Source organism: Kitasatospora sp. NPDC057904 (genome assembly GCF_042887925.1).
In the GTDB taxonomy this organism is placed as follows: Bacteria; Actinomycetota; Actinomycetes; order Streptomycetales; family Streptomycetaceae; genus Kitasatospora.
Window position 1 is genome coordinate 1042395 of record NZ_JBHVOL010000001.1, and the last position, 56203, is coordinate 1098597.

Below are 56203 nucleotides of genomic sequence, written 5' to 3' on the forward strand. Positions count from 1 at the left end.
GGCCAGCAAACGGAGTCGGAGGGTTCCTCCGGCCCGCTCGGCGGCGTCCGCCCGCTCCTCGACGGCCGCCAGCCGTTCGGCGTCCACCGCGTCGGGGGCGGGGACGGCCGACGGTTCGTCGAGGAGCCGGCGCACCGTCTCGTCGGAGAGGTAGAGGCCGCGGAACGGGTCGTCCGGTTCGGGGTCGGTGGCGCGGCGGGCGGTGACGGCCCGGCGCACCCGCTCCTCGACCAGGGCGAGCCGCTCCAGCAGGTGGGCGAGGCCGGGGTCGGTCATCGCACCCTCCGTCGGCGCGGCGCGGCGTGCACGGTGGCCGATTCCCCGGCGGGGGGCGCGAGTTCGCCGCTGCGCAGCACCAGGCCCTCCTGGACGGGCGGTCCGGCCCGGTAGACCGGGGCCACGGCGAAGGGCGCGCTCACCACGACGTCGAGCGAGGGTTTGAGCTCCCCGCCGAGCGCCGTCCAGACGTCCGCGAAGGCCCGGTCCTCGGGTGGCGGCAGCGCGATGCCGACGGGGACGGGCAGCCCGGTGGCGGCGAGCGCGGGGCCGAGGGCGTCGGCCGGCAGGGCGGTGTGCCGCAGGAAGCAGGCGAGCAGCGCGGACAGCAACCGGTGTTCGTCCTCCGGCCGTTGGGTCCAGGCGCTGATCAGGTACGAGAGCTTGAAGTAGCGGGGCGGCAGGGTCCGCGCGACGACCGTGCCCTGCTCGTCGTAGACGTTCTGCCGCCCGCGGGAGCCGCGCCGCAGGTCCTCCCTGATGTCGTACAGGTAGAGGTTGACGGTGGGGGTGTTGCGCCGGGCCGCCCAGTCGCGGGTGGGCGCGTCGAAGACCAGCTCGACGTCCGTGCCGTCCAGGGCCTCGGTCCGGACGAGGGTGCGCAGCGATTCGTCGACCTCGTGGATCACCGTGTCACCGCCGCTCCTGGTACTGCTGGGGCTGGAGGACGCCGGGCACGACCACGAACCCGGTGCGCACCTCGCCGAGGGCGGGCAGGTCGGGCAGCGTGGCGATCAGCTCGCGCGGGCCGAGGGTGTCCTGGGCGAGTGCGAGGACGGGCGCGGTGAAGGTGCCGTCCGGGGCCGCGGTCACCGGGGCGGCGGCCGCGGTCACGCCCGCGCTCCAGCGCAGGCGGACGGCGGCGCCGGGCGGGAAGCCGGTGCCGTGGGCGAGGGTGACGAGCCCGGGCGGGCCGACCTTCGGGTCGAGCGTGACGGCGGGGTCGACGACGGTCAGGGTGGCCGTGGCGCCGGCGCTCCGGCCCTGGGCGGTCGCGGTGCCGGTCACCGTGGCGCTCCCGGCGGCGGTGCCGGTGACCACGACGGCCACGCTCGCCTCGCCCCCGGGCGCCAGCGTGCCGAGCGCGCAGCCGGCGGGCGGACAGCCCTGCTCGACGTGCAGCCCGGGCGGCACGGCGGGTGTCAGTACGACGCCGCCCGCCGGGACCGCACCGCCGTTGCGGACGGTCAGGGTGACGGTGGCCCGCTGCCCGACGCGGATCAGCGCGGGGTCGGCGGCGGCGGTGACGACGAGCTCGGGCGAGCGCGTGTCGGGCGGTGTGGCGCTCGGCGTGCCGGTCGGCGGCGGAGGAGTGATCGTGGCCGTGACCGTGGGCGTCGCCGTCCCGGGATCGGTGATCACGACGCCCGCCCCCGCCGTCACCGGCTCCCCGTTCGAGCTGGTCACCGTCCCCGTGACCTGCCCGCCGAACGCCGCGTCACCCGTCACCACGACCTCCACCACCGTCTGCGCGCCCGGCCCGAGATCGCCGAGGACGCAGCCGGTGGACGGGCACGCGGGCGTCGCGGACACGACGCGCAGCCCGGCCGGCACCACGGGCGTCAGCGTCACGCCGGAGGCCGTCCCGTCGCCCTGGTTGCGCACGGTGAAGGCGACCGTCACCGGTTCGCCGGGCCGGACGGACCCGGGCGTCGCCGTGGCCGTGACGGCGAGACCGGGGGCGAGGACGGTGACCACGGTCTCCGCCTGGTCGTTCTCGGTCCTCGGGTCGAGCACGTCGCCGCCCGCCTGGGCGGTGGCCCGCTGGGCGCCGGTCGCCACGCCCTTGACGGTGAGCCGGACGGTGGCGCTCGCCCCCTTCGCCAGGCCGCCGAGCGCGCAGTGGTACGGCGTCGAGGCCGGGCAGGTGCCCTGCGAGGAGACGGGGACGCCGACCGCCTGGAGCCCGGCGGGCAGGGCGGGTCCGGCGGTGACGCCCTTGGCCGGGGCGGGGCCGAGGTTGGTGACGGTGAGGGTCAGTTCGGTCGTGCCGCCCAGGGAGACCTGCGGCTGCGCGGCCGTCAGGGCGACGGCGAGGTCGGCGGTGGGCTGCCAGGACGGGCGCCGGTGATCGGCGAGGTAGCGCGCGGGAAGGACCTGCCCGGTCCCGGTCGCCGCGTCGGCCACCGCGATCCGCCCGGACAGCGTTTCGCCGTTGCGGATCCCGGTGTCGAAGGCGAGCTGCCTGCCGTCGGGCGACCAGGCGGGGTCGGCGGGCTGGTAGAAGGCCACCGGCTGCGGCGGCGAGCCGTTGACCGGGCCGAGGGTGCGGCAGGTCGGGGCGGGCGGGATGACGCCGTGGCAGCTCGCGCCGTCGGGGCCGAGCTCCAGCAGGACGCGCAGCGGGCTGGTCGCGCGCGGCGGGCCGTTCGGCGGCGGGCAGAAGCCGGACGTGCACGAGGGCGGCGGGGAGTTCGGGTCGGGCGTGGCGGCCAGCAGCTTCCGGGCGAAGGCGAGCCCGCCGCCGTCGGGCGCGTACGCGGGGCGCTCGTCGAGGACGGGGCAGTCGGGGTCGCCGCACTGGGCGGCCGTGAGGTCCCGCTGGTCTCCCCCGGCGCCGGCCTCGACCGACCAGAGGTGCCGCACGCCGCTGACGGCGGCGAGCGCCGGGGCCTCGCGCAGGTCCGCCAGGTGGATGATCGGCGTGCACGTGCCGGCCCGCGAGAACGCGAGCCGGCTGCCGTCCGGCGACCACGCGGGGTCGGAGTCGGTGGAGGTGCAGTTGTAGCCGCTCCGGGTGCGCGCGGGGACGGTGAGGAGCACCTTCGCCTTGTCGACGCCGCCGGAGACGTCGGCCACGAGGATCCGGTCGGCCGTGCCCTGGACGCAGTCGGTGCAGCTCCGGGTGGTCTGGACGAAGGCGAGCCGCTTGCCGTCGGGCGACCAGGCCGGCTCGATCTGGTCCATGGCCGGGTCGATCCCCTGTCCGGCGAGCGCGGTGGCGCGGGAGGGGTCCGTCGCGTCGCCGACCATGACCCGGGTCGGCGGCCGGCCCGCGGTGGGCGCCGGGCTGCCCTGGGCGTACTCCGTCCGGGTGAAGGCGAGCCGTCGGCCGTCCGGCGACCAGGCGGGGTCGGCGGTGCTCTCCGTGCCGTCCACCGCCTGGGGCCTGAGGTCCAGCCGGTCCAGCGGCGGCGCCGGGTGGACGCCCTCGATCCGCGGCACGTACTCGGTGAGCCGCGTGACGAGGACCGTCGGCGTCCCGCCCGCCGGGGTGTACCACCCGGCCGACTCCACGGTGTTGTTGACGCCGTCCAGCACGGCCGTGCCGGGGCAGGCCGGGCAGGTGCCCGCCGGGTCGACGCGGAAGACGCCGTCGGAGAGGAAGGCCAGCGCGCCGCCGTCCGGCGACCACGCGACGTCGCTGTTCACCCACTGGCTCCGGGACCCCCGGGCGACCGGCCGCACGGCCCCGCCCCGCGCCGGGACCAGCGCCAGCTCCTGGTAGCCGCCCTGGACGGTGACGAAGGCGATCCGGTCGTGCCCGGCCCCGGCCGACGGCTCCCAGGCGGGCCGGTGCGCCGGGTCCGGGCCGGTGTCGACGGGCACCGCCGTACCGCCGGGCGCGACCGGGACCCGGAAGAGCTTCCCGCCGCGCTCGAACGCGAGCGCGCCGCCGTCCGGCGACCAGCTCGCCCAGCCGCCGCCGACCACCACGCGGCGCAGCTCGCCGCCGTCGGTCCTGGCCACCCAGATCGAGGCCGTGCGGTCGGCGCCGTCGGCCCCCGGAGTGTCCGGATCGGCGAGGGAGGTCTGCCGGCACCAGTCGCGGCTCGGGTCCGACGCGCCCGGCTGCCAGGAGGTGAAGGCCACCCAGGCGCCGTCCGGGGAGAGCACCGGGTGCTTGAGCCGCCAACCCGGCCGCTCCAGCAGCACCTTGACCGGCCCGGCGCCCTGGCGCCACAGCAGGCTCTCACCGGTGCCGCTGCGGTCGCTCACCCACACCACCGTGTCGCCGCGGGCGGACGGCTGGCAGTCGTCGCCCGCCTGGGCGGCGCCGAGCAGCGCGGTCAGCCGGCCGCCGTCGGCCAGGGCCAGGGCGCGGTGCTCCTGGTCCTCGGAGGTGTAGGCGATCCGCCCGGGCGCCGGTTCGGCCGCGGCGGGCGCCATCGGCTCCGGGCGCCCCGGGCGGACCGCCGCCGAGACGGCCACCAGCAGGGCCGCCACCAGCGCCGTCGAGAGCAGCGCCAGGAACGACCGCCGCAGCGGGCCCTGGGTCGTAACGCGTCGTCGCACCGTGTCCCCCCGGACGGTTCCCCCGCGCACGCCGGGGGCGGGCCGACGGCATCCGGATGCTCCTCCTCACCGCAACCCTGGCCGCCGCCACCCCGACCGGCAGCAGCGGCCGGGGCAGCGGTCCGGGTAGCGGTGCCTGCCCGATCGGGCCACGGGCGCCGTCGGATCAGCCCTCGCGCAGCGCGCACGCGACGCGGTCCGGCCCTCGGGCACGCGGCTCGGATCAGCCCTCGCGCAGCGCGCACGCGACACGGTCCGGCCCTCGGGCACGCGGCTCGGATCAGCCCTCGCGCAGCGCGCACGCGACGCTGTCCGGCCCTCGCGCACGCGGCTCAGATCAGCCCCTCGCGCAGCGCGTACGCCACGGCGTGCGAGCGGTTGCGCAGCTGGAGCCGGGTGGTCACCTCGTGCAGGACGTTCTTCACCGTCCGCTCCGAGAAGGAGAGTTCCTCGGCGATCTCCGCCGTGTCCCGGCCGGCCGCGACCAGCCGCAGCACCTCCACCTCGCGCGGCGCCAGCCCGGTGAAGGCCAGGCCGCGCGGGTCGAGCACCTGGCGCTGCAGGCGGCCCACCTGCTCCAGCAGACGGCCGAGGAGGTCCGCCGGGACGCTGCCCTCGCCGCGCGCCGCCGCGGTGATCACCTGCACCAGCCGTTCGGCCGTCGCCTCCCGCCGCCGGACCACCCCGACCACGCCGCACTCCACGGCCGCGACCAGCCCGGCGTCGTCCAGTTCGGTGCCGACCAGGACGATCCGCCCGGCCGCCGTGCGGCGCAGCTGGCGGAGCGTGCGCAGCGCCTCCTCCCCCACCTTGTCCACCGCGACGACCACGACGGTCCGCCCGTCCTCCCCGCCCGGCTCGTCGGGCCCGTCCGGCCCGGCGCCGTCCAGCAGGCGGACCTCCGGGCAGGTGCGCAGCTGGCCCGCCAGCCCGGCCCGTGAGACCGGGTCCTCGGCGGTGATCCGGACCGGGATCCGGTCGCCGCCGGTGTTGCCGTGATAGCGCATCGCGTCCTCCGCCCTCGCGCGCCCGGCCGTACCCGCGGGCGCCCCCGGCCCGGCGGTCGGCGGACCGCCGGGCGCTTCCCGTCCCGACGAGTCAACACCCGGCAAATCATCAGGCACTCCACAACGACTTAACGGGCAGCGGAACTGCCCCGAAGGCTGGCCGCCGGGCACCTGCCCGCCGCCGGACGGCTTCCTACGCTCGGCGCATGACGACCACATCGGCCCACCTCGACCCGTCCGCCGTCCAGGTGCTGCCCGGCGAGGAGGCGCAGGCCTCGCTGGAGGTGCGCAACGGCGGCGAGCTCGTCGAGGCGTACCGCTTCGAGGTGCTCGGCCCGGCCGGGGCCTGGACGGCCGTGGAGCCGGAGTCGCTCTCGCTCTACCCCGGGACGGCCGGGCGGGTCGTGCTGCGCTTCCGCCCGCCGCGGGAGAGCACGACGCCGGCCGGGCCGGTCCCGTTCGGCGTGCGGGTGGTGCCGCAGGAGCGGCCGGAGCAGGCAACGGTGCCCGAGGGCGTGGTCGAGGTGCTGCCGTTCGCCGGGCTGACGGCGGAGTTGACGCCCCGCATGTCGCAGGGGCGCGGACGCGGCCGGCACCAGGTGGCGGTGGACAACCGGGGCAACCTGCCGGTCTCGGTGACGCTGGCCGGCAGCGACCGGGGCGGGCTGCTGCGCTTCGCGCTCCCGGCCGCCGCGACGACGGTCGAGCCGGGGCGGGCGGTGTTCGTCCGGGCCGACGTGCGGCCCGCGCGGCGGCTGTGGCGCGGCACCGCCGTGCCGCACGCGTTCCAGATCGTGGTGACCCCGGGCGAGGGCGAGCCGATCGCGCTGGACGGCACCCACCTCCAGCGACCGGTGCTGCCCAAGGGCCTGTTGAAGGCGGCGATCGCGGTGGTGGCACTCGCCGGGGCACTCGCCGCGGCCTGGTTCGGGCTGCTCCGGCCGGCCGTGCGCTCGACCGCGAAGAACGCCGTGGCCGGCCCGGTCACGGCCGCCCAGTCGCAGGCGGCGGACGCCAAGCAGAAGGCCGCCGACGCCCAGGGCGCCGCCGCGGCCGCCCAGCAGGCCGCGCAGCAGGCGGCCTCGGGGGCGGGGACGGCCTCCCCGCGGCCGGCCGTGACGCCCGGCACCGGCCTGGTGCCGGCGCCGGGGGCGGCGCTCTTCTCCCAGCGGCTCAAGGCCACCGCCCCGGCCGGCGCCACCCGGACCGAGACCTACCAGGTGCCGGACGGCAAGACGCTGCGGCTGACCGACCTCGTCCTGGAGAACCCGCAGGGCGACGCCGGCACCATCACCATCGCCGTCGGCGACGCGCCCCTGCTCGCGCCCGCCCTGGAGAACTTCCGCGAACAGGACTTCCACTGGGGCTCGCCGATCCTCGTCGGCGAGAAGCAGAAGCTCACCGTCACCGTCACCTGCCGCCAGGTGGGCCTGCCGGCGAGCGGCCCGGCGCCCGCGACCTGCTCGGCGGCGGCGCTGCTGAGCGGCTCGCTGGAATAGCCGCAGCGGGAACGGGCCCTCGCAGCCGTCGCGGAAGTCCGGGCGGCTCCGCGTTGTTGGCACCGGGGAGAACCCTCTCTCACGAAGGGGTGCCAGGTGACCGACATCTCCGGGCCGGGCCGCGCCACCGACGAGGGTGCGGCGGCCCTCGACGCCTACTCGCGGATCGTGACCTCCGTCGCCGAGGCCGTGACCCCACGGGTCGCCGCCCTCCAGGTGCCCCGGCGCGGCCGGGGCGGCTGGTTCTCCACCGCGCTCGGCTCCGCCGTGGTCTTCACCGAGGACGGCTTCCTCCTGACCAACGCCCACGTCGTCGGCCACGCCGACGCCGGCACGCTCGCCTTCGGCGACGGCACCAGCGCGCCGTTCCACACCATCGGCACCGACCCGCTCTCCGACCTCGCCGTCCTGCGCGCCGACGGCGCCACCCCGCCGCCGGTGCGGCTCGGCGAGGCCACGGCACTGCGCGTCGGCCAGTTGGTCGTCGCCGTCGGCAATCCGCTCGGGCTGGCGGGCACCGTCACGGCGGGCGTCGTCAGCGCCCTCGGCCGCTCGCTGCCCGCGCGGGCGGGCAGCGCCGTGCGGGTCATCGACGACGTCATCCAGACCGACGCCGCCCTCAACCCCGGCAACTCCGGCGGCGCGCTCACCACGGCGGACGGCGAGGTGGTCGGCATCACCACGGCAGTCGCCGGCAACGGCCTCGGTCTCGCCGTCCCCATCAACGCGACCAGCCGGCAGATCATCGCCGCCCTCCTCGCCGAGGGCCGCATCCGCCGCGCCTACCTCGGCCTCGCGGGCGTCCCCGCACCCCTGCCGCCCGCGCTGCGCCGGCGCACCGGGCAACAGGCGGGCCTGCGGATCGTCGAGGTCGTCCCGCACGCCCCCGCCGCCCGGGCGGGCCTCCGCCAGGGCGACCTCCTCCTCACCGCGGCCGGCGAGCCGATGAGCACCGCCCAGTCCCTCCAGCGCCTCATGCTCGCCGACGCCATCGGCCACCCCCTGCCCCTCACCGTCCTGCGCGGCGACGCCCTCGTGGACGTCATCGCCACGCCCACCGAGCTCCACGCGGACGACTGACATCCATCAGCGCATCCGGCCGACCGCCCGGACGGACCGGCGTGGGTCTTTGACGGTCCGTCACCACCGGTGCTGGGGTGACCCCATGGAGCCCATCGAACGCATCCGGCAGGCGATCACCCACGAGCGCGAGGAGTGGCGGGCCTGGCTCGCCGGGCTGCGGGCCGGCCGGGCGCCGGCCCCGCAGGGCCGGATCCGGCACGTCTTCGTCCTCGTCCTGGAGAACCGCTCCTTCGACCACATGCTGGGGGTGTCGACGGGCACGGTGACCGACGGCGTCCTCCATCACGGCGTCGGCACGGACGCGGTGACGGGCGCGCCGGCCACCGTCGACGGCCCCGACACCGGCGCGAGCAACCACCACGCGGGCACCGCGTACCCCGTGCGGATCGGCGCGCCCTTCGCGCTGCCCGTCGACCCGCCGCACGAGTTCTGCGACGTCCGGCTCCAGCTCGCCTCGACCCCCATCACCGGCAGCCCGCACGACGACCGGTGCGCCTACGACGGCACCTACCCGCCGATCACCCTGGGCGGCTTCGTCGACAACTACGCCAACGAGGCGACGGTGAAGAAGGACGCGGAGGGCCTCGCCGACCCCGGCGCCGTCATGGCCTGCTTCACCGCCGAGCAGCTCCCCGTCCTCAGCACCCTGGCCCGCGAGTTCGCCGTCTGCGACCGCTGGTTCTCCGCCCTGCCCGGGCCGACCTGGCCCAACCGCTTCTTCCTGCACGCGGCGAGCTCGGCCGGCCTCGACCACAGCCCCGACCCGGTCGACACCGTCCGGTCGCGCCTGAGCGGCTACACCTTCGAGCACGGGACGCTCTACGAGGCCCTGGACGACAAGGGCCTGCCGTGGCGCGTCTACGCCGGCGACGCCCTGCCCCAGGTCAGCGCGCTGGCCGGGATGGACCTGGCGACGACCGTCGAGCACTACCACCACCTCGACGACCTGGCCGAGCACCTCCAGGACCCCGCGTACCCGGCCGCCTACACCTTCATCGAGCCGGACTACGGGCACGTCCTCACCCACGGCGGCGACTTCCGCTGCGGCAACAGCCAGCACCCGCTCGACGACGTGACCGACGGCGAGGCCCTGATCAAGAACGTCTACGAGGCGCTCCGGCGCTCGCCGCTCTGGGAGTCCAGCGTGCTCGTCATCACCTACGACGAGCACGGCGGCTTCTACGACCACGTGCCGCCGCCCGCCGCCGTCCCGCCGGGCGACCGGACCGACCCGGAGCACAGCGCCCACGGCTTCCGCTTCGACCGGCTCGGCGTCCGGGTGCCCGCCGTCGTCGTCTCGCCGTGGGTCCCGGCCGCCGCGCCGGGCGACCGGGCCGGACGGAACTGCAACCTGATCGACCACACGCAGTACGACCACGGCTCGCTCCTCGCCACCGTGGAACGGCTGTTCGGACTGGCCCCGCTCACCGACCGCGACGCGCGCGCCAACGACTTCCTCCACCTGCTCTCCGCCGACGCCCCGCGCGACACGCCCGGCACCCTGCCCGACCCGGCCGAGTCGGGCGTGACCTGGAAGGCGGAGGCCGCCGCCCCCGCCGATCCCGGCCGGCCCGTCACGGCGACGCTGCGCGGGTTCGTCGAGACGGCCGCGATCCAGGAGGCGCGCCTGCACCCGGAGGAGCACGACCGGATCCGGCGGCGGGCCGGCGGGATCGGGACGGTGGCCGACGCCGAGCGGTACCTCGCGGACATCACCGCGCAGTTGGGCCGGGCCGGGCTGCGCATCGCCCGCCCGCCGCGGAGCTGAGGGCCCTATCCGGGCTCAGGCGTACTCGCGCAGGCGCGGGCGGACACCCGCGACGACGAGGGCCAGTGCCACCGCGAGCACGGCGGCGCCGAGGGCCGCCGTCACCGCGTCCAGGTCGTCGTCCGTCGCCGCGACGGCCCGGTCCATGGCCTTCTGGTTGATCGCCTGCACGTCGTCGACGGCGGCCGCCAGGCGGGCGAAGTCGGCGTTGGACTCACCGGCGGCGGTGCCCGTGTCGAAGGCGATCGCCTCCTTGAGGCGCCCGGCCGCGTTGAGGTCGCGGATCTTGTGGTCGTCGCGCTGGTAGTCCTGGAAGGCCGCCAGCACCCGCTCGGCGGCGTCCTGTTCGCCGACGAAGGTGATGTTGTGCAGTTCGTCGCCGAGGAAGCCGCCGAAGCCGATCGTCGTGTGGTCGGCCCGGTGGTGGTCCGCGAGCGGGGCGAGGGCGGCGGGGTAGCCGGCCAGGGTGGTGCCGCCGACGCGGGCGAAGGACTGCGTCTTGTCGAAGTAGCTCTGCTCGTAGGCGGCCGCCCGGCTCGGGTCGCTGAGGAAGCGGCTCTCGTCGGCGTTGAGGTCGTAGGCGGTCGCCCGGGCGCGGCTGAGCGCGATGACCGAGTCGAAGGCGTCGTGCTTGGCGACGACGAGGTGGTCGGCGGCCCGGTTCACCAGGACGACGCCGCCCACGAGCCCGCCGAGGGCGAGCAGGGTCGCGGCGGCGACCGGAGCGTTGAGGACGCGCCGGTACCGGACGGCGAGCAGCCGCTGGAGCCCGGCGAGGGCCGCGAGGGCGAGCACCCCGGCGGCGACGATCCACCAGCGGCCGCTGCCGAGGTCGCCGCGTTCGGCGGCGAACCGGCGTTCCACGGTGCCCGCGTTGGCGGCGGTGACGCTGTCGGCGGCGGGCAGGAGGCGCTGGCGCAGCAGGTCGGTCGCGGAGCGGTACGCGGCGAGGGCGTCCGCGGGCGGGCGTCCCGCAGCGGCGTGGGCCTGGTCGTCGAGGAGCTGGGCCTGGGCCACGAGGGCCTGGTAGCGGCCGAGTTCGTCGATGACGGTCTGGACGGCGGCGCGCCCGGCGGGGTCGTCGGCGGTGGCCTCGGCGACCTGCTGGAGGTCGGTGGCGGCCTGGTTCCGACCCTGGTCGTAGGTGTCGAGGCTCTCGCGGCGGGCCTTGGCGAAGTCCGGGTCGGCGCCGTAGAGGAGGAGGTTGGCGGCCTGCGCGTCCATGTCGTTGAGCGCGAAGTAGAGGTCGGCGGAGCGGACGACCTGCGGGGCGGCCTTGTGCCCGATGGCGTCGGTGCCGTCGTGGGCACCGCCGAGGACGGTGGCGGTGACGACGCCGGAGAGGGCGAGGGCGGCGAGGCAGGTGCCGGTGAGGACGCGGACCAGCCGGGGCGTGGTCCAGGTCCGGCGTGCCGCCGGTCTCCGGGGCTTCCACGGGCGGGGGGCGCGCGGCCCGGCGGGCGGTCCGGCCGTGGCGGGGCTCGCCTCCCCGGGCGATTCCGCTGTCCGAACGACGACCGTACCGCTCGACGTACCTGTAGGCATCGCCGCGCGCCCCCTTCACCTGTTTTCCACCGGCTGCCGAAAGTCCCGGAGGAACCGGCCGGGACCCGGGGTCGGCGCGGTTCGCCGACGGGCCCTTGCAAGCCCGGCGCCGAACCGTTTCTGCGCAGCTCACGCTAGGTTCGCCGGGCGCCCGGCCGACCGTTCCTGACGACTCCCTGACGCGCCGCCCGCCGATCTTTACGCCGCCTTGGCGGCCGCGTCGGACGCCCGGGGCCGGGGCCCAGGCCGGACGCCGGGTCAGAGGCCCGGCCGCCGCCCGAGGCGCACGCTCGCGACCCGGACCGTCCGGCGCGGCACGGCGCTCGGCAGCGCCACCAGCAGCGCCGCGGCCGTGAACAGCGCGAAGTGGCCGCCCTCCGGCCACGGGCCGGACCAGCCCAGCTCGGCGTGCCGGTGCTCGGCGAACGCGTTGCAGCACAGCCAGGCCGACAGCCCGATCACCGGCGCCGCCGACGGCCGGGAGAACGCGCCCGTCAGCCCGCTGAGCGCCGCGTACGCGGCCAGGGCGAACCAGCCCGAGTGCAGTTCCCCGAGCGTGCCGAGGCCGAGGGCGAGGACGCCCCCGGCGACGAGCGCGACGGTGCCGGACACCGCCACCGCGAGCCGGTCCACGACCGGGCGGTAGCGCTGCCCGCCGGGGCGCGCCGAGTACATCCGCACGGGCGACTACCCCTTCGTGCCGACGAGTTCGGGCACGTGGCCGATCGGCAGGTGCCACCGGGTGCGCCGGTGCAGGGCCTCCAGCTCGCGCTGGAGCGGCGGGGCCGGGACGGTCAGCACCGGGCAGGCGGCCTCGCGCAGGCAGTGGGACGCGACGGAGCGCCGGAAGCCGCGGCGCAGCAGGCCGCCGCCGTGCCCGAGGACGAGGAGGTCGTCGGGGCGGTCGGCGATGTGGACGAGCGCCGGCCCGGTCTCGCCGCGGACGACCACCGGGTGCACCGGCACCCCCGGGTCGGCGCCGGCGAAGGCCGCGTCGAGCGCGTCGCGCAGCCGTTGGTCGGCGGCGTCGCGGGCGGCGGTGAGCAGCGGCGGGCAGGGCGAGCGGCGGTAGCCGAGCTCGCCGCCCGGGGGCTCCCAGGCGAGGACCGGCACCAGCGCGGCGCCGGTGCGCCGGGCTTCGGCGGCGGCGCGGTGCAGCGCCGCGAGGCTGCCCAGTGAGCCGCTGACCCCGACCACCACCCGGGTGGTGCCGCAGTCGTCGTACCGCCGGTTGCCGTGCATGGTGTCGTCCTCGGGTCGTCGTTCGCGGGCCGCCGTTCACCGCGGTGCCGCGTTCGCCTCCAGCCAATCGCCGGAAGAACCACGGGTGGCGTTTCTTGGCGCTTCCTTGACGCCCGGGGCGGCCTTCCGAGCGCGTTCCATACGCCGGGCCCGGGGCCGTGGCCGGGTTCGCCCCAGGACGGCGCCCGTGACCTGCGGCTTTGTGGCATGCAACAAGGCGCGTCCGGAATCCGGAGGCGGCGGTTCGTCCGGATCGCCCCTATTGCGGCGGCGACGGGTGGCGAAGGATTGGCAGGCCGTCCGGAGTGACCGATTCCGGGCGGATTCCTGCACCAGAAGGCTTCCCTCATGCCGCAGAGCACCCACATCGAGCAGTACGGGGTGGACACCATCCCGGACGCCGACCGCACCAGCACTCCCCGGGACGTGGTCAGCATCCTCGTCGGTTCGAACCTCGCGTTCGGCGTCGTCGTGTTCGGGTGGCTGCCGGTCTCGTTCGGGCTCTCGTTCTGGGCGAGCCTGAGCGCGCTGGTGCTCGGCACCGTCGCGGGGATCGTGCTGACGGCGCCGCTCGCGCTGGTGTCGCTGCGCACCGCGACGAACCTGTCGACCAGCTCGGGCGCGTTCTTCGGCGTGCGCGGGCGGCTGATCGGTTCGGTGGTCGGCCTGCTGCTGTCGCTCGGGTACACGGCGCTCGCGCTGTGGGTGGGCGGCGACGTGGTGGTCGGGGCGCTCAACCGGATGCTGGGGCTGCCCGCCGACGGCGTCGCGTACGTGGCGACGTACAGCGTGCTGGCGGTGCTGAGCGCGACCGCGGCCGTGTTCGGCTACCGGCTGCTGCTGAAGCTGGAGCGGGTGCTGATGTGGGCGATGGGCGCCCTGCTGCTGGCCGGGCTGTTCGCGTTCGCCCCGCACTTCGACGGCTCGGCGCACGGCGCCTACCTGCTGGGCGGATTCTGGCCGACCTGGCTGCTGGCGGTGGTCGCGGCCGGGCTGAGCGGGCCGATCGCGTTCATCACCCTGCTGGGCGACTACACCCGGTACGTCTCCCCGGCCCGGCACGCGCCGCGCAAGGTGCTGTGGTCGACGTGCCTGGGCCTGTTCCTGGGCCTGCTGATCCCCCAGGTGTTCGGCACCTTCACCGCCGTCGCGACCGGCGCGGGCAACGACTACGTGCACGGGCTGATCGCCGGCGCCCCGGCCTGGTTCCTGCTGCCGCTGCTGATCAACGGGCTGCTGGGCAGCGCGGGCAACACCGGCCTGATGCTGTACAGCATGGGCCTGGACCTGGACGCGATCCTGCCGCGCGCCACCCGGCTGCAGGCCACCTACGTCGTGGCGGCGCTCTCGACCGTGCTGGTCTTCCTGGGGCACTTCGTGTGGAACGCGCAGGACGCCGTCACCTCCTTCGTGCTGGTGCTGACCGCGATCGGCGCGCCCTGGGCCGTGATCACGCTGATCGGGCACCGGCGCTTCCGCGGCGACTACGACCAGCACTCGCTCCAGGTGCTCAACCAGCGCACCCGCGGCGGCATCTACTGGTACCGGGGCGGCTGGAACGTCCCGGCGACGGTGGCCTGGGCGGCGGGCAGCGCGCTCGGCCTGTGCGCGGTGGACACCCCGGCCTACCAGGGGCCGCTGCTGCCGCTGACCGGCGGGATCGACCTGAGCTTCGTGCTGTCGGGCGCGCTCGCGGCCGCGCTCTACGTGCTGCTCTCGCGCGGGGCGCGCGGCAAGGCGCCGGCGCTGCCGAAGCGGGAGGCGGTCCTGGAGACGACCTCCGAAGCGGTGCACTGAGACCGCATGGTGCTATCGTCAGTAGCACCATGTTGCTGAAGCTGGACATCGGCGACGCCCGTCCCCTGCACGAGCAGGTGGCGGGCGCGATCCGTCGGGCCGTCGCCGAGGGCGAGTGCGCCCCCGGTGACAAGCTGCCGCCCGCCCGGGACCTCGCGCGGGCCCTCGGTGTCAACACCAACACCGTCCTGCGCGGGCTGCGCGCCCTGCGCGACGAGGGCGTGCTGGAGTTCCGCCGCGGCCGCGGCATCACGATCGCCGCCGACGCCGGATCGCGCGCCGAACTGGTCGACCGTGTACGCGAGTTGATCGCGGACGCGGCCCAGGCCGGCTACAGCAGGAACGATCTCGTGGATCTGATCAGGGGGATGCCGTGAACGACTCGGAGCCTGTAGTACCCACCGCGACGGAGCGAGGGCCACGCCGGGGAGGGCCCTGGGCGGCCGCGGCCTTCGCGGCCGGCGTGCTCGGGCTGCTCGTCGCACTCCCGCTGGCGGCGGCCGACCGGCTGCCGGACCCGGTGGCCACCCACTGGAGCGGCAGTCGGCCGGACGGCTCGATGTCGCTCACCGCCGCCGCGCTGTTCCCCGCCGTGATCTGGCTGGGCCTGGTCGCCCTCGCCGCCGTCGTCCGCCGCTTCCGGGGCCGCCAGGCGCCGGGCGCGCCCGGGGCGATCCTGGCCGCCGGCGGGGTGCTGCTGAGCGGCGCCCAGGCGTCGATCGTGCACGCCAACCTCGACCGCGCACGCTGGCAGGACGCCGCCTCGATGGACGCCTGGGTGATCCTCATCGTCCTGACGACGGGCGCCGCCGGCCTCGTCACCTGGCTCGCGACCCGCACGCCCGCCACCGGCACCGCCCCCACCGGCCCGCGCGGCCCGGTCATGACGCTCCCGGCCGGGGAGCGGGTGGTCTGGCTGTCCCGCACCTCCAACGTCTGGATGCAGCTCGCCGCCGCCGTCCTCGGCCTCGGCGCGGCCGGCACCGCCCTGGCCGGCGCCACCGGGCTGACCCCCGGGCACTGGCCGCTCACCACCACGCTCGCGATCCTCGCGCTGACCGTCCTCGCCTGCTCCTCCGTGCAGGCCCGGGTCACCACGAAGGGCCTGGACGTCGGCTTCGGCCCGTTCGGCTGGCCCCGGCGGCACTGGTCCCCCGCGGACATCGGCGCGGCCCGCGCCGAGCGGCGCACCGCCGCCCAGGCCGGCGGCTGGGGCTACCGGGTCAACGGCCTCGGCACCACCCTGATGCTCCGCGGCGGCGACTGCCTCGTCGTCGAGAGCCGCCAGGGCCACCGGTTCGCCGTCAGCGTCGACGACGCCGAACGCGGCGCCGCGCTTCTCAACTCCCTCGCCGAACGGGCGAAGGCCACGACGGCCTGAGCTCCCCCGCCACCTTCCGCAGCCCGGGACGGGTGCCGTCCCGGGCTGCGGCGTTCCGTCCCGGCTGCGGCGTTCCGTCCAGGATCCGGGCGCGGAGGCCGTGTCGTGGTTCCCCGAAGTCCTGCACAGCCCTTCGAAGTCCTTCGAAACGATGGCTGGAGCCCCGCCCCGCGCCTCATAATTCCCCTATGCCGAGCGAGTTGAGATACGAGCCGCCGCTGCGCCTGCCCGCCGTCGTCACCGACCGCTGGGGCCGTGCCGACACCGTCCTGGTCAACGACGGGCAGACCTTCTCCCTGCTCCTGCGGGGCAACCGGTACGAGGGCGACAGCCTCGACTCCCTCGAACTCGTCGGCCGGCTCGACGAGGACGCCCTGCCGCCCGACCTGACCCGGCTCGACGAACTCTGCTCCTGCACGATCGAGTGGCGCACCCCGCTCCAGGTCACCGGTCCCGGCCCGGACCCGCGACCCGGCCTCCTGCACGCCCGGCTCGTCCTCGGCGACGCCAACCCCGACGGCAGTCTCGACGCCCTGCACGTGACCCTCGAACTCGACCTGCCCGACGACGCCGGCACCGTCGCCTCCGGCGGGCCCTGGGAGGACATGGAGGACGCGCTCCTCGACCTCCAGCGCCGGCTCCCGCCCGGCACCGCCCTCGCGGCCTGCATCGCGTGCGCGTTCTCCGACTACTCCCCGGCCGGTTCCGGCTTCATCGGCTCGATGGCCTGCTTCCGCGGCGCCAAGGACGCCTACCGCGGCGTCACCGGCAAGGCCGACATCTTCCGCCTCTGGGACCGCCGCACCGGCTTCGCCCAGGAGACCTTCCACTGCGCCGAGTTCGAGCCCCGCCGACCGGGCACCGGCTACCGGGGGTAGGGCCGGGGCCGCACGCGGCGGAAACCACTCGTTCCGGTGGTGTGGGGTCGTGCGGCGGCGCGGGTACAACAGAGGCAGCGCCGAGCCTCAAGGAGGCGTCCATGATCCCCCACTGGCGTGCCGTCAGAACTCCCTCACCCGATCCGTCCGACCCGACCGACCCGTCCGGCTCCCAGGACGAACGGACCGTCACCTTCCTGCGCCTCGGCGTCGGGCTGATCGGCATCCTCCTGCCGATCGCCCTGCCGCTGGGCAACTGGCTGTTCGCCGAGCTCAGGGGCCTGAGCACGAACGGCTACTGGCCCGCGTCGATGAGCGGCGCCTACTACTCCAGCACGCGGAACGTCTTCGTCGGGAGCCTGTGCGCCCTCGGGGTGTTCCTCGTCTGCTACCGCTTCGACCGCCGGGACGACCGCTGGAGCACGGCGGCCGGGGCGTGCGCGCTCGGTGTCGCGCTCTGCCCGACCTCGCCACCGAACCCGACGGCGTTCCAGGCCACGATCGGGGCCGTCCACCTCGTCCTCGCCGCGCTGCTGTACATCGTCCTGGCGCTGTTCTCCGTCTACTCCTTCCGCGACCCGCGGTACGAGCGCAAGCCGTGGGTCGCCCGCGGCTACCTGGCGGCCGGCGTGCTGATCCCCGCGCTGCTCCTGCTGGCCGCCGTCGCCGCGCTCACCCACCTCGGCACGGACTGGCCGATCCGCCCGGTCTACCTGTGCGAATGGCTCGCCACCTGGGCCTTCGGCGCGGCCTGGACGGGCGCCGCGGTCGAACTCGCCGCCGCGGCGGGCCCGTCCGGCTCGCGCGCCACCGTCGCACCGACCGCGGACCCGGCGCCCCAGTAACCGACGCACCGGTTCGCGTGACCGCCGCGCGGGGCCGGCCCCGCGCGGCGGCCCGCTGGACGCGACACGGACGGACGCACCACGAAGAACGCGCTCGTACCCGGCCGCGACCGGGACATCGCGATGGACGCGGGTGTGGCGGTCGAGCGCCGAGCGCGCGGCCTCACGACCCCGTCGCGGAGACCAGGCCCGCCTCGTAGGCGAGGATCACCAGCTGCACGCGGTCGCGGGCGTCGAGCTTGGCGAGCAGCCGGGTCATGTACGTCTTGACGGTGGCGATGCTGAGCACGAGCTCGGTCGCGATCTCGCCGTTGGACAGGCCCCGCCCGACGAGGGTGAGGATCTCGCGCTCGCGCCCGGTGATCGCGGCGAGGCGCGGGTGCTCCGACGCCGACGCGGAGGCCGGTGCCGGGGCCTGCCCCGCGAAGGTGGAGATCAGGCGGCGGGTGACGCTCGGCGCGATGAGCGCCTCCCCCGCCGCGACCACCCGCACGGCGGCGAGGATGTCGTCCAGCGCCATGTCCTTGACCAGGAACCCGGACGCCCCGGCCCGCAGCGCCGCGTACACGTGGTCGTCGTCGTCGAACGTGGTGAGTACGACGACCCGGGTCGGCCCGCCGGCGGCGGTGACCAGGCGGGTGGCCTCGATGCCGTCCGTGCCGGGCATCCGGATGTCCATCACGACGACGTCCGGCCGCAGTTCGGCGGCCAGCCGGACGGCGTCGGCGCCGGTGCCGGCCTCGCCGACCACCTCGACGTCGTCCGTCTCCGCGATCACCATCTCCAGCGCGGCGCGCACCAGCGGCTGGTCGTCGGCCAGCACGACGCGGACCACCCGCTGTTCCACCGGCCCGCTCGCGGTCCCGCTCACCGACCCGCTCACCGGCCCGCCTCCGCCCGCAGGGGCAGCCGGGCCGCGACCCGGAACCCGCCCCCGGGGCGCGGCCCGGCGCTGAACTCGCCGTCCAGCAGCGCGACCCGCTCGCGCAGCCCGGCCAGGCCGAAGCCGCTGCCCGGGGCGGTGCCGTGGCCCCGGCCCCGGTCGGTGATCTCGACGGACACCTCGCCCTCCTTCGTGCGGTCGACGGACACCCGGCAGGCGCTCGCGCCCGCGTGGCGCACCACGTTGGTGACGGACTCCTGGATGACACGGAACACCGCGAGGTCCAACTCGTCCGGGAGCCCGGCCTGTTCACCGAGCCGCCGGACCTCCACCGCGACACCCGCGGCGGTGGTCGCGGCGGCCAGCCGGTCGAGGTCGGCCAGGCCCTGCGGCACAGTGGCCGAGACCTCCCCCTCGGCCTGGCGCAGCGCGACGAGCATCCGGCGCAGCCCGGCGAGCGTCTCCCGTCCGGCGGTCTCGATCGCGCCGAGCGCCTCCTTGGCCCGCTCCGGCCGGGTGTCGATGACCCGGCGGGCGGCGCCGGCCTGGAGGGCGATGATGCCGATGCTGTGGGCGACGGTGTCGTGCATCTCGCGGGCGATCCGCAGGCGTTCGTCGGTGACGGCCGCCGCGGCCGCCCGGGTGCTCAGCGCCTCGGCGTGCTCGCGGTTCTGCCGCACCGAGCGCCCGGCCAGCCAGGCGACGAGGGCGAGCAGCGCGGCTCCGTCGGCGGATCCGATGTGGGTGCCGGTGAAGATGCCGACGGTGTTGCCGTGCACGAGCCCCATGTGCAGCACGAGGAACGTCATGACCAGGGCGAACGCGCTCCGGGAGGAGCGGCGCGGCGCGGTGGCGGTGATCAGGCAGAGGGCGGCGTCGACGGCGAGCAGCGAGGCCGGGGGCACCTGGGTGTTGGCGGCCCAGCCGTCCGTCTCCGTCCAGGTGGCGATCAGCAGCAGTGCCACGGAGAGCACCGGCAGACGGCGCACGAGGGCGGCGCCGGCGAAGGCGACGGCGGTGTCGAGCAGGGTGAACGCCAGGCCGCCGTGCGCGGCGGCGCCGCTGTGCTGCCGGGCGGTGCCGCCGAGCACGACGGCGGGGTAGGCGGCGGCCGCGCACCAGGCGAGTCCCACCCAGGCCTCGGGCGGGACGCGCCGGAACAGCGGCGGGGTCGGCGTCGTGATCATGGTGGTGATCGTATCGACGGATCGTCGGCGGGTCATCAAACCGTGGTTGTACGACCGGGGATGACGGCCGGGGCCGCACGGTGTCAGCGCCGGTCCGATGCGGCGGTCCGGTCCGCTCCGGCACCGTATTGCCCATGATCGAAGTCACCGAGCTGACCAAGCGCTACGGCCGCCGGACCGCCGTGGACGGCCTCACCTTCACCGTCCGCCCCGGCCACGTCACCGGCTTCCTCGGCCCCAACGGCGCCGGGAAGTCCACCACCCTGCGGATGGTCCTCGGCCTGAACGAGCCGACCTCCGGCACCGCGACCGTCGACGGACGCTCCTTCCGCGACCTCAAGCGCGGCCTGCGCCACGTCGGCGCACTGCTCGACGCCGCCGACGTCCACGGCGGCCGCACCGGCCGCGCCCACCTGCGGGCGCTGGCGCGCAGCAACGCGATCCCGCTCGGGCGGGTCGACGAGCTGCTCGCCGAGGTCGGCCTGGCGGGTGCCGCGCGCCGCCGGATCGGCGGGTACTCGCTCGGCATGCGCCAGCGGCTCGGCATCGCGGGTGCCCTGCTCGGCGACCCGCCGGTGCTCCTCTTCGACGAGCCGCTCAACGGCCTCGACCCGGAGGGCGTCCTGTGGGTGCGCGGGCTGTTCCGCCGCCTGGCGGCCGAGGGGCGGACGGTCTTCGTCTCCAGCCACCTGATGAGCGAGATGGAGCACACCGCCGACCGGCTGGTCGTGATCGGCCGGGGCCGGCTGATCGCCGACGAGGGCCTGACGGAGTTCTCCGCGAGGGCCGGCCGGTCGAGCGTGACCGTCGTCGCGGCCGAACCCACCCGGCTGGCCGGGGTGTTGACGGCCGCCGGCGCCACCGTCCGGCCGGCCCCGGAGGGCGCCCTCGCCGTCACCGGCCTCTCCGCCCCGCGGATCGGCGAACTCGCCCTGGAAAACCGCCTCTTGCTGCACGCCCTCACCACCCGCGGCGCCTCCCTGGAGGAGGCGTTCATGGAACTGACCGCCGACAGCGTCGAATACCTCGCCGGAGAGTCCCGTTGAGCACCCTCGCCATGACCGCCACCACCACCGCGCCGGGCCGCGCCCGCTTCCGCGACCTCCTCGCCGCCGAGTGGATCAAGTTCTGGTCGCTGCGCTCGACCCCGTGGGTCCTGCTGCTCGGCGCCGCCGTGGTCGTCCTCGCCGCCGTCAAGAACGCCACCTACACGTACGACCACTTCGAGCCCGGCCCGACGGCCGGCTACCACCAGGCCGCGCTCGACTCGGCGTTCAGCGCCGTCGGCGCCGACGTCGTCATGCTGGTGGGAGGCGGGCTCGGCGCGTTCGTCGTCGTCTGCGAGTACGCCAGCGGCCTCATCCGGGCGAGTCTCGCGGCCGTCCCCGACCGGCGGGCGCTGCTGCTCGCCAAGGCGGCCGTGCTGACGGGCGTGATGCTCGGCTGGGGCGCCGCGGTCTCGGGCACCGCCTTCGGCGTGGCACAGGCGATCATCGGCGGCCGGGGCATCGGGCTGCCGATCACCGACCCGGGCGCGTTCCGGTTCGTCGCGGCGGCCGCGCTGTTCGCGCCGGTCTGCGCGCTCGTCGGACTGTGCCTGGGCGTGCTGATCCGGCACACGGCGGCGAGCGTCGTGAGCACGATCCTGGTGCTGTTCTTCGTGCCGTCGTTCTTCACCGACACCTACCACTGGTCCGCCGACGTCGCGCACGCCCTGCCGTTCACCGCGTGGCGCCGGTTGGCCCAGGTGGACCTGACGAACCAGCGGGTGTCGCCGTACCCGGCCACGGTCGCGAGCGGCTGGATCACGTTCGCGGTGTGGTCCGTCGCGGCGGTCGCGATCGCCGCGCTCACGATCCGGCGCCGGGACCACTGACGGGCGCGCCGAATGGCGGGCGAACGACGAGCGCACCGAACGACGAGCGGGGCCCGCCACGGGGGTGCGGGCCCCGCGTCACCTGGTGCGCCCGGCCGCCAGGTCCGCCGCCGCGACCACCAGCGCCGCCAGGACCAGGCCCGCCGCGACCGTCGCCCCCAGCTCGAAGGCGACCGCCCAGTCCGGGTTCCTCCCGCGGGCGTGGGCGAAGAAGACCGAGCCGACGATCGCGATCCCCACCGCCGAACCGACGCGCTGCGCGGTCTGCAGCACCCCGCCCGCACTGCCGGCCCGGGCGAGCGGGACCTGCGAGAGCGTCAGCGTCTGGTTCGGCGAGATCACCAGCCCGCTGCCCGTCCCCGCCACCAGGAGCGGCAGCGCCGTCGCCCAGCCCGCCCACGTCCCGGGCCCCAGCCGGACCGCCAGGATCGACGCCCCGAGCCCGACGAGCACCAGCACCAGCCCGAACACCACCAGCCGCCGCCCCAGCCGGGTCACCACCCGCCCGCCGAGCGCGGCCGAGACGGCCGAACCCACCGCGAACGGCGTGATCGACAGACCCGCCGCCAGCGCCGAGTAGTGCAGCCCCGCCTGGAGGTACAGCGTGAAGATGAAGAAGATCGCCGTGAACCCCGCGAAGTACACCAGCGACAGCGCCACCCCCGCCGCGTACGGGCGCACCGCGAACAGCTCCATGTTCACGAGCGGCTCCCGCCGCCGCGCGTAGTGCCGCTCCCACCCGACGAACGCCCCCAGCAGCAGCACCGCCACCGGCAGCAGCAGCCACCGCGCCGGGCTGTGCCACTGCTGCTCCTGGACGAACGGCAGCAGCAGCGCCACCGTCCCGCCGCCGAGCAGCACCACCCCGACCGGGTCGAAGTCCCGGTGCCCCGCCCGCTCACCCGCCGGCGGGGGCGGCGGCAGCAGGTGGTAGGCGACCGGCAGCGCCGCGATCCCGATCGGCAGGTTGACCAGGAACACCCACCGCCAGCCGTCCTGCGGCCCGAACAGGTGGATCAGCAGCCCGCCCAGCAGCGGGCCGACCGCCGTCGACACCCCGATCGTCGACCCCAGCGCACCGAACGCCCGCCCCCGCTCGGCCCCCTGGAACAGCGTCTGGATGAACCCGGACACCTGCGGCACCAGCACCCCGCCCGCCGCGCCCTGGAACAGCCGGGCCAGCACCAGCCACGTCTGGTCCTGCGCCGCCCCCGCGAGCGCGCTGGCCAGCGTGAACAGCGCCAGCCCGGTCAGGAACACCGCCCGCCGGCTGCGCGCGTCCCCGAGCCGCCCGGCCGGGACCAGCACGAGCCCGAAGGCCAGCGCGTAGCCGCTCAGCACCCACTGCAGGCCGCTCTCCGACATGTGCAGCCCGGTGCGGACGGTCGGCAGGGCGACGTTCACGATGCTGACGTCCAGCAGCGTCATGAACCCGGCCACCAGGCACACCGCGAGCGCCCGCCAGCGCCGCGCCCCGGCCCGCCCGCCGACGGCGGAGGCGCCCCGGGACGGCGGGCGCGCGGTGCTGTTGGGGGGATCGGGGTTCATGGGGAGCCTTCTCCGGACCTCCGGACGCCCGGCATCGTCGGACGCCCGGCATCGCCCTGGGGGCCTCATCCTCACCCCGCCCGACCGCGGGGGCCACCCGGCTCACCCGGACGGCCGAACCGCCGCGCGGCGGGCCCGCGGGCGCGGCGAGGCTGGGCGCATGACCGTCGACACCGAGACCACGCCGTCCGCCCCGCCCGTGCTGGACGTCCGGCAGCGGAACGTCGTCTTCGCCACGATCGTGCTCGGCATGCTGCTGGCCGCCCTCGACCAGACGATCGTCGGCACCGCGCTGCCCACCATCGTCGCGGACCTGGGCGGCGCCGCCCACATGTCCTGGGTGGTCACCTCCTACCTGCTCGCCGAGACGGTCGCCACCGTGCTGGCCGGCAAGTTCGGCGACCTGTACGGGCGCAAGCTGCTCTTCCAGGTGTCCGCGATCGTCTTCATCACCGGCTCGTTCTTCTGCGGCCTGGCGACGAACATGACGCTGCTGATCGCCTGGCGCGCCCTCCAGGGCATCGGCGCGGGCGGCCTGATGGTCACCGCGATGGCGCTGATCGCCGACGTCATCCCGCTGCGGGAGCGCGGCAAGTACCAGGGCGCGATCGGCGCGGTGTTCGGCGTGGCGACGGTCATCGGCCCGCTGCTCGGCGGGCTGTTCACCGACCACCTGTCCTGGCGCTGGGCGTTCTACGTCAACGTGCCGATCGCCGTCCTCGTGGTCGTCGCGGCGGCCCGGACGATCCCCTCGGTGCGGGCCGCCGTCCGGCCGGTCATCGACTACCTGGGGATCGCGCTGGTCGCGGTCGGGGCCGGCGCCCTGATCCTGGCCACCAGTTGGGGCGGCAACCAGTACGCGTGGGGCTCGGCGACGATCATCGGCCTGTTCGCGGGCGGCGCCGTGGCGCTCGGCCTGTTCTGCGTGGTCGAGACGCGCGCGGCCCAACCCATGCTGCCCATGCGGCTGTTCCGCAACCCGGTGTTCGCGGTCTGCTCGGTGCTCAGCTTCATCGTCGGCTTCGCCATGCTCGGCGCGCTGACCTTCCTGCCGACCTTCCTCCAGTACGTGGACGGCGACTCCGCCACCGTCTCCGGCGTCCGCATGCTCCCGATGGTCATCGGCCTGCTGCTCGCCTCCATCGCCAGCGGCAACGTCGTCAGCAAGACCGGCCAGTACCGGCTGTTCCCCATCGCCGGCACCCTCGTGATGGCCCTCGGCCTCTACCTGCTCTCGCTGCTCAAACCCGGGACGGGCACCGCACTCGCCTCGCTGTACATGTTCGTCCTCGGCGTCGGCATCGGGCTGAGCATGCAGGTGCTCACCATCGCGGTGCAGAACACCGTCGACTACGCGGACCTCGGCACCGCCACCTCCGGCGTCACGTTCTTCCGCACCATCGGCAGCTCCTTCGGCACCGCCGTCTTCGGCACCATCTACGCCAACAGCCTGAAGACCGAACTCGCCGACGGCATCGCCTCCTCCGCCCGCCTCACCGGCGCGAGCCCGGCCGTGCTCGGCAAGGCCGCCGAGAGCCCGCAGGGCCTGCACGCGCTGCCCGCCGACCAGGCCGCGCCGATCGTCCAGGCGTACTCCGACGCCCTGCACACCGTCTACCTGTGGACCATCCCGGTCGCGGTGGTCGGCTTCGTCGTCGCGCTGTTCCTCAAGCAGGTCAAACTGCGCGACACCGCGCGGGCCGGCTCCACCGACCTCGGCGAGGCCTTCGCCCAGCCGACCACCAGCGACGCCGACCCGCACCTGGAGTACTCGGTCTGCAAGATCGTGCGCGGGGTCGACCTCGACGCCGTCCGCTCGATCGTCTCCACCGCCGACACCCGCGTCGACCTCGCCGGCGCGTGGGCCCTCATGGAGGTCGCCGGCCACACCAAGGCCGTCGGCCGGGCCTCCCTCGACCTCATCGCCGCGCGCAAGCGCGTCCCGCCCGAGGTCCTGGAACCGGTCTTCGACCGCATGACCGACGAGGGCTACCTCACCCGCGACGGCGACCAGCTGATCCCCACCGAGGCCGGCCGCCGGCAGATCACCGCCCTGGCCCGCGCCTGGTCCGACTGGCTCAACGCCCGCCTCGACGCCGACGCCGGCCGCCCCCGCAGCCCCCGACTGCGCACCGCCGCCGACGCCATCGCCTGGCGCCTCCTCGTCGAGGACCTCACCAACGGCCTCCCGACCCACGCCCGCCCGAAGGCCCCGGCGACGGTGCCGGCGGAGTAGGCGGCGAGGCCCCTACACCAGCGGCTTGGCCAGGACGAGTTCGCGGCCGGTGCCGTCGTCGAGGAGGTCGCCGAGCTCGTCGGTGTCGGCGAAGGCGTGGCGGCGGTAGAGGGCGATCGCGGCGTCGTTGTGGGGCGTGACGGCGAGCTTCAGGGTGGAGCAGCCCTGGGCGGCGGCCCACTTGGCGATCTCGGTGATCAGGAGGTCGCCGGCGCCCCGGCCGCGGGCCTGCGGGGCGACCCACATCGAGATGAGCTCGGCGGCCGTCGGGTCCTCGTCGGCGGGGACGCCGCTGGCCATGGCGACGGGCGTGCCGTCCAGGACGGCGACCAGGTCGAGCGCGCCGGGGATCTCCAGGCGCGAGCGCCAGCGGTCCTCGTGGTCGCCGGGGCCCTGCCAGTCGGCCAGGGTGGAGCCGAAGGCGTACGGCGCCTCGGCGAGCGCGGCGAGGCGCAGCTCGCGGAAGACGGGCCAGTCGTCGGAGGAGAGGATTCGCAGTTCAAGCATGGTGCGGACCTTGCCGCACCGGGCACCGGTACGGCAAGCCCATTATCCGGCGAGGGGCGGGTCCGCCCTGGTTCGGAGGACCGTCACGACCGGCGGAGACGGGATCGCTCCGCACTGTCCGTCAGCCGGTCATGGGCGGGTTGAGGCGGGCGAAGGCCTCCTGGCGGCGGTAGGGGAAGTAGGGGTAGGGGGCGGTGCGGTGGCTGGCGGCGTCGAGGCGGGTGATCTGGTCGGGGGTGAGGGACCAGCCGACGGCGCCGAGGTTCTGGCGGAGCTGGTCCTCGTTGCGGGCGCCGATGATGACGGAGGAGACGGTCGGGCGGCGCAGGAGCCAGTTGATCGCCACCTGGGGGACGGTGCGGCCGGTCTCCTCGGCGATCTCGTCGAGGGCGTCGACGACGCGGTGGAGGTGGTCGTCCTCGACCGGGGGGCCGTAGTCGGCGGTGTCGTGGAGACGGCTGCCGGCCGGGACGGGCGTGCCGCGGCGGATCCTGCCGGTGAGGCGGCCCCAGCCGAGCGGGCTCCAGACGAGGGCGCCGACGCCCTGGTCGGCGGCCAGCGGCATCAGCTCCCACTCGTAGTCGCGGCCGACGAGCGAGTAGTAGACCTGGTGGGCGGCGTAGCGGGGGCGGCCTTGGCGGTCGGCGGCGGCGAGGGACTTCATGAGCTGCCAGCCGGAGAAGTTGGACACGCCGGTGTAGCGGACCTTGCCGGCGCGGACGAGGTCGTCGAAGGTGGCCAGGACCTCCTCGACGGGGGTCGCGGCGTCGAAGGCGTGGAGCTGGAAGAGGTCGATGTAGTCGGTGCCGAGGCGGCGCAGGGCGTCGTCGACGGCCTTGGTGAGGCGGGCCCGGGAGGTGCCGGCGTCGTTGGGGCCCTCACCGGTGGGCAGGCCGGCCTTGGTGGAGATGAGGACCCGGTCGCGGCGGCCGTGGACGGCCTTGCCGAGCACCTCCTCGGAGGCGCCGTCGGAGTAGACGTCGGCGGTGTCGAACATCGTCACGCCGGCGTCGATGGCGATGTCGAGGAGGCGGCGGGCCTCCTGGTCGCCGGTGGTGCCCCAGGCGCCGAAGAGCGGGCCCCGCCCGCCGAAGGTGCCGGTGCCGAGGCTGAGCGCGGGGACCTTGAGGCCGGACGCGCCGAGCTGACGGTATTCCATGGTGATTGCTCCCCCAGGAGGCGACTAACGGGACGTTCGTTCCGTTAAGATGCCTCGACCGTAGCAGAGTCCGACGAGCTAATGGAACAGGAATCCCGTTAATGGTCGACGAGAGCCAGCCCGTCCCGGGCACCGTCCGCCCCGGCGGCCGCACCGCGCGCGTGCGCGCCGCCGTCCTGCGCGCCGCGGAGGACGCGCTCGTCGAGCACGGCTTCGCCGGCCTCGACCTCGGCGACATCGCCCAGCGCGCCGAGGTCGGGCGCACCACCGTCTACCGGCGCTGGGGCGGCACCAGCGCCCTGGTCGCCGACCTGCTCGCAGACATGGCCGAGCAGTCGCTGCCGCGCACCCGCAGCGGCTCGCTCGCCGAGGACCTGCGCGCCAACGCCCGGCTGGTCCAGCGCACCCTCGCCGACCCGCGCCAGGGCGCGCTGTTCCGCGCGGTGATCGTCGCGGCGAACGGCGACGCGGGCGCGGCGGAGGCGCTCCGGCGCTTCTACGAGGTGCGGGTCGCCGAGTGGGCGCCGTGCGTCACCGAGGCCGTCGAGCGCGGCGAACTGCCCGCCGGCACCGACCCGGCGGAGGTCGTGCGGGCCGTCTCGGCCCCGCTCTACTACCGGATGCTCACGACGGCCGACCCGCTGGACGAGGCCGCCGCCGACCGCGCCGCAGCAGCCGCCGAGGCGGCGGCCCGGGCCGGGGCGTACTGCCGCTGAACCGCGAACGGCCGCACAGCGCAGGGGCGTTGTGCGGCCGAAGGGGCCAGGAACACCAGGGTCACCGGGCCGCTTCCTCCAGGACCGCCATCGCCGCGTTGTGGCCGGAGATGCCGCTGACTCCCCCACCGCGTACCGCCCCCGCGCCGCACAGCAGCACGTTCGGGTGGGCCGTCGCCACGCCCCAGCGTTCGGCGGCGCCGGCCGGATCCCCTTCCGCGTACGGGAAGGACAGGTCGCGGTGGAAGATGTGACCGCCCGGCAGGCCGAGCTCGCGCTCCAGGTCCAGCGGCGTCTTCGCCTCCACGCAGGGCCGCCCGTCGGCATCCGTCGCCAGGCAGTCGGCGATCGGCTCGGCGAGCACCTCGTCCAGCTGCGCCAGACTCGCCGCCAGCGCACGGGCCTTGACGTCCTCGTACGTCGACGGGTCCGCGAACAGCCGTGCGGGCGTGTGGAGCCCGAAGAGGGTCAGGGTGTGGAGGCCCTGCCCGATCGCGCCAGGGCCGAGGATCGAGCTGTCGGTGAGCGTGTGGCAGTAGATCTCGGACGGCGGCGCCGAGGGCAGCCGGCCCGACGCCGCCTCGCCGTACGCCGCCTCCAACTGCCGGTAGCCTTCGGCGATGTGGAACGTCCCGGAGAAGGCGTCCCGCGGGTCGACGGCGGAGTCGCGGAGGGCGGGAAGTCGGCGCAACACCATGTTGACCTTCAACTGCGCGCCTTCCGGCGGAAGTTCAGCCGAAGGCTCGCCACCGAGAAGCCGCGCCAGGGTCGCCGGCGCCGCGTTCACCAGTACCTTGGCACCCACCACTACGGCTTCGCGGTCTTTATGACGGTAGGTCACCTCGGCATCGCCGTGGCCGTCCGTCGCGATCGCCGTGACCTCGCATCCGGTGCGCAGCTCGGCACCCGCCGCCAGCGCCGCCTCCGTGAGTGCGCCGGTGACCGCGCCCATGCCGCCGACCGGGACGTCCCAGTCGCCCGTTCCGTTGCCGATGACGTGGTAGAGGAAGCAGCGGTTCTGCCGCAGCGAGCGGTCGTGGGCGTGGGTGAACGTGCCGATCAGGGCGTCCGTCAGCACGACGCCGCGCACGAGGTCGTCGGCGAAGGTCCGCTCGATCGCCTCGCCCAGCGGCCGCTCGAACAGCGCCTCCCAGGCGGCGTCGTCCCCGATCCGGCGACGCAGCTCGGCGCGCGAGGGAAGTGGTTCGGTGAGCGTGGGGAAGACGCGCTCGGCGATCCGCCCGGTCGTGCCGTAGAAGCGGCGCCAGGCCTCCCACTCGCGCTCGCCGCCGGTCAGCGCCCGGAAGGACTCGCGCGTGCGGTCCGGGTCGGCCGCGTCGACGAGCAGGCCGGTCGGCTTCCCGTCCCGCACCACCGGCGTGTACGAGGAGATCCGGCGGCGCCGCAGCTCCAGCCGCAGGCCGAGCTCGCGCACGATCGCGCGCGGGAGCAGGCTCACGAGGTACGAGTAGCGCGACAGCCGCGCGTCGATCCCCGGGAAGGCCTCGGCCGACACCGCCGCCCCGCCCACCCGCGGCAGCCGTTCGAGCACCAGCACCCGCCGCCCGGCCCGCGCGAGGTACGTCGCCGCCACCAGTCCGTTGTGCCCGCCGCCGACGATCACGGCGTCGTACCGCGAGGACGCGTTCGTGTTCATCCGGCCACGGTACGACCGAACGGACGCCGCGTCACCGGTTCGGGGCGCACCGGCTGCGCTCCGTAGCCGTCCTTCGTAGCGTCATGGCCATGACGATCATTGCGAAAGCACGCGCGGCCTGCGTCGCCGCCCTCGTCGGCGCGACCCTGGCGGCCGGCACCGGGACCGCGACGGCCGGCGGCGGCGTCGGCGGGGGCGTCGGCGGCGGGGGCGTCGGCGGCATCGAGGCGGCGTCGGTGCCGTACTACCACCAGGCACTCGCCAACGACTGCGAGGCGGCGGCCCTGCGCATGGTCCTGGCCTCGCGCGGCGTGACGGCGAGCGACCAGGACGTCCTGGACCGGATCGGCGTCGACTGGGACCACCCCGAGTTCGGGCACTCCGGCCCACTCTCCGGTGACCCGTACGAGGCCTTCGTCGGCGACCCGGACGGCTCGGAGGTGGACGGCACCGGCTTCGGCGTGTACGCCCCGCCGGTGGCGAAGGCCGCCCGCGCCTTCGGGCTCTCCGTGGCCCATTCGGGCTCGGGCATCTCGGTCCAGACCCTGAAGGACAGCCTGGCCGCCGGCCGCCCGGCGATCGTGTGGGTGGACTACCTGTGGCGCCACCTCAGGTCGACCACCTACACGGCGTACGACGGCGTCAAGGTCCTCTACGCGGGACCGGCCGAACACGCCGTCGTCGTCACGGGGTTCGGCGACGGCACGGTGTCGGTCAACGACCCCGCGCGCGGCCGGACGACCGTCTCGGAGACGGACTTCGAGAACGGCTACGCGACCTACGGCCGGATGGCGGTCGTCGTCGACTGACCAGGACCGCCACCCGCCGCGGGACGGCCTAGAAGAAGCTGTCGTCGTCGCCCTCGTAGTAGTTGTTGACGACGACCTGGGGCTCGTCGTCGCTCAGCGCCTCGTTGAGCAGCGCGCCGCCGACCAGGCCCGCGGCACCGGCACCCAGCAGGGCGCCGGTGCCGAAGCGGCGGCCGCCCTGCTGCTCCGGGTGGCCCTGGCCGGGGACCTGCGGGTACCCCTGCTGGTAGCCCTGGGGGTACCCCTGCTGGACCGGCTGCGGGTACCCCTGCTGCGGGGTGTAGAACGGCGGCGGGGTGGTCTGCACGCGCTGAGCACAGGCGGCGCACGCCTGGATCGGGCGCGGCACGCCCCACTGCGGCGACCACTGCACCGCGGTCGAGCCGACGCCGTGCGAGGGGTCGAAGAAGCACGTCACTGCGGAACTCCCTGTTGCTTGCTGGACCGTTGCTGCCTGAGGGACAGAGGGGACGGCCGGCGGGGCCGCAGGCGCCGCCGGGGCGGCCGGCTGGAGCAGCGCGACGCCGAAGTCGGTCGCGATGCCCGCCAGCCCGGTCGCGTAGCCCTGCCCCACGGCCCGGAACTTCCAGTCCGCGCCGTTGCGGTAGAGCTCGCCGAACACCATCGCCGTCTCGCTGCCCGCCTCGGCGGCGACGTCGTAGCGCACCACCTCGGTGGCCCCGTCGGCGTCGGTGATCCGGATGTACGCGCCGCTCACCTGACCGAAGGACTGCCGGCGCTGCGCCGCGTCGTAGATGGCGACGGCGAAGACGATCCGCTCGACGTCGGCGGACACGTCGGTGAGCGAGACGTCGATCCGCTCGCGGTCCCCGCCGGCACCCAGGTCACTGCCGTGGTGGCGGACCGAGCCGTCCGGGCTGCGCAGGTTGTTGAAGAAGACGAAGTGCCCGTCCGAGACGACCTGCCCGGAGCGCCCGCACAGCAGCGCGCTGGCGTCCAGGTCGTATCCGGGGCCCGCCGTCCAGCCGAGGCCCACCCGCACGGCCCCGAGCCCGGGGGCCTGCTTGCCCAGCGAGACGTTGCCGCCCTTCGTCAGGGCCACACCCATGGCGCTTCCTCTCCTCCACACCCTTGCTTTTTGCACTGCCGACCTCGACAACGCTGTAGAGCCCGTGCCGGTTCCCGCCGACAGGTCAGTACCGGACGGGCAGCTCCAGCAGGCCGCGGGCGCGCAGCGCGGGCCGGTGGCGCAGCTGCTCGACGGGCACGTCGAGGGCCAGGTCGGGGAAGCGGCGCAGCAGCGCGCCGAGCGCGATCTCGGTCTCCATGCGGGCGAGCGGCGCGCCGAGGCAGTAGTGGATGCCGTGGCCGAGGGAGAGGTGGCCGCTCTCGCGGCGGCGCAGGTCGAGCCGGTCCGGGTCCGCGAACTGGTCGGGGTCGCGGTTGGCGGACGCTATGGCGAGCAGGACGGTCTCGCCGGCCGGGACGGTGACGCCGCCGATGGTGACGTCCTCGCGCGGGAAGCGTCGGATGGACAGCGGGGCCGGGCCGTCGAAGCGGGCGAACTCGTCGAACGCGCCCTCGACCAGGGCCGGTTCGGCCCGCAGGGCGGCGAGCTGCTCGGGGTGGGTGAGCAGGGCGAGGACGGCGTTGGCGATGAGGTGGACGGTGTTCTCGTAGCCGGCGAAGAGGATCAGGAAGGCGAGCGAGGTGAGTTCGTCCTCGCTGAGCCGGTCCTCGGCGTCGCGGACCGCGATGAGGTCGGAGAGGAGGTCGTCGCCGGGGGCGGTGCGCTTGCGCCCGATGAGGCCGGTGAAGAAGGCGAGCATCGCGCCGACGGCGGCCTTGGCGTCCTGCGGGCGCTCGGGGTCGGGGGTGATGAGGGCGTCGGTCCAGGCGCGGAAGTCGTGCCGGTCGTCCTCGGGGACGCCGAGCAGGTCGCAGATGACCGTGATGGGCAGCGGCGCGGCGTAGGCGGCGAGCAGGTCGGCGCGGCCGAGCGGGGCCATCGCGTCGAGCAGCTGCTCGGCGACCCGCTCGATCGGGCCGCGCAGGGCGGCGGTCCGGCCCGGGGTGAACGCCTTGGTGACCAGCCGGCGGATGCGGGTGTGGTCGGGCGGGTCCATGGTGAGCAGGTTGGCATCGAGGGCCGGCGGCAGCCTGAAGCCGCGGTAGTTGCCGGGCGCCGCATGGGCCTTGTCGAGGGACAGCCGCGGGTCGGCGAGGGCCTGGCGGACGTCCGCGTAGCGGGTCACCAGCCACACGGGCAGTCCGTCCGGTCCGACGACCCGGTGGACGGGGGCGGCGGCGCGCAGGGCGGCGTAGCCCGCGTAGGGGTCGGCGATCAGGGCCTTCACGGTCAGGTCGGATGACGTCACATGATCACCTTACGACCGGCGGCGGACCCCGTTTCCGCTGCCCCGGGCCGCGCAGGCCGGGCCGGCGAAGCGCGTCCCCACCGCCCGGGCCCGGGAACCCGCGATCTCGCGGTAGGCGTCGGCGCGGCCCGCCCAGTGCGAGCCCTCGACGGACTTGCCGCGCTCCAGGTCCTTGTAGACCTGGAAGAAGTGGGTGATCTCCAGCAGGTCGAAGCGCGGCAGGTCTCCGATGTCGCGCAGGCCCTCGTAGCGCGGGTCCCGGGCCGGCACGCACAACACCTTCTGGTCCGGCCCGCGTTCGTCGCGCATGACCCACATGCCGACGGCCCGGCAGGTCTGCACGCAGCCCGGCACGGCCGGCTCGCCGCCGAGCACGAGGGCGTCCAGCGGTTCGCCGTCGCCGCCGAGGGTGCCCTCGACGTAGCCGTAGTCCGCCGGGTAGCGGGTGGCGGTGAAGAGCGTCCGGTCGAGGCGGATGCGGCCCGCGGCGAAGTCCATCACGTACTTGTTGCGGGATCCCTGCGGGATCTCGATCATGACCTCGAAGAACGTCGACCCGGGCCCGCCCCGGTCCTCGAACTCCACCTGCGCCTCCACTGCGGCCTCCTCGCCGGTCCTGTGGCGATTGTCCGCCGCGGGGGCCCGCGCTGCCCACCCCCCGCGACGCGTGTTGGGGCGCGGGGTGCGCGCGGTACCGTCACCGCATGCCCGAAACCCGGTTGACCACCCCCTCGTTCCTCGTGCTCGGCATCATCGACAAGCTGGGCGAGGCCAGCCCGTACGACGTCAAGGTGGAGGCGGCCCGGACGGTCGCGCCGTTCTGGTCGGTGCCGCACGCGCAGGTGTACGCGCAGTGCGACCGCCTGCTGCAGGGCGGGCTGCTGTCCGAGGTGCGGCAGGAGGGCGGGCGGGGCCGACGGCTGATGCGGCTCACCGACGGGGGGAGGGCCGCGCTGGCCGAGTGGCTGGCCGATCCGGGCTTCGAGCCGGTGGAGGCGCGGGAGCGGAACATCCTCAAGCTGTGGTTCGGCGGCAGCCCGCGGATCCTCGCGCCGGGGCAGGTGCTGGAGCACGGCCGCACGCTCGGCGAGTACGAGCACCTGGCGGAGGAGGTCGGCGAGCTGCTGAGCCGGGGGGAGCGCGAGGCGCTGGAGTTCGGCATCCGGTACGAGCGGATGATGGTGGACTTCTGGCAGTGGGTGCAGTCCCGCGACGACTCCTGACGCCCGCGCGGCGCCCACCCGACGCCTACCTGACGGTAGCAATCCGCGCCGCACCCATTGACCGCACCGTCGGACGGCCCTACGGTCCCCATAGTCCTTTCTGGACCATCTGATCAGGACCGTGGGAAACCGCACAGGCGGGAGGGTCGCGATGCGGCGGCTGAACGGCACGACGGACGACCGGAGCGGACGGACGGAAGGACCGCGGCAGGTCCGCTGGGGCCGGGTGGCCGCCCTCGCGGTCGCCGGGCTCTGCGTCGTCTACGCGCCCATCGCCATGACCGACGTCTGGCCCTACGAGCACCCCGGCGCGTTCGCGCCCGGCCGGTGGGTGCTCGCCCACTCCGGGGTCTCGCCCGCCTACGTGGCCGAGGCGCTCGCCGACCGCCTCGAACCGTACCGGCGCAGCTTCGTGCCGCTGCTGGTGCACACGGTCCTCGGCGGCGTCCTGATGCTGCTCGGCCCGCTCCAGCTCTGGTCGGCCGTCCGGCGGCGGATCCGGCTGCACCGCACCGTCGGCGTCGTCTTCGCCGTCACGGTGTACGCGTCGATGGCCGGCGCCGCCGTCTACCTGGCCCGCACCCCGCCGGCCCAGGCGTTCAGCGGGGCCGCGTTCTGGGTCGTCCTCGCCACCATCCTGGTCGGCACGGTGCTGAGCACGACGCTCGGCATCGGCGCCGCCCTCACCGGCTTCCCCGACCTGCACCAGCGCTGGCTGCTGCTCTGCTACGGCTACCTGATGACGGCGCCGCTGCTGCGCCTGGAGTGGGGCGCGCTGCCGCTCGTCCTCGGGAGCCGGCCGGTCGCCGAGCTCAACCGGGTGGCGATCATGCACCTCGGGTCGATCGTGACGTTCGGCGCCCTGGCCGCCTCCCGGGCCCTCGACCGGCGGACCACCGTGCGCGGCATGACCGGCACGTGGTGCCCGCCCGCCGTCCTGGCCGCCGCCCAACTCGTGGGCGCCGCCGGGGTGGTGTGGCTGGTCCGGTCGTTCGCGGCCTGGGGCCCGGAGGGCCGGCGGCTCCTGCTCGCCTACCTGATCCCGCTCCTGCTGACGTACGTCTTCATCATGGTGCGGCAGCGGCGGACGACGGGCTGGGCGCGCGAGGAGTGGCGGCTGCACCTGGCGTTCCTGTGCCTGGCGCCCGCGTTCTCCGCCGTCGCGGCACCGCTCTTCGAGCACGGGATGCGCCTGGACGGGCGGACCGCGCTCATGGCCGGTGTCGGCATCGGCTGCGGGATGCTCGCCTTCGCGGCCACCGCGGTGGTGAGCCTGCGGGTGCTGTACGCCCGTGAGGTGACGAAGCGTCAGAGCAAGGCGCCGGTCGCGCGGCCGACGTCGGCCCTCCCGCTGTAGCAACCTCTGCCCGGGCCGACGACCAACTCCGCAGGAGGACCGTACACATGAGCACCCAGGACCCGGACCTCGGTGGCCGGGAGCTGTCGCCCGCCATCACGACGCTGTCCGCCGTCGTCGCGGTCGTCAGCATCCTGACCGGCGCACTGATGGCCGTCGCGGGCCTGACCGGGCACGCCTTCGGCGCGTGGCACTCGCCGGAGGCGCTCAGCCCCGGGCTGATCGGCGCGGCCATGGTCGGCGTCTCCCCCGGGCTGCTCGTGGTCGGCCGCGCGCGGGTGTGGGAGGAGGTGCGCACGCTCGTCCTGCCGACCGCCGTCGTGCTCGTCGGCCTGTTCGCCGTCAGCGTCGCCGACGGGCGCGAACTGCACGTCGCCACCGGCGGGTTGATCGTCCTGGTGATGTTCAGCCTGGGCTGGGTGGCCGTGCTCGGCGCGCTGGCCGCCGCGTCGGTGCTCTGCCTCGTCGTGCAGTACCGGCGGCCGGTCACCGCGCCCCCGGCCCGGACCGCCCCGCTGCCCGCGTGGTCGAAGCCGCTGCTCGCGGTGCTCGGCTCCGGGTGGCTCGGCCTCGGTACCGGCCTGGTGCTCGCTCCCCGCTTCTGGGGCGGGCTCGTGCCGTGGGCGGTCGGCCGGGCCGACGCGCAGGGCCTCGGGGTGTGGTGCCTCGCGCTCGGGGTGGGCGTGCTCGGCGCCCTCGCCGAGGACGACCTCGCCCGGCTGCGGCCCGCCCTGCTCTCCGTCCCCGGGGTGGCACTGGCGTCGGCCGTCCTGCTGGCCGGGCGCGCGGGGGACGTCACGTGGTCGTCCGGGGCGGCGCTCCCGCTCGTCGTCCTGCTCGCCGGCCTGCTCTCCACCGGCGCCATCGGCCACTGGCTGCTGACCCGGCGGGCCGTGCCGGCCTGACGGACACCGTGCTCGCCGAACTCCTGGCCGTGCCCGACGGCGAAGGCGAGCGGTTCGTCGCCACGCTGGAGCGGACGGCCGCCGACCGCCTCACGGCCGTCGTCCGCGAACGCAACCCCGAGCGGCCGAACAAGTACCTCACGCACACCTGGACGCTCGCCCTCCACCCGCCGCAGTGACGGGCGGAGGACGAGCGCCTGCCCGTCAGTCCACGACGGGGAGTTCGAGGTAGGACGGACGGGCTCCGCCGTGGCCGATCGCGTACGCGGCGCGGCCGTCGGCGGGGAGCAGCTGGAACGAGTCCGGGTTCGCCGCGGCGACCGTGACGCGGATCCGGTCGCCCGCCTTGAACAGCACCGAGGTGGGGAGCAGGTCCACCGTCACCCGCTCGGGGCGGCCCTGCGGGAACGGGGTCGCGTCGGCGGCGGCGTACGTGCGGGGCGTGCGCAGGCTCCGCCAGTCGGGGTTGTCGTCCCGGTCGGCCACTGCGCGGTCGGCCAGGGCGAGTTGGCCTTCCGTCAGGTACGTGACGCGGCCGTCCGGGGTGACGTCCTCCAGGTACACGTGCAGGGCGCCGTTCGCCGATCCCTCCAGCCCGGTGACGTCGAGGACCACGCGGCCGAGGCCGGTCACCCGGGTGTCGCGGCCGAGGGCCGGGCCGGTGTAGCTGAGGAGACGGGTGTCCACGGCGGCGCGGTCGGGGTAACTGACCTTGTTCCCGGTGAGGTTGGTGTTCCAGCGGTCGAACGGGCCGGTCCCGGCGGTCGGGTCGAGGCGGAGCGTGTCACTGCCCCCGCCCGTACCGCCACTGCCCTTGCCGTCGCCGCCGCCGTCCTCCTCCGGGCGCTGCCAGGAGAGCGCGTTTCCGCCGTCGAGGTAGAGGCGGCGGTCGCGGGTGCCGGGCAGCGGGAAGCGGTCGGTCGTGCGCCAGACCCCCTCGTTCATGGTGTAGTAGTGCAACTCCCGCTTGCCATCCGGCTGTTCGCCGTTCTTGACGTACCGGTCGAAGAACGCGACGGTCCGGTCGTCGAGTTGGGCGCGCTCGGCGTCCGTCAGGTGGCGCGGGGTCCGGAACGGGTCCGCGATCCACGCCATGCCGTGGCTCCACGGGCCGATCCACGCGTCCTGGGTGTTCGACAGGGTGGTGAACTGGGACAGCACGCCGTTGGCGGTGCCCGCGTCGAGCCAGCCGGCGTCCGTCAGGACGGGCACACCGCCCGCCTCGACGGCGTCGGTCTTCTCGCCGACGCTGCCGACCGTCCAGCTCTTCGGGCCGTCCTGGTAGTCGCGGTAGGCGCCCTGGTGGGCCATCTCGACGAGGTTGGCGTTGCCCGCGTGCTCGGCCCGGGCGGCGGCCAGCAGCGCGGTGCCGTCCGGACCGTCCACCGGCCGCGGGATCGCGCCGGTGAGGCCGGTGGCGTCGCACACCGCCCGGGTCTCGGCGCTGGTGTCGCAGGTGGTGCCGGCCGACCGGTCGAGGATCCGCAGGAGCATCGCGTAGGGCGCGATCCGCGGTTCGATGAGCACCCCGCCGGGGCGCACCAGGTCCTCGTACGGGTCGAAGTCGTAGGAGACCGGCGCGGCGGCGGTGATGTGGTGGTCGCCGAGCGCGGTGGCGAGCATCGCCGTGTCGCCGCCGTAGGAGACGCCGGTGGTGCCGACCCGGCCGTCGGACCAGGGCTGCGCGGCGATCCAGTCGCTCAGGGAGCCGCTGTCGGCGACGGCCTTCTCGCCGATCTCGGCGTCCAGCGTGCCGAAGGACGCGCCGGTGCCGCGCAGGTCGGCGACGACGTAGGCGTAGCCGCGGGCGTTCCACCCCGCCGCGTCGCCGCTCTCGCCCTGGTCGGGGACGCCCTGCTGGACGCGGGCCCGCCAGTAGCGCTGGGTGACCAGGACCGTCGGCAGGTTCGCGCCCGCGGTGGTGCCGGCGGGCAGGTGGACGTCGACGGCCAGCCGCACGCCGTCGGGCATGGGCACGTACAGCGACCGCAGGTGCGGTTCGGCCGGCGGTGCGGCAGCGGCCGGGACCGTCGACAGCCCGAGGACGGTCAGTGCCGCGACCGCCGCCGCCGAGGCGCGGCGGAGCCTCCCCCCTCCACGGCTCATCGGACCGTCGCCTCCCACGGACCCTTCTCCGGGCGGGCCTCGGAGTCCGTCCCCGGCCACGGCGGCATCGTGACGGCCGCGATGCGCAGCGGCCCTTCGGCGTCGTCGTCCGCCCGGAACTGGAACGCGGTGCCCAGCGGTATCGAGGCGGCCGTCCCGGGGGCGAGCGGGACGCTCTCCTCGCGGTCCCCCTGCCGGCGCCACAGCCGGCCGCGGCCCTCGGTGACGAACCACAGTTCCTGCACGGTGGCGTGCGACACCGCGCGCGTCACGTCCCCGGGTGCGAGCTCGAAGACCGCGAGGCTCCCCTGCCCGGCCAGGTCGAGCAGCGGGAACACCGCCGCACCGTCCGGCGCCACCACGACGGGCGCCTCGCCTACATCTGTCGTCCCGAACGGCTGCACGTTCAACGAATGCATGTGAATCGGACCCGGCCTCTCTGGCACGTCTTCCACGACGGAACACCGCTGGCTCGCCCCCACCGCCGATGGGATCACGCGCTGCGGAACGCCCGCCAGAGGACCGGTCCCTGGCTTTACCCTGAACCCGGCGTCCGGGTCACCCCCTGCGCCACCCAGTGCGCTCAGTCACCCGCCGTGACGGCCGTCCCGCCGAACTCGCGGACCGCGTCCGCCACGATCGCGTCCAGCCGCGCGTGGTGTGCGCCGCGCCAGTACGCCTGGCCGCAGTCCGCGCACTGCGCGAACGCGTCGTACGAGCGCTCGGTGCCGTCGTGCAGCTGCTCGCGCACCGTCGTCTTCTCCACCGTGCGCAGCGTCCCGTTGCACGTCGTGCAGCGGCTCCAGGGAGCCAGCGGCGGGGCGAAGCGGGAGAGGACGTCGCGCAGCTGCTCGGCCGGGCGGTGGCTGTAGACGTAGGCGCCGGCCCAGAGTTCGCGGCGGCGCAGCAGGCCGCGGTCGCGCGAGAGCATGACGCGCCGCTCGGCGGCGGAGCGGGCGGCGAGGGCGGCGTCGCCGATGTCCGGGTTCTCGTAGGCGGCGTCGACGCCGAGCAGGCGCAGGCGGCGGGCGAGGGTGCCGAGGTGGACGTCGAGCAGGAAGCGCAGCGGGCCCGGGGCGGGCTGCGGGCGGGCCACCCCGCGCACCTCGACGTGTTCGGCGTCGGCCGGGACGTGCGAGTCGGGCACCGGGCGGCCGTCGACGAGCAGGGCCCCGACCTCGGTGAGCGGCACCCCGAGGGACTCGACGACGTGGCCGAGCGTCGAGGTGCCGTCGGTGCGCAGCTCGGACCGGCCCTCGCGGCGCCGGCCGGCGACGAAGAGGTGCAGCTCAGGGGCGAAGTCGACGAAGATCTGCGGTCTGTCCGGGGTGTCCACGCGGCCAGCATGCCAGCGGGCGGCGAGCCGGGGCCACCGTTTTCCGGCGCCGGTCCGGCCGTACGGTGCCGGAGTACGATCGGACGTATCCGGAGCAACGGCGGCCTTGGGAGCACGCGATGGCCGGTGACAGGCAGCCCCACGACGGCCGGCGGGCCCACGGCGACCGGCGGGACGACGATGCGGCGGGACCCCTGGCCCGCCTGGACACCGGGGAGCCGGACGACCTCTTCGACGGCCGCGACGAGCGCGGGCCCCGCCGGAAGGGCGAGGAGCAGCCCTACGGCGGCGACGACGACCTCTACGGCGCCTCGGCGGCGGTGGCCGGCGTCGGGGCCGCGGACGTCAGCGCGTCGGACGCGGCGGTGAGCGGCGCCGAGGAGCCCGACGACGGGTGACGCCGGTCGCGCTCGGCCCACCGGACGGCCGGGCCCATCGCGTAGCCGGCCGCCAGGAACACCGCGCCGAGCACGAGCCAGCCGGGCAGTCCGCCGTCGAGCAGCAGCGTCGTGAGGACGAGCGGCCCGAGGGTGCGCGCGACGGCGACGCCCGTCCCGAAGAAGCCCTGGTACTGCCCGATCCGGTCGGCGGGCGCGAGGTCGAAGCTGATCTGCCACGACCCGGCCGACTGCCGCATCTCCCCCACCAGCAGGAAGACCGAGCCGCCCAGCAGCAGCGCCGCGAACGCCCACTCGGGCACGTCCAGCGCCGAGAGGCCGAACACCGCGCACGAGCCGAGCAGCAGCACACCGGCCGAGCGCACCGCGCGCGAACCCGACGCGGGGTCGCTGACGTCGCGCGCCACCCGCACCTGGAACGCCATCACACCCACGGTGTTGAGGACGAACAGCACCGACCCGAGCCAGCCGAGGCCCGACGCCCGCTGCGCGAGCCAGAGCGGGATCACGAGGCTCAGCAACGGCATCCGCAGCAGCAGAACGGTGTTGACGAGCGCGACGACGGCGTACCGGCGGTCCGTCAGCACCTCGAAGCGCGGCCCCGGCCTCGACTGGCCCGCCGTCGAAGGGACTTCGGGCAGCCGCAGCAGGACCAGCCCGCCGACGACGAACCCGAGCGAGGTCACGACGAACGCCCCGAGGTACGCCTCGCGGGTGCCGACGGTCAGCGCGATGCCGCCGATCGCGGCGCCGACCGCCAGTCCGCCGTTGAGCGTCGACTGCAGGTGGGCCAGCAGGCCGGTGCGCTCCGCGGGCGACACCAGCCCGCCGACGAGCGCCTGGCGCGCGGCGGTGAGCCCGGACTGGGTGGTCGCGTAGAGGCAGATGGCGGCCAGGAACAGCGGGTAGGAGCGGATCACCAGGAACAGCGCGACGACCGCCGCCGTCGCCAGCGCGAGCCCCACCGCCGTGCGGCGCGGGCCCCGCTGGTCGGCGAGCTGGCCCAGCGGCACGCCCGCGAGCGAGCCGAGCGCCCACGCGACGGCGAGGCCGATACCGAGGCGGGCCGCGGACATCCCGACGACGTGCGTGAAGTAGAGCGCGGAGCAGGTGTAGTAGGCACCGTCCCCGACGGCGCTCGCCAACTGGGCGGCGGCGAGCGTCCGCTGGGGCCCGGCGGGCGGGACGAGACGAGTCGGCACTTCGCTCCTGACAGGTCGGTGGACGGCGCGCGGGCCGCCCGTTCGCAACGGTTCACAACGGTTCGCACGCCAGCCTAGGGAGCCAGTGGCCCATCCGGAAGAGCCAATGATCAAGCTCTTTCCTGGGCCACTTGTCCATCGGTACCCGCACCGGCACGCGACGGCTGAACCACCGTGCGACGGCGTCATCCGTTCGCCCGCAAGCGACCCGCCCGCCGGAACAAATTTGCCGGTGTTGACCCGTCAGTAACGCCCTCCTATGCTCAACGGCGTTCGCGACCCGGCACCGACCGTACCGGCGCCGTCACCGGCTCGAAGGGCTCCTCCCATCACCACCTCCACCGCCCCCTCGGGCGGCGCCTCCGGCGCGCCCGACGCGGCCGACGCACCCGACGCCGAACCCGGTCGCCGCCGCTTCCTCACCTACCTCCTCGCCGCGCCCACCCTCACCGTCGCCGCCCGGCTCGGCCTGGACGCCGCCGCCCCGGCCACCGCGCGCGCCGCCGTCAACGCCGCCGCGAATGCTCAAACCAGCTCCGCACCGCCGCAGTTGATCGGCCTGCCGGGCATCCCGGACGTCCTGGACCTCGGCGACGCCCTCATCCTGGCCGGCCTGCCGACCTCCCACCTGCTCGTCCTGGAGCTCACCGCCGCCGGGCGCGCCGTCCTGCACCTGCCCCGCCTGGAAGTCGGCCAGGGCCTCACCACCGCCGTCGCGATGCTCGTCGCCGACGAACTCGACGCCCGCCTCGCCGACGTCGACGTGCCGCTCTCCGACGGCCGCCCCGAGCTGCTGTTCAACCAGCTCACCGGCGCCTCCAACTCGGTACGCTCGCTGTACGACCCGGTGCGCGCCGCCGCTGCCGCCGCGCGCGCCCGCCTGGTGACCGCCGCCGCGCGCCGCTGGAACCTCCCCGCCGGCACCCTGCGCACCGCCGACTCCGCCGTCCTCGCCCCGGACGGCCGCCGCGCCGGCTACGGCGAACTCGCCGCCGACGCCGCGGCGATCACCGTCCCGGCCGTGTCCTCGGCCCCCAAGACGGCGGACCGGCTGCGCCTCGTCGGCAGGCCCACCGGCCGCATCGACGCCCGCGACATCGTCACCGGCCGCGCCAAGTACACCGGGGACCTGGCCGTCCCGGGCGCCGTGCCGACCGTCGTCGCCCGCCCGACCACCGTCAACGGCACGCTCGACTCCCTGGACGCCACCGCCGCCCGCGCCATGCCCGGCGTGCTCGGCGTCGTACGGATCCCGAGCGGCGTCGCCGTCCTCGCCGAGACCTTCGACCAGGCGCTGAAGGCCCGCGACGCGCTCGTCACCACCTGGCACCCGGGCCCGGCCGCCGGCCTGTCCGACGCCGACGTCCGCGACCGGCTCCGCGCCGCCCACGCGCCGTTCCTCGTCCCGCCGCTGCTCACCGCCCACGTGGACGGCGAGTTCGACTTCGCCTTCGTCAACCACGCCCCGATGGAGGTCCTGACGGCGATCGCGGACGTGCGGCCGGGCCGGGCCGAACTCTGGTTCGCCGCGCAGACCCCGATCGTCGCCCAGCAGACCATCGCCGCCGAACTCGGCCTCCCCCAGGACGCCGTGACGGTCCACGTGGTGCGCGGCGGCGGCTCGTTCGGGCGGCGGCTGTTCTTCGACGCCGCGCTGGAGGCCGCGCAGATCTCCAGGGCGGCCGGCCGCCCGGTCAAGCTCATGTGGACGCGCAACGACGACATGCGCCACGGCCGCATGCGCCCCGCGAGCCACCACCGCGTCCGGGCCACCCACGCCCTCGGCCAGGTGCTCAGCTACGAACACCGCGCCGCCACCGTCAAGACCGACATGCGGCACGGCCTCGGCGAGGCCCTGACCGCCGCCGGGTTCAACCTCTCGCTCGCCGGGATCAGCCTCAACCAGGCCTTCTTCCTCCTCGCCGAAAAGAACCCCTACAACGTCGGACTCCCGACCCAGCTGCTCACCGAAGTACCCCTGGACGTGCACACCGGCAGCTGGCGCTCGGTCTACTCCGGCACCGTCCGGGTCGCCGACGAGATCATGATGGACGAACTCGCCCGCCGGATGGGCCAGGACGAGGTCGCCTTCCGCCGCGCCCGGCTGCGCGACGCCGCCGGCCGGGCCGTCCTGGACGCCGCGGCCACGGCCGGGAACTGGGGCCGCCCGATGCCGCCCGGCCAGGCCCAGGGCGTCGGCTACCACGACGAGAACGGCGGGCGCGCCGCCTACCTCGTCGAAATCGACGCCACCGACCCGAAGAACCCGCGCGTCACCAAGGCCGTGATCGCCGCCGACGTCGGCCAGGTGGTCAACCCCCGCGGCCTGGAAGCCCAGTTGACCGGCGCGCTGATGGACGGCATCTCGGTGATCCTCCAGGCCGGCAACCACCTCGACAACGGCGCCTTCCGCGAGGGAAGTTACGGCGACTTCCACTACGCGCGGCAGCGGCACTCCCCGCCCGCCGTCGAGATCCACCTCATGCCGCCGAGCGGACCGCCCGGCGGCGCGGGCGAGTTGGGCGTCCCCGCCGCCTCCGCCGCGGTGGCCAACGCCTACGCCCGAGCGACCGGCACGAGCCCGCGCTCGTTCCCGATCAACTTCTGACCCTCCCACCCACGTTCCCGCCGAAGGACCCCGCCTCCCCATGCCCAGCCACACCTTCGTCCTCAACGGACAGCCGGTCACCGTCGACGCGCCGGACGACATGCCGCTGCTCTGGGTGCTGCGCGACAAGCTCGGCGTCACCGGCCCCAAGTACGGCTGCGGCGTGGGCGTCTGCCGCGCCTGCACCAGCCACCTGGACGGCCGGGAGTTCCAGCCCTGCACGATGGCGGTCAAGGACTGCGCGGGCCGCGCCGTCACCACGATCGAGGGCCTCGCCGACGGCGACACCCTGCACCCCGTCCAGGAGGCCTGGCTCGCCTGCGACGTCGCCCAGTGCGGCTTCTGCCAGCCCGGCCAGATCATGACCGCCGCCGCCCTGCTGCGCCGCACCCCCGCCCCGACGGACGCCGACATCGACCAGATCCAGAACATCTGCCGCTGCGGCACCTACCCCCGCATCCGCGAGGCGATCAAGCAGGCCGCGGCCGCCACCCGGCCGGCGTCGTAGGCGGAGCGGACGGCCCCGGCGGAGGCCGAATCCCGCCGGGGCCGATTCACACCCGGCTCACACGCCGAGCTCCTTCGCCGCCAGCGCCGTGCCCTGCACCCGCGCCGCGATCTTGGCGAACGCGGTCTCGCGCGAGGTGGAGGTGTCGTCGGCGAACGGCGAGAACCCGCAGTCGTCGGTGGTGCCCAGCCGGTCGACCGGGATGTGCCGGGCCGCCGCCAGCACGCGGTCGCGCACCTCCTCCGCGGTCTCCACCCGGGGGTCGATCGGGTCGGTCACCCCGATGAACACCTTGGCGTCCGAGGGGAGGTGGTCCGCGATGACGGCCAGGACGCGGTCAGGGTCGGCCTCGCTCGCCAGCTGCACGTAGAACTTGCCGGCCTTCAGCTGGAAGAGCTTCGGCAGCAGCCCGGCGTAGTCGACGTCCAGGCTGTGGGTGGAGTCGAGGTCCCCACCCGGGCAGGTGTGCACACCGATGCGCGCCCGCTCCTCCGCGGAGAAGCGTTCGAGCACCCGGTTGTTGAGGGCCACGAAGTCGTCCAGGAGGCCGCCGGACGGGTCCAGCTTGAGCGACAACCTCCCCTCGGTGAAGTCGAGTTGGACGGTGTGGGCGCCCGCGTCCAGGCAGCCCCGGATGTCCGCCTCGGCCTCGTCGACCAGGTCCTCCAGGAACACCTCCCGCGCATACCCGTCGATGCCGCCGGCCGGATAGAGGAGGCTGAGCGCGGACGGCGCGATGACGGCCTGCTTGACGGGCTTCGACGTGTGGCGCAGCGCGTCCCGCAGGTAGGTGTCGGCGCGCACCTGGTACCGGAACGGCCCGGCGGTCAGGCTCGGCAGCTGCCGGGTGTGCCCGTCGGCGAACGGGATGACGGCGCCGCCCCCGTCGAGGGTTTTCAGACCCGTCAGGGGGTACGTCGCGAAGCTCGGCTTGGCCTGCTCGCCGTCCACCAGGACGGGGCAGCCGAGTTCCTCCAGCCGGGCGAGGGTCTCGGCGGTGGCCTCGTCCTGCAGCTTCTTCAAGTCGGCGTCGGAGAGCCGCCCTTCGGCGTGCTCGGCGATGGCGGCGAGCAGCGCGGACGAGCGCGGGATGCTGCCGATGGGCTCCGTGGAAATGGTCATGACCGGACGTTAGAAAGGCGGGCCGCGCACGTGCAACGGGGCGCGCGGCGCACTCCGTTGCCTGCGCGCGCTCCGCACGCCCCCGCCCCGCCGGTTCACGCCCCCGGGACGACCGCCTTGGGGTCGCGCCCGAAGAACCCCGCCAGCCGGTCGTACGGCGGCGCGTCCTCCGGCACGGCGACCTCGGGGCCGAACGCGAAGGAGGCCTCGTCCGCGCCCCGGTACCCCGGCTTGAGCGCTCCGCGCGCCCACGCGAGCGCGGCGAGTGCCACCTCGTGGTCCAGCCCGTCCGTGGACTGCCCGGTGGATTTGGCCAAATCCCAGGCATGGACGGCCAGTTCCGCGACCTCCTGGTCCACCGGGAAGCGGGCCGGGAACGACCCCACCCCGGGCACCTCCAGCGTGCCGGTGAGCTCCCCGGCCTCCCGCCAGGCGTCGACCAGCTCCTCGGCGCCGGCCTCGAAGGCGTGCAGCCAGTCCGCCTCCACCCGCTCGAAGGACTGCGACCAGTCCGGCCGGCCGCCGCGCGCCTGGACGGTGAACTGCCGCAGGTCGAACAGGAGATGACTGATCAGCGTGCCGACGTCCCACGAGCGGCAGGGCGTCGGGTGGCCGGCCAGCTCGACGCCGGTGCCGTCGATCAGGCCGGCGGTCTGGGCGAGCGCCCGGGCGAGCAGGTCGATCGGGTCGTCGGTCGCGGTCATGGCACGGCCCTCCTGGGACGGCAGGTGATCGGTCCCCGTGATGCTAACCGCGACCACGAACCATCGCCCGGCCCCCGGCTCCGGCGCCACGCCGGGGCCGGAGCCGGGGCCGGAGCCGGGGCCGGGGAGCCCGGCGCGTCCGTCAGGCCGCGAAGCCGCCGTCCACCGCGAGCTCGGCGCCCGTGACGTACCGGCCGTCCTCGCCCACCAGGTACGCGACGGCCGCCGCGACGTCCGCCCCCGTGCCGTAGCGCCCGAGCGAGGTCAGCCCGGCCTGGAACGCGGCCGACTCGCCGTCCGCCGGGTTCATGTCGGTGTCGATCGGCCCGGGGTGGACCACGTTCACCGTGATCCCGCGCGGCCCCAGCTCGCGGGCCAGCGCCTTGGTCAGCCCGATCGTCGCGGCCTTGCTGGTCGCGTACAGCACGGCGCCGCCGAAGGCGACCCGCTTGGCGATGCAGCTGCCGATCGTGACGATCCGCCCGCCCTCGGACAGCAGCGGCGCGGCCGCCTGGGCGAACAGGTACGGCGCCCGGACGTTCACCTCCAGCACGCGGTCGACGTCCGCCGCCGTCATGTCGCCGATCGGCCCCATGGCCCCGACGCCGGCGTTGTTCACCAGGACGTCGAGCCGCCCGAACCGCTCGACGGCCGCGGCCACCACGGCCCGGACCTCCTGCGGGTCGGCGCAGTCCGCCCGGACCGCCCAGCCGCGCCGCCCAGCCGCGGTGATCTTCGCCGCGACGGCCTCGGCCCGCTCGGCGCTCCCCTGGTAGGTGAGGACGACATCCGCGCCGTCCTCGGCCAGCCGCAGCGCGATCGCCTCCCCGATCCCCCGGCTCCCGCCGGTCACCAGGGCCACCTTGCCGTCGAGCCCCATCGCACCGTTCATCGTCGTCTCCCAAGTCGCGAGTACTGAAAGCCCGTTGTCGGGCACGACTCGATCCTCGACGGCGGCGGCGCAAACCTCCGGCGGTATTCGGACGTTGCGTTGAAGGTTCAACAGTGTGCGCGGTAGTGCGACGCCACCGCCGGCTGCCCCGTGTAGTTCGGCCCGGCATCCGCGTCCGCCCCGGCGTACGCGAACGGCAGGTGAACGCTCCGCCCGCCCTCCAGTACCAGCAGGTGCCGCCGCGCCCGGTACTCGAACCCGGCCTCGCGCAACGCCGCGACCACCGCCCGGCCGGCGCTCGCCCCATCCGCCCACCGCACCGACTCCGGGTCGAAGTGCGCGGCGAACCGCCCGTCCGGCGCGAGCCACGCGGCGGCCCTGGCGATGACGCCCAGCCGGTCGCCCAGATAGTGCAGGCCGTGGACACACGTGATCAGGTCGTACGACCGGCGTGGGGTCCAGTCCGCGAGCGCCGCCCTGACCAACCGCAGTCCCGGTAGTGAATCGGCATCAGGTGGCGGCGCGAGCGGACCGACGAGATCCACGCCCGTCAGAACCGCCCCCGCCGGAAGCCGACGCGCCGCCTCGACCATCGCGCGCCCCTCGCCGCTGCACAGATCCAGCCAGGCCGGCGCGGCCCCGCCGCGCCCGAGCAGCCACTCGGCCGGGTCGAACCCCAGCTCCCGCGCATAGCTGTTCACCCCGCTGAGGCCGCGCTCGCGGTTCATCGTGTTGTTGGCCACCACGGACGAGCCCACGAGCTCGCCGTCGGGTATCAGTCGCACCATCGGGCGACCCTATCGACACGCGGTCCGACCAGGCACGATGCCCCGCCCGCGGACCGCCGGCACGGGCCCGACACGCCGAAGGGCCGCACAGGGCCCCCTGGGGCGCCGCGCGGCCCTGCCGAGGAGCCGGGACCCCGGCCCCGCCCCCACAACGCGCGGAGCGGCCATCCCCGGGTCTCGGGATGGCCGCTCGGTGTGCGGTCGAACGGTGGCGACGATGCGTCAGACGGTCAGGTCCTGCCCCGGGAAGATCAGGTCCGGGTCGTCGCCGATGGTGCGGAGGTTCTTGCCGTACAGCGTGTCGGTGTCGGTGCCGAACCTGACCGCGATCTCGCTCAGCGTGTCACCGCTCTGCACGGTGTAGCCGCCGTTCGCGCTGCTCTTCGGGGTCGACGGAGCGGGCTTGGCCGGCTGGGCCGGTGCCTGCTGCGGCTGCGTCCGCGGCGTCGACCTGGTCGCGGGCTTGGCCGCCTGGTTGATTTCCTGCCCGGCGTCCTGCCCGGTGTCCTGCTTGGCGCCCTGCCTGGCGCCCTGCTTCGCCGCCGGCTTCGACGGCTTCGCGGCCGGCTTGGCCGCCGGCTGTGCGGGCTTGGCCGGGGCGTCGTTCACGGAATCCGCGACCTCCGCCGGGGCTCCGCCCTTGCTCAGGCCCGCCTTGTGCGAGCACACGGGCCACGCGCCCGGGCCCTGGGAGGCGAGGACCTTCTCGGCGACCGCGATCTGCTGCGCCTTGGTCGCGTGGTTGGCCTGGGAGGCGTACGCGGTCCCGCCGTACGCGGCCCAGGTGCCGGAGGCGAACTGCAGCCCGCCGTAGAACCCGTTTCCGGTGCTGATGCTCCAGTTGCCGCCGCTCTCGCACTGGGCGACGGCGTCCCAGGCCGAGGTGGGCGCGGCGGAGGCCGAGGTGGCCGTGACGAGGCCGGCAACCGGCAGGGCCGCGACGGCGGCACCCGCGACGATCCCGATCCGCAGGCGGTTGCGCTTGGCGGAGGCGGGGGTGGAGGTCGTGGAGTCGGTGGCAGTGGCGGTCTCGTGACGGGGATTCATGGAGATCCTCTCGACAAGCCCCGGGCAGGCAGACGGAACCAGGCCCTGGACGGGGCCGGTCGAATCCGTTCGCCTCACTCGATGGACGGCGGGGCACGTGTCGGACGTGCCGTGCCGTCCCGGCACCTCCGCTCGCCGACGGCCTGGGTACGGCCGGTCGCGTCGGCGGTACGGCCCTCGCGCCGGGGGTCAGTCGGCGGGCCGTGCGTCGGGGTGAACCCGGGTAGCGCTCGTTGCGCCGCCAATGAAGCTAGGGGCGGTTTGGTCGGCACGGCAAGCAATTCTTCGGGTACGCAGGTCAGTTGACTGTTACCGGCGGTATCGATCAAGAAGCGACGTCCAGTTGGACCGCATTTGATCGGATTTTCAAGATCAGATGTTCAATTCCCGTGCGCTCGGTCACACCTGTCCATTCATCAGACCACGCGCACTATCGACGGACCGTCACGGATCACTGACGGACCGTCATCGAAATAACCGAAGTTCCCGCCTCCGCGCGTCAGTTGAGTGACCTGCGTCACACCCGCCACGCTCCGTCGTCACGGGAACACGCTCAGCCGCGCCCGTCCAGCTCCGCGTCCCGTGCCAGCAGCGCCGCCTGGACCCGGTTCTCGCAGCCCAACTTGGCCAGGATCCGACTCACGTAGGTCTTCACCGTCGCCTCGCTCATGTGGATCCGCGCGCCGGCGTCCGCATTGGACAGCCCCTCGCCGAGCAGCGCGAGAACCTCCAGCTCACGGCCGGTGAGCACCTCCAGCCGGCGCCGCGCCTCCGCGCTGCGGGCGGCCGCCGAGCCGCTGCGCCCGGAGGCCAGCGAATCGACGATGTGCCTGGTCGCGGCGGGTGACAGGAAGGCGTTGCCGCTGGCCGCCGCGCGCACCGCCTGGATCAGCTCGGCCGGTGCCGTGTCCTTGAGGAGGAAGCCCGCGCCCCCCTCGGTCACGGCGCGCAGGACGTTCTCGCGCTCGCCGAAGGTGGTGAGGATCAAGGCCCGCGCGCCGGGTGCGGCCTTCGAGAGCTCCCCGAGTGCCGTCAGCCCGTCCATCACCGGCATCTGGATGTCCAGCAGCACGACGTCCACCCGGTGCGCCCGCGCGAGCTCCAGCGCGCGCCGTCCGTCGGCGGCCTCCGCGACCACCTCGATGTCGTCGGCGGAGGCGAGGATCATCCTGATCCCGGCCCGGATGAGCGGCTCGTCGTCGGCGACGAGGACTCGGATCACGCTGGACATCTCCTCGAACGGTGCTGGATGGGCGACGCCACCATCCTCACATCCGGACGCGGCCGGACCTCGACCGGCCCGGTCACTCCTTGACCCGGTAGTGCTCCTTGTCCACCAGGACGCCGTCCTTGAAGCAGAAGCGCACCGCGTTGTCCTCGCCGAACTTCTCCTTCGAGTCCTCGGCCTGGAAGTACACGCAGTGCGCGCCCTCCGGCACCGGCGGCCCGCCCTTGTCGAAGCCGTCGGTCAGCCAGGAGGCCCCGCGCGGCAGCCGGCCGAGCACGTCCGACTCCGACTGCCCGACCCGGACCCCGTCATAGGCGTCCTTCTTCACGGTCGCGCTGTCGCTGGCCTGGACGAAGGCCCACAGGCCCCACACGAGCAGTCCCAGCACGGTGAGCCCGACGCCCACCACCCCCACCGCGCACCCCAGCGCCGGACTGCGCCGCCGGCCGCCGTCCTCGACGGCGGGCAGGCCCTCCAGCACCCAGTCCTCGATCCCGGGGCCGGCCTCGCCGCCGTCGCCCCCGCCGTCCGCGGCCCCTTCGTACGGGAGCATCCCCGCCAGCCGGAAGCCCTGGTCGGGCGTCGCCCCCGCGTGCACCATGCCGCCGACCAGCCGGGCGCGCTCCCGCAGGCCGGTCAGGCCCTGCCCGCCGCTGACCGCCTGCCCGACCCCGGCACGCGCGCCCACGAGCTCCGGCGCACGCGGATTGGTGACCTCGACCACGAGCGCGTCCGGCTCGTACCGGAGCGCGACCGCGATCGGCGCACCGGGGGCGTGTTTGTGCGCGTTGGTGAGCGCCTCCTGCACGATCCGGTACGCCGCGTGGTCGACGGCGGCGGGCAGCGCACGCCGCTCCCCCTCCTTGCGGAAGGACACCTCCGCCCCGGCGGCGCGCGAGGACTCGACGAGACCCTCGATCCCGTCCACCCCGCCCCGGCCGCCGGACGCACCCGCCGACGTCGGCGCCGGCGGCACCGCCGTCGACTCGTCGTGCAGCACGCCCACCACCTCGCGCAGCTCCCGCATCGCGGCCACCGCCGCCTGCCGCAGCACGCCGACCGCCTCGCGCTGCCGGTCGGTGAGCGTGCGGTCCACCTCCAGCGCGCCGGAGTGCACCGAGATCAGCGCGAGCTGGTGGCCGAGGCTGTCGTGCATGTCCTGGGCGATCCGGTGCCGCTCGCGCAGCCGCGCCTGGTGCACCACCATGACGCGCTCGCGCACCAGCTGGTCGTTGCGCTCCCGCAGCGCGTCCAGGAGCGCGCGGCGCTGCGCCCGGTAGCGCCCCCACAGGGCGGGCAGCACCGCCGTGATCAGGAAGCCGCCCAGCGAGATCGCGATGATCGCCTTCGGCGACATCGAGCCGGCGTCCTTCAGCACGCCGGTCACGGTGAACAGCACCCAGCTCGCGACGAAGGTCGCGACCAGCACGCCGACCCGGCGCACCCGAGCGCCGGCCGCCCAGCCCGCCACGACGAGCAGCGGGAGCGGTCCGGGGGCCCAGCCGGCCACGGCCGCCGTCACCAGCAGGACGCTCGCCGGGAAGGCCCGCCGCAACAGGAACAGCAGAACGGTCCCGATCCCGACCGGCACCGCGAAGCCGGTGCTGCCGACGACCTCCAGCAGGACGGCGAACCCGCCCAGCAGCAGGACGGACAGCACCTCGCGCACCACCGCCCAGGGACCCCAGGGACCGGGCAGCGCCGTCCGTACCGCCTTCGTGCAGGCCCGTGCAATCGCGTTCACCCGTCCGAGGCTAACCGGACCGAGGGGCCCGCCGCCGTCACCCTTCGTAGCGCCGCCTCCCGACGAAAGTCGCCGCCCGCGCCTCACCGTTCGGCGACCCCGCGGAACTCGGTGAGCAGCAGCGCGACGTCGTCCACCCGGTGCGTGGAGCCGACCTCCCGCAGCACCCGGTCCGCGAGCCCCTCCAGCCCCTCCCCTCCGGGGCGTCCGAGCACGGTCCGCAGCCGCTCAAGCCCCTGGTCGATCGGCACCGCCGGATCCTCCACCAGCCCGTCCGTGTACAGGGCGACCACCGACCCGGCCGCCAGGCGCAGCTCGCTGACCGGGTACTCCGCGACGTCCTCCACCCCCAGCAGCGGCCCGCCCGCCAGGTCCAGCACCTCCGCCGACCCGCCGGGCCGGCGCAGCAGCGGCGGCAGGTGCCCGGCGCGGGCGATCCGGACGGTGCCGTCGGCCGGGGTGAGCCGCACCAGGCAGCAGCTGGCGAGCAGCCCGGGATCGAGGTCGAGGAGCAGCCGGTTGGTGCGGGCGAGGACGCGGTCGGGCATGTCGCCGCCACTGGCGAAGGCGCGGACGGCGCTGCGCAGCTGGCCCATGGTGGCGGCGGCGGCGACGCTGTGGCCCTCGACGTCGCCGATGACGAGGGTGAGGTCGCCGCCGGTGACGATCGCGTCGTACCAGTCGCCGCCGATCTCCATGCCCTGGGTGCCGGGCAGGTAGCGGGCGGCGGTGCGCACGCCGGGGACGTCGGGCAGCCGGTGCGGCAGCAGGGCCTGCTGGAGGCCGCGGGCGAGGGCGAACTCGGCGTCGTAGAGGCGGGCGCGTTCCAGGGCCTGGGCGATGAAGCCGCCGAGGGCGGTGAGCAGGCCGCGTTCCTCGGTGGTGAAGGGGCGGGGCCGGTCGAAGCCGAGGATGCAGCTGCCGACGGGGTGGCCGGAGGCGATGAGCGGCAGGAAGGCCCAGGCGCCCATCTCGTCGAGGGCGATGCCGGGGTAGGCGGCGGAGAGCTCGTGGACGTCCTCGAAGAAGATCGGGGTGCCGGTGCTGAGCGTCTCGGCGCCGGGGACGCGGGCGCTGATGGGGGTGCCCTCGAAGCGGTCGAGGAACCCGTCGGGGTAGCCGGCCTGGGAGACGAGGTGGAGGCGCTTGTCGCGGACGGCGTAGATGGCGAGCTCCTGGCCGCCGAAGGCCGGGAGGATCTGCTCGGAGACGGCCCGGCAGACGTCGGCGACGCTGGCCGCCTCGGTGAGGGCGCTGGCGAGCTGGAGCAGGTGGTAGGTGTCGCCGAGGCCGGGGCGGACGCCGCGCGGTGGTGCCGGGGGCGCGCCGGCCGTGCCGGGCGGGGCCTCGGCGGCGACGACCCGGCCGGTGACGCCGTGCGCGTCCGGGTAGAGGGAGAAGGCCAGCCAGCCGCCCGGCGGGCGGGTGGCGAGGAATGCGGTGGGCTGCTGGGAGAGCATCGCGGCCCGGTAGCGGTTCTCGTAGAAGGGGTCGGCGAGCCAGGGCATGGCCTCCCAGGGGAGGCGGCCGATCAGTTCCTCGCGCACCGCGCCGAGCAGTGGTTCGACGCCGCGGTTGGCGTAGGTGATGCGGCCGTCGGGGTCGAGCGAGAAGACGCCCTCGCGCAGCCGCTCGACGGCCGCCGCGGCGGCGCTGAGGGTGCGGGTGTCCAGGACGGCGCCGACGAGGTGGGTGCCGTACTCGTCGATGGCCTTCGGCACGCGCGCCCACAGCTCCACGGGGTACGGGCGGCCGTCGCGGCCGAGCACGCGCACCCGGGCGGCCAGGACCTCGCCGTGTTCGAGGGCGAGCTTGGCGGCGGCCCGGAACTCGGGCAGGTCGCCGGGGGCGATCCGGGCGGTGAGCGAGGTGACGCGGCCGTCGAACTCGCCGGGCGCGAAGCCGAAGATCTCCCGGAACTGCTCGTCGGCGGCGAGCGCGCCGGTGACGGTGTTCCAGTCGAACAGGCCCACCCGGGTGGTCGGCACGGACGGCGCGGGCAGCTCCACCACCGGGCTGTCCCCGTTCGGCTCGACGGCCCGCCCGGCCGCCTCCAGCCCGGCGAGCCCGGCCGCCAGGCGCTCGGCGACCGACCGCAGCCGGTGCGGCGCGCCCGGCGGCACCCCGTCGTCGGAGGCCGCCCACAGCACGCTGAGCACGCCGAACCGGTCCTCGCCCGCCGTCACCGGCACGCACGCGGAGGCGAAGTCGTACGGCATGCCGACCGCGAGCTGCGGGAAGCGCCGCATGGTGTCCTCGCTGTCGGCGAGGGTGATCGTCCGCCCGGTGCGGAAGCTGACCGCCACCGGCAGCGGCCCGGCCGCCGCGACCCGCCGGAACGGGCTCATGATCGACAGCGGCACCCCGGCGATCGTGCACAGCACCAGCGACCGCCGGTCCCGCGAGCGCAGGTGCACCATCGCCCCGTACGCCCCCGTCCCGCCGAGCACCGCCCGGACGGCGTCCGCCAGCAGGGCGTCCCGTTCGTGCGCCGCCCCGGCGGCGGCATCGGGCTCGCGGGGACGGTGCGGCCCGTTCGGACCGCCGGGCTCACCCTGGCGCATGCTCTTTTGCTACGCCGGGCCCCGAACGCTGTCAAGGCGAGCCCCACCCGGCCCACCGGCCCCGCGCGCCCTGCCCGTCACTGCCGGTGGCCACCGATCTGCGGGAGCCGTTGCCGTCCCGGGTCTCTCTGTTACGCCTCCGGGACACATATATACGAACCGGTTCTCCGGATCGGGGCGTCCTCTGGGCTGATCGGGCGCACGACCGGGTGGCGTCCGCGGAACGTAGGGGTGGACCATGCGGGTTGGCAAGGGAGTGGCGGTCGCGGCGACGGTGCTGGCGCTGGGGCTCGGGGCGGCGGCGTGCAACGACGACGCGGCGTCGACGGCCGCGGCGCCGACAGCGGCGGCAACGGCCGCGGCGACGGGAGGTGCCACCACCCCGGCGCCGTCCAAGAGCGCCCCCGCTCCCGCGTCCCCCGGCAAGGCCTCCACCCGCTGCCACACCGCCGACCTCAAGGCCGACGTCCAACTGCAGCCGGACTTCCCCGGGTCCGCGATGGTGCTGCTCACCAACAAGGGCTCCCGCACCTGCACGGTGAACGGCTACCTCGGCTACGGCGGCCTCGGCGCGGACAACAGCCCGATCGTGACCGGCAGTTCGCGCGTCGCCCACCCCGGGGCGCCGGTCGAGGCCGACCTCAAGCCGGGCGCCACGGCCTTCTCCGGCCTCAAATGGGCGTCCTGCGACAAGGCCGACCCGAAGTGCAAGGTCCTGGCCGGCATCACCGTCACCCCTCCGGACGAGACCACCCAGCTCACCGCGAACGTCATCGGCGCCGACGGCAAGCCGGTCACCCAACTGACCGTCTCCGCCGCCGGTTTCACGGTCGGCACGCTCCAACCCTCCAACCAGGGCGTGGTCTTCGCCTCCTGATGCGAGGCGGACGGACCGGGCACACCTACCCGACGCACTGACCGGAGGTGCACCCGCCCACCAGCTCAAGGGTGTACGTGATGACCGTCTGCCCCTCCGAACAGCTGCTGCCGTAGCAGTAGTCGAGCTGGTGCCGGCCTTCGCCCTCCTGGAGGGGATCGACGGTCCGGGTGCCCACGGCCACCCGGTCGTCGCCGGAGACGTAGTCGTAGTCCCACAGGTCCGCCGTGACGACGAACACCTTGCCGGTGGCACCGTTCGTCGGGAACAGCTTCTCGTCCCACATCTTCCACCGGTTCGCCGACGCGATGTCGAGGGGACCGTTGGGCACCCAGACCGCGTCCGAACGGGACCGGCTCCACAAGTACTGGTCGTCGAAGACCACGTCCCCGTAGAGCTCGCCGCCGCCGGAGTCGCCGCCGTTGCGGACGTCGATGCCGTTGATCGTCATCCGCCAGACCTCGGTGCCGCAGCCGTCCGCCGCGGTGGCGGAGCCGGCGGGCGTCAGCGCCAGCCCCAGGGCCAGGGCGCCCGCCGCGAGGACGGAACGTGAAGTGGGCACGGGCACTCCTCGGGTTCAGCCGAACTGGAAGCGGACCGGGAGGTGGTCCGACTGGCCGGCGCTGCGCCGCGCGTCGGTGAAGACCGCGCGGAGGACCAGCCGGGTCAGGAGGGCGGCGGCGACCACCGCGTAGTCGATCACCGCGTTGCTCTGGGGACGGGTGACCTCGCTCGGCGCGACCTCGCTCGTCCGGGAACCGGCGGTGGCCCAGCCGTTCGGGATCCGGTTCCAGTCCCCGGCGGCGACCCACGGGTACGGCCCGGCCCCCGCGACGGCGCACTCGACGGCCTGCACGATGCGCGGGCCGTCCCAGCCGCCGCGTCCGCCGCCGCCCGTCTGCGGCTGGGCCGAGGCGTGCACGGTGAACACCCAGGCGTCGATGCCCTGGGGCAGGATGCCGAGCGCGGGCCGGACGGAGGCGTTCGCGGGGTCCTGGGCGACGAGGACGTCCCGGGCGCGGCGCGCCTCCGGCACGACCAGCGCCATGTTGACGCGACCGCCGTTGGGGTCGGTCTCCGTCCAGTAGATGAAGTAGTCGCGGCCCCGGCTGCTACTGCC

The 56203-nt window shown here is 75.0% G+C and carries 51 protein-coding genes (2 of these 51 only partly in view); 21 read left to right on the forward strand and 30 right to left on the reverse strand.

The genetic code is table 11. The features are described from left to right. The 4 genes from ACFVSN_RS04795 to ACFVSN_RS04810 form a co-directional block, all read right to left on the reverse strand. Nucleotides 1-276 carry the start of an ATP-binding protein gene (locus tag ACFVSN_RS04795; protein ID WP_387593673.1) on the reverse strand. Its footprint begins 1779 nt before the window's first position, so the window shows 276 of its 2055 coding nt (coding positions 1-276); its start codon is at nt 274-276; its stop codon lies off the left edge, out of view. Then, nucleotides 273-905, reverse strand: a complete 633-nt coding sequence (locus tag ACFVSN_RS04800) for a DUF4255 domain-containing protein (protein ID WP_380442641.1) — start codon at nt 903-905, stop codon at nt 273-275. Before ACFVSN_RS04800 ends, ACFVSN_RS04795 begins: the two co-directional genes overlap by 4 nt. A 4-nt stretch (nt 906-909) precedes the next feature. After that, nucleotides 910-4512, reverse strand: a complete 3603-nt coding sequence (locus ACFVSN_RS04805) for a hypothetical protein (RefSeq protein ID WP_387593671.1) — start codon at nt 4510-4512, stop codon at nt 910-912. Nucleotides 4513-4844: 332 nt separating this feature from the next. Then, complete coding sequence (locus ACFVSN_RS04810) at nt 4845-5519, reverse strand: response regulator transcription factor (protein ID WP_380442645.1); 675 nt, start codon at nt 5517-5519, stop codon at nt 4845-4847. 206 nt (nt 5520-5725) lie between these two features. On the opposite strand from ACFVSN_RS04810, the gene ACFVSN_RS04815 reads away from it, so the two are divergent. From ACFVSN_RS04815 to ACFVSN_RS04825, 3 genes are all read left to right on the forward strand, one after another. Beyond that, complete coding sequence (locus ACFVSN_RS04815; RefSeq protein ID WP_387593670.1) at nt 5726-7018, forward strand: hypothetical protein; 1293 nt, start codon at nt 5726-5728, stop codon at nt 7016-7018. A 96-nt stretch (nt 7019-7114) separates the two neighbouring features. Continuing rightward, entirely contained in the window at nt 7115-8098 is a 984-nt protein-coding gene (locus ACFVSN_RS04820; protein WP_380507389.1) for a S1C family serine protease, read from the forward strand. Between the two features lie 85 nt (nt 8099-8183). Continuing rightward, nucleotides 8184-9869: an alkaline phosphatase family protein gene (locus ACFVSN_RS04825; protein WP_387593668.1), complete on the forward strand. Its 1686-nt coding sequence runs from the start codon at nt 8184-8186 to the stop codon at nt 9867-9869. 15 nt (nt 9870-9884) lie between these two features. On the opposite strand, the gene ACFVSN_RS04830 is transcribed toward ACFVSN_RS04825, so the two are convergent. The 3 genes from ACFVSN_RS04830 to ACFVSN_RS04840 all read right to left on the reverse strand — a co-directional run bounded on the left by ACFVSN_RS04830 (nt 9885) and on the right by ACFVSN_RS04840 (nt 12656). Beyond that, the gene (locus ACFVSN_RS04830; RefSeq protein ID WP_387593666.1) at nt 9885-11414 is read right to left on the reverse strand and encodes a hypothetical protein; all 1530 of its coding nucleotides are present in this window, start codon (nt 11412-11414) and stop codon (nt 9885-9887) included. 258 nt (nt 11415-11672) lie between these two features. Beyond that, the gene (locus ACFVSN_RS04835; RefSeq protein WP_380442655.1) at nt 11673-12095 is read right to left on the reverse strand and encodes a hypothetical protein; all 423 of its coding nucleotides are present in this window, start codon (nt 12093-12095) and stop codon (nt 11673-11675) included. A 6-nt stretch (nt 12096-12101) separates the two neighbouring features. Further along, nucleotides 12102-12656 (reverse strand): universal stress protein, encoded by a 555-nt coding sequence (locus tag ACFVSN_RS04840; RefSeq protein WP_380442657.1) that lies wholly within the window; start codon nt 12654-12656, stop codon nt 12102-12104. Between the two features lie 348 nt (nt 12657-13004). On the opposite strand from ACFVSN_RS04840, the gene ACFVSN_RS04845 reads away from it, so the two are divergent. The 5 genes from ACFVSN_RS04845 (at nt 13005) to ACFVSN_RS04865 (ending at nt 17557) form a co-directional block, all read left to right on the forward strand. Beyond that, nucleotides 13005-14453 (forward strand): purine-cytosine permease family protein, encoded by a 1449-nt coding sequence (locus tag ACFVSN_RS04845; protein WP_387593664.1) that lies wholly within the window; start codon nt 13005-13007, stop codon nt 14451-14453. Nucleotides 14454-14482: 29 nt separating this feature from the next. After that, on the forward strand, nt 14483-14830 hold the full coding sequence (locus ACFVSN_RS04850; RefSeq protein ID WP_380442661.1) for a GntR family transcriptional regulator: 348 nt from the start codon (nt 14483-14485) through the stop codon (nt 14828-14830). Continuing rightward, the gene (locus tag ACFVSN_RS04855) at nt 14827-15834 is read left to right on the forward strand and encodes a DUF1648 domain-containing protein (RefSeq protein ID WP_387593662.1); all 1008 of its coding nucleotides are present in this window, start codon (nt 14827-14829) and stop codon (nt 15832-15834) included. The genes ACFVSN_RS04850 and ACFVSN_RS04855 overlap by 4 nt, the downstream gene beginning before the upstream one ends. A gap of 188 nt (nt 15835-16022) precedes the next feature. Next, on the forward strand, nt 16023-16712 hold the full coding sequence (locus tag ACFVSN_RS04860) for a DUF6304 family protein (RefSeq protein ID WP_380442665.1): 690 nt from the start codon (nt 16023-16025) through the stop codon (nt 16710-16712). A 101-nt stretch (nt 16713-16813) separates the two neighbouring features. Next, nucleotides 16814-17557, forward strand: a complete 744-nt coding sequence (locus ACFVSN_RS04865) for a hypothetical protein (RefSeq protein ID WP_380508143.1) — start codon at nt 16814-16816, stop codon at nt 17555-17557. A gap of 163 nt (nt 17558-17720) precedes the next feature. Here ACFVSN_RS04865 and ACFVSN_RS04870 read toward each other — a convergent pair whose 3' ends face one another. Together ACFVSN_RS04870 and ACFVSN_RS04875 are read right to left on the reverse strand one after the other, a co-directional pair. Then, entirely contained in the window at nt 17721-18428 is a 708-nt protein-coding gene (locus ACFVSN_RS04870) for a response regulator (protein WP_387593660.1), read from the reverse strand. An 8-nt stretch (nt 18429-18436) separates the two neighbouring features. Further along, nucleotides 18437-19627, reverse strand: coding sequence for a sensor histidine kinase (locus ACFVSN_RS04875; protein ID WP_387953696.1), 1191 nt, complete (start codon nt 19625-19627; stop codon nt 18437-18439). A gap of 134 nt (nt 19628-19761) precedes the next feature. Here ACFVSN_RS04875 and ACFVSN_RS04880 point away from each other — a divergent pair, with 134 nt between their 5' ends. Then, nucleotides 19762-20673, forward strand: coding sequence for an ATP-binding cassette domain-containing protein (locus tag ACFVSN_RS04880; RefSeq protein WP_380442673.1), 912 nt, complete (start codon nt 19762-19764; stop codon nt 20671-20673). After that, entirely contained in the window at nt 20670-21503 is an 834-nt protein-coding gene (locus tag ACFVSN_RS04885) for an ABC transporter permease (RefSeq protein ID WP_380508132.1), read from the forward strand. The genes ACFVSN_RS04880 and ACFVSN_RS04885 overlap by 4 nt, the downstream gene beginning before the upstream one ends. Before the next feature lie 78 nt (nt 21504-21581). Here the strand turns inward: ACFVSN_RS04885 and ACFVSN_RS04890 are convergent, their stop codons facing one another. Beyond that, on the reverse strand, nt 21582-23051 hold the full coding sequence (locus ACFVSN_RS04890; RefSeq protein ID WP_380442677.1) for an MFS transporter: 1470 nt from the start codon (nt 23049-23051) through the stop codon (nt 21582-21584). A 160-nt stretch (nt 23052-23211) separates the two neighbouring features. Here ACFVSN_RS04890 and ACFVSN_RS04895 point away from each other — a divergent pair, with 160 nt between their 5' ends. Further along, a complete protein-coding gene (locus tag ACFVSN_RS04895; RefSeq protein WP_380442679.1) occupies nt 23212-25287 on the forward strand; it encodes an MDR family MFS transporter in 2076 nt (691 codons plus the stop codon). Nucleotides 25288-25299: 12 nt separating this feature from the next. Here ACFVSN_RS04895 and ACFVSN_RS04900 read toward each other — a convergent pair whose 3' ends face one another. Further along, a complete protein-coding gene (locus ACFVSN_RS04900; protein WP_380442681.1) occupies nt 25300-25794 on the reverse strand; it encodes a GNAT family N-acetyltransferase in 495 nt (164 codons plus the stop codon). 121 nt (nt 25795-25915) lie between these two features. Then, complete coding sequence (locus ACFVSN_RS04905) at nt 25916-26953, reverse strand: aldo/keto reductase (RefSeq protein ID WP_387593654.1); 1038 nt, start codon at nt 26951-26953, stop codon at nt 25916-25918. 101 nt (nt 26954-27054) lie between these two features. On the opposite strand from ACFVSN_RS04905, the gene ACFVSN_RS04910 reads away from it, so the two are divergent. Further along, nucleotides 27055-27669, forward strand: coding sequence for a TetR/AcrR family transcriptional regulator (locus ACFVSN_RS04910; protein ID WP_380442685.1), 615 nt, complete (start codon nt 27055-27057; stop codon nt 27667-27669). Nucleotides 27670-27730: 61 nt separating this feature from the next. Here the strand turns inward: ACFVSN_RS04910 and ACFVSN_RS04915 are convergent, their stop codons facing one another. Next, the gene (locus ACFVSN_RS04915; protein ID WP_387593652.1) at nt 27731-29326 is read right to left on the reverse strand and encodes a phytoene desaturase family protein; all 1596 of its coding nucleotides are present in this window, start codon (nt 29324-29326) and stop codon (nt 27731-27733) included. Between the two features lie 89 nt (nt 29327-29415). Between ACFVSN_RS04915 and ACFVSN_RS04920 the strand changes: the two genes are divergently transcribed. Further along, nucleotides 29416-30135 carry a C39 family peptidase gene (locus ACFVSN_RS04920; protein WP_380442688.1) on the forward strand — a complete coding sequence of 240 codons (720 nt, stop codon included), beginning with the start codon at nt 29416-29418 and terminating at the stop codon, nt 30133-30135. Nucleotides 30136-30163: 28 nt separating this feature from the next. Here the strand turns inward: ACFVSN_RS04920 and ACFVSN_RS04925 are convergent, their stop codons facing one another. The 3 genes from ACFVSN_RS04925 to ACFVSN_RS04935 form a co-directional block, all read right to left on the reverse strand. Next, on the reverse strand, nt 30164-31204 hold the full coding sequence (locus ACFVSN_RS04925) for a TerD family protein (protein WP_380495289.1): 1041 nt from the start codon (nt 31202-31204) through the stop codon (nt 30164-30166). A gap of 85 nt (nt 31205-31289) precedes the next feature. After that, entirely contained in the window at nt 31290-32474 is a 1185-nt protein-coding gene (locus tag ACFVSN_RS04930) for a cytochrome P450 (protein WP_380508114.1), read from the reverse strand. 9 nt (nt 32475-32483) lie between these two features. After that, a complete protein-coding gene (locus ACFVSN_RS04935) occupies nt 32484-33011 on the reverse strand; it encodes an inorganic diphosphatase (RefSeq protein WP_387593729.1) in 528 nt (175 codons plus the stop codon). A gap of 167 nt (nt 33012-33178) precedes the next feature. Between ACFVSN_RS04935 and ACFVSN_RS04940 the strand changes: the two genes are divergently transcribed. From ACFVSN_RS04940 to ACFVSN_RS04955, 4 genes are all read left to right on the forward strand, one after another. After that, nucleotides 33179-33697, forward strand: coding sequence for a PadR family transcriptional regulator (locus ACFVSN_RS04940; protein WP_380442694.1), 519 nt, complete (start codon nt 33179-33181; stop codon nt 33695-33697). A 121-nt stretch (nt 33698-33818) separates the two neighbouring features. Further along, entirely contained in the window at nt 33819-35054 is a 1236-nt protein-coding gene (locus ACFVSN_RS04945; protein WP_387593649.1) for a DUF2306 domain-containing protein, read from the forward strand. A gap of 47 nt (nt 35055-35101) precedes the next feature. Next, on the forward strand, nt 35102-35959 hold the full coding sequence (locus ACFVSN_RS04950) for a hypothetical protein (protein ID WP_387593647.1): 858 nt from the start codon (nt 35102-35104) through the stop codon (nt 35957-35959). An 8-nt stretch (nt 35960-35967) separates the two neighbouring features. Continuing rightward, on the forward strand, nt 35968-36138 hold the full coding sequence (locus ACFVSN_RS04955; RefSeq protein ID WP_387593645.1) for a hypothetical protein: 171 nt from the start codon (nt 35968-35970) through the stop codon (nt 36136-36138). A gap of 25 nt (nt 36139-36163) precedes the next feature. Here the strand turns inward: ACFVSN_RS04955 and ACFVSN_RS04960 are convergent, their stop codons facing one another. The 3 genes from ACFVSN_RS04960 to ACFVSN_RS04970 all read right to left on the reverse strand — a co-directional run bounded on the left by ACFVSN_RS04960 (nt 36164) and on the right by ACFVSN_RS04970 (nt 39401). Next, the gene (locus ACFVSN_RS04960; RefSeq protein ID WP_387593643.1) at nt 36164-38065 is read right to left on the reverse strand and encodes a CocE/NonD family hydrolase; all 1902 of its coding nucleotides are present in this window, start codon (nt 38063-38065) and stop codon (nt 36164-36166) included. Beyond that, on the reverse strand, nt 38062-38469 hold the full coding sequence (locus ACFVSN_RS04965) for a cupin domain-containing protein (RefSeq protein ID WP_387593728.1): 408 nt from the start codon (nt 38467-38469) through the stop codon (nt 38062-38064). Before ACFVSN_RS04965 ends, ACFVSN_RS04960 begins: the two co-directional genes overlap by 4 nt. Nucleotides 38470-38648: 179 nt before the next feature. Next, complete coding sequence (locus ACFVSN_RS04970; protein ID WP_380495274.1) at nt 38649-39401, reverse strand: Mut7-C RNAse domain-containing protein; 753 nt, start codon at nt 39399-39401, stop codon at nt 38649-38651. Nucleotides 39402-39520: 119 nt separating this feature from the next. Between ACFVSN_RS04970 and ACFVSN_RS04975 the strand changes: the two genes are divergently transcribed. Then, nucleotides 39521-39799 carry a hypothetical protein gene (locus ACFVSN_RS04975; RefSeq protein ID WP_380442706.1) on the forward strand — a complete coding sequence of 93 codons (279 nt, stop codon included), beginning with the start codon at nt 39521-39523 and terminating at the stop codon, nt 39797-39799. Here ACFVSN_RS04975 and ACFVSN_RS04980 read toward each other — a convergent pair. Continuing rightward, on the reverse strand, nt 39703-41001 hold the full coding sequence (locus ACFVSN_RS04980; RefSeq protein WP_380495272.1) for an MFS transporter: 1299 nt from the start codon (nt 40999-41001) through the stop codon (nt 39703-39705). The two genes, ACFVSN_RS04975 and ACFVSN_RS04980, sit on opposite strands and share 97 nt — an antisense overlap. A 259-nt stretch (nt 41002-41260) precedes the next feature. Here ACFVSN_RS04980 and ACFVSN_RS04985 point away from each other — a divergent pair, with 259 nt between their 5' ends. Together ACFVSN_RS04985 and ACFVSN_RS04990 are read left to right on the forward strand one after the other, a co-directional pair. After that, a complete protein-coding gene (locus tag ACFVSN_RS04985) occupies nt 41261-43609 on the forward strand; it encodes a molybdopterin cofactor-binding domain-containing protein (RefSeq protein ID WP_387593640.1) in 2349 nt (782 codons plus the stop codon). A 40-nt stretch (nt 43610-43649) separates the two neighbouring features. Beyond that, entirely contained in the window at nt 43650-44117 is a 468-nt protein-coding gene (locus tag ACFVSN_RS04990) for a (2Fe-2S)-binding protein (RefSeq protein WP_380442713.1), read from the forward strand. 57 nt (nt 44118-44174) lie between these two features. Here the strand turns inward: ACFVSN_RS04990 and ACFVSN_RS04995 are convergent, their stop codons facing one another. The 8 genes from ACFVSN_RS04995 to ACFVSN_RS05030 all read right to left on the reverse strand — a co-directional run bounded on the left by ACFVSN_RS04995 (nt 44175) and on the right by ACFVSN_RS05030 (nt 54206). After that, on the reverse strand, nt 44175-45239 hold the full coding sequence (locus ACFVSN_RS04995) for a cobalamin-independent methionine synthase II family protein (RefSeq protein WP_387593638.1): 1065 nt from the start codon (nt 45237-45239) through the stop codon (nt 44175-44177). 95 nt (nt 45240-45334) lie between these two features. Further along, a complete protein-coding gene (locus ACFVSN_RS05000) occupies nt 45335-45943 on the reverse strand; it encodes a TIGR03086 family metal-binding protein (RefSeq protein ID WP_380442717.1) in 609 nt (202 codons plus the stop codon). Between the two features lie 142 nt (nt 45944-46085). Further along, nucleotides 46086-46835: an SDR family NAD(P)-dependent oxidoreductase gene (locus ACFVSN_RS05005; protein ID WP_380442456.1), complete on the reverse strand. Its 750-nt coding sequence runs from the start codon at nt 46833-46835 to the stop codon at nt 46086-46088. A 107-nt stretch (nt 46836-46942) separates the two neighbouring features. Then, complete coding sequence (locus tag ACFVSN_RS05010; RefSeq protein WP_380442458.1) at nt 46943-47623, reverse strand: class I SAM-dependent methyltransferase; 681 nt, start codon at nt 47621-47623, stop codon at nt 46943-46945. Nucleotides 47624-47845: 222 nt separating this feature from the next. Continuing rightward, the gene (locus tag ACFVSN_RS05015) at nt 47846-48670 is read right to left on the reverse strand and encodes a transglycosylase family protein (protein ID WP_387593635.1); all 825 of its coding nucleotides are present in this window, start codon (nt 48668-48670) and stop codon (nt 47846-47848) included. Nucleotides 48671-49223: 553 nt separating this feature from the next. After that, the gene (locus tag ACFVSN_RS05020; protein ID WP_359971371.1) at nt 49224-49892 is read right to left on the reverse strand and encodes a response regulator transcription factor; all 669 of its coding nucleotides are present in this window, start codon (nt 49890-49892) and stop codon (nt 49224-49226) included. Between the two features lie 82 nt (nt 49893-49974). After that, complete coding sequence (locus ACFVSN_RS05025) at nt 49975-51642, reverse strand: sensor histidine kinase (RefSeq protein ID WP_387593632.1); 1668 nt, start codon at nt 51640-51642, stop codon at nt 49975-49977. 83 nt (nt 51643-51725) lie between these two features. Continuing rightward, entirely contained in the window at nt 51726-54206 is a 2481-nt protein-coding gene (locus tag ACFVSN_RS05030; RefSeq protein WP_387953699.1) for a SpoIIE family protein phosphatase, read from the reverse strand. Nucleotides 54207-54444: 238 nt separating this feature from the next. Here ACFVSN_RS05030 and ACFVSN_RS05035 point away from each other — a divergent pair, with 238 nt between their 5' ends. Next, a complete protein-coding gene (locus tag ACFVSN_RS05035) occupies nt 54445-55083 on the forward strand; it encodes a DUF4232 domain-containing protein (RefSeq protein ID WP_387599472.1) in 639 nt (212 codons plus the stop codon). A gap of 25 nt (nt 55084-55108) precedes the next feature. Here the strand turns inward: ACFVSN_RS05035 and ACFVSN_RS05040 are convergent, their stop codons facing one another. Further along, nucleotides 55109-55645: a hypothetical protein gene (locus tag ACFVSN_RS05040; RefSeq protein WP_387599469.1), complete on the reverse strand. Its 537-nt coding sequence runs from the start codon at nt 55643-55645 to the stop codon at nt 55109-55111. 15 nt (nt 55646-55660) lie between these two features. Continuing rightward, nucleotides 55661-56203, reverse strand: the 3' portion of a protein-coding gene (locus ACFVSN_RS05045) for an endonuclease/exonuclease/phosphatase family protein (protein ID WP_380442476.1). 360 nt of this gene lie beyond the right edge of the window; only the last 543 of its 903 coding nucleotides appear in the window; its start codon lies off the right edge, out of view; its stop codon occupies nt 55661-55663.

What these genes read in the sequence shown, in the direction of transcription:
- ACFVSN_RS04810 (WP_380442645.1), bottom strand. Translation starts at nt 5,519, where the DNA reads ATGCGCTATCACGGCAACACCGGCGGCGACCGGATCCCGGTCCGGATC.
- ACFVSN_RS04815 (WP_387593670.1), top strand. Translation starts at nt 5,726, where the DNA reads ATGACGACCACATCGGCCCACCTCGACCCGTCCGCCGTCCAGGTGCTG.
- ACFVSN_RS04825 (WP_387593668.1), top strand. Translation starts at nt 8,184, where the DNA reads ATGGAGCCCATCGAACGCATCCGGCAGGCGATCACCCACGAGCGCGAG.
- ACFVSN_RS04830 (WP_387593666.1), bottom strand. Translation starts at nt 11,414, where the DNA reads ATGCCTACAGGTACGTCGAGCGGTACGGTCGTCGTTCGGACAGCGGAA.
- ACFVSN_RS04840 (WP_380442657.1), bottom strand. Translation starts at nt 12,656, where the DNA reads ATGCACGGCAACCGGCGGTACGACGACTGCGGCACCACCCGGGTGGTG.
- ACFVSN_RS04845 (WP_387593664.1), top strand. Translation starts at nt 13,005, where the DNA reads ATGCCGCAGAGCACCCACATCGAGCAGTACGGGGTGGACACCATCCCG.
- ACFVSN_RS04850 (WP_380442661.1), top strand. Translation starts at nt 14,483, where the DNA reads ATGTTGCTGAAGCTGGACATCGGCGACGCCCGTCCCCTGCACGAGCAG.
- ACFVSN_RS04860 (WP_380442665.1), top strand. Translation starts at nt 16,023, where the DNA reads ATGCCGAGCGAGTTGAGATACGAGCCGCCGCTGCGCCTGCCCGCCGTC.
- ACFVSN_RS04865 (WP_380508143.1), top strand. Translation starts at nt 16,814, where the DNA reads ATGATCCCCCACTGGCGTGCCGTCAGAACTCCCTCACCCGATCCGTCC.
- ACFVSN_RS04875 (WP_387953696.1), bottom strand. Translation starts at nt 19,627, where the DNA reads ATGATCACGACGCCGACCCCGCCGCTGTTCCGGCGCGTCCCGCCCGAG.
- ACFVSN_RS04880 (WP_380442673.1), top strand. Translation starts at nt 19,762, where the DNA reads ATGATCGAAGTCACCGAGCTGACCAAGCGCTACGGCCGCCGGACCGCC.
- ACFVSN_RS04890 (WP_380442677.1), bottom strand. Translation starts at nt 23,051, where the DNA reads ATGAACCCCGATCCCCCCAACAGCACCGCGCGCCCGCCGTCCCGGGGC.
- ACFVSN_RS04895 (WP_380442679.1), top strand. Translation starts at nt 23,212, where the DNA reads ATGACCGTCGACACCGAGACCACGCCGTCCGCCCCGCCCGTGCTGGAC.
- ACFVSN_RS04900 (WP_380442681.1), bottom strand. Translation starts at nt 25,794, where the DNA reads ATGCTTGAACTGCGAATCCTCTCCTCCGACGACTGGCCCGTCTTCCGC.
- ACFVSN_RS04905 (WP_387593654.1), bottom strand. Translation starts at nt 26,953, where the DNA reads ATGGAATACCGTCAGCTCGGCGCGTCCGGCCTCAAGGTCCCCGCGCTC.
- ACFVSN_RS04910 (WP_380442685.1), top strand. Translation starts at nt 27,055, where the DNA reads ATGGTCGACGAGAGCCAGCCCGTCCCGGGCACCGTCCGCCCCGGCGGC.
- ACFVSN_RS04915 (WP_387593652.1), bottom strand. Translation starts at nt 29,326, where the DNA reads ATGAACACGAACGCGTCCTCGCGGTACGACGCCGTGATCGTCGGCGGC.
- ACFVSN_RS04920 (WP_380442688.1), top strand. Translation starts at nt 29,416, where the DNA reads ATGACGATCATTGCGAAAGCACGCGCGGCCTGCGTCGCCGCCCTCGTC.
- ACFVSN_RS04925 (WP_380495289.1), bottom strand. Translation starts at nt 31,204, where the DNA reads ATGGGTGTGGCCCTGACGAAGGGCGGCAACGTCTCGCTGGGCAAGCAG.
- ACFVSN_RS04935 (WP_387593729.1), bottom strand. Translation starts at nt 33,011, where the DNA reads ATGATCGAGATCCCGCAGGGATCCCGCAACAAGTACGTGATGGACTTC.
- ACFVSN_RS04940 (WP_380442694.1), top strand. Translation starts at nt 33,179, where the DNA reads ATGCCCGAAACCCGGTTGACCACCCCCTCGTTCCTCGTGCTCGGCATC.
- ACFVSN_RS04950 (WP_387593647.1), top strand. Translation starts at nt 35,102, where the DNA reads ATGAGCACCCAGGACCCGGACCTCGGTGGCCGGGAGCTGTCGCCCGCC.
- ACFVSN_RS04960 (WP_387593643.1), bottom strand. Translation starts at nt 38,065, where the DNA reads ATGAGCCGTGGAGGGGGGAGGCTCCGCCGCGCCTCGGCGGCGGCGGTC.
- ACFVSN_RS04975 (WP_380442706.1), top strand. Translation starts at nt 39,521, where the DNA reads ATGGCCGGTGACAGGCAGCCCCACGACGGCCGGCGGGCCCACGGCGAC.
- ACFVSN_RS04985 (WP_387593640.1), top strand. Translation starts at nt 41,261, where the DNA reads ATGCTCAACGGCGTTCGCGACCCGGCACCGACCGTACCGGCGCCGTCA.
- ACFVSN_RS04990 (WP_380442713.1), top strand. Translation starts at nt 43,650, where the DNA reads ATGCCCAGCCACACCTTCGTCCTCAACGGACAGCCGGTCACCGTCGAC.
- ACFVSN_RS04995 (WP_387593638.1), bottom strand. Translation starts at nt 45,239, where the DNA reads ATGACCATTTCCACGGAGCCCATCGGCAGCATCCCGCGCTCGTCCGCG.
- ACFVSN_RS05000 (WP_380442717.1), bottom strand. Translation starts at nt 45,943, where the DNA reads ATGACCGCGACCGACGACCCGATCGACCTGCTCGCCCGGGCGCTCGCC.
- ACFVSN_RS05005 (WP_380442456.1), bottom strand. Translation starts at nt 46,835, where the DNA reads ATGAACGGTGCGATGGGGCTCGACGGCAAGGTGGCCCTGGTGACCGGC.
- ACFVSN_RS05010 (WP_380442458.1), bottom strand. Translation starts at nt 47,623, where the DNA reads ATGGTGCGACTGATACCCGACGGCGAGCTCGTGGGCTCGTCCGTGGTG.
- ACFVSN_RS05015 (WP_387593635.1), bottom strand. Translation starts at nt 48,670, where the DNA reads ATGAATCCCCGTCACGAGACCGCCACTGCCACCGACTCCACGACCTCC.
- ACFVSN_RS05030 (WP_387953699.1), bottom strand. Translation starts at nt 54,206, where the DNA reads ATGCGCCAGGGTGAGCCCGGCGGTCCGAACGGGCCGCACCGTCCCCGC.
- ACFVSN_RS05035 (WP_387599472.1), top strand. Translation starts at nt 54,445, where the DNA reads ATGCGGGTTGGCAAGGGAGTGGCGGTCGCGGCGACGGTGCTGGCGCTG.